The organism is Microbispora sp. H10836 (genome assembly GCF_012999525.1).
Taxonomy (GTDB): domain Bacteria; phylum Actinomycetota; class Actinomycetes; order Streptosporangiales; family Streptosporangiaceae; genus Microbispora.
The window spans coordinates 113736-171270 of the sequence record NZ_JABBWU010000016.1 but is presented as its reverse complement, the minus strand read 5'-3'; the positions used below and the strand labels follow the sequence as shown (position 1 = coordinate 171270).

Genomic DNA, 57535 nt, shown 5'->3' with positions numbered 1-57535 from the left:
GAGCGCGAGCTCGGCGGGTGCGGTGACAGCGCCGGGGTCGCCCGCGTAGGAAGCGGCTTCGATCACGGCCGTCGGGGAGGCGGGGACGAACCCGCCGGGAGTCCACCTCCGCAGGGGCCGGGTCGAGGCGGGCACGGTGACCCGGGCCGATTGCCCGGCCGGGAGCTCGACGGTCGCGAAGCCGAGCAGGACCCGGGTGGGGAAGTCGTCGGCCGCCGCGTCGATGCCGGTGGGCCGCCCGTAGAGCTGGACGACGTGGCGGCCCGCGCGTGAGCCGGTGTTGGTCACGGTCACGACGCCCGTGAAGGAGTCGCCGTCGGGTGCGCCGACCGTGAGGTCGGCGAGGGCGAAGCCGGTGTAGGACAGCCCGAACCCGAGCGGGAAGGCCGGCGCGTGGCCGTCCCGGTCCAGCAGCCGCTGGCCGAACCACTTGTCGTAGGTGATGGCGGTGGCGTCGCGGTCGAAGTACGGCAGGTGCTCCTCGGCGGCCGGGATCGAGTACGGCAGCCGCCCGGCCGCGTCGACCTCGCCGAGCAGCACGTCGGCCAGGGCCCGGCCGCCCTCGCAACCCGAGTACCAGGAGAAAAGCACGGCGGGTACGGCGTCGCGCCACTCCTCGGTGATGACGGCCCCGGCGGTGACGATCACCACGACGGTGCGCGGGTTGGCCGCCGCCACGGCCCGGATGATCTCGGCGTCGACGGGCCGGAGCCGCAGACTGGCACGGTCGCCGCCGGCGCTTCCGCCGCTCATGGAGTCCACCGCGCCGGGCTCGGCCAGGAAGGCCGCGAACGACTGCCCGGCGGGGTCGTCGCCGGGCGGCGGGAACAACGCCAGCAGGTCGGCATCGGCCAGCACGTCCCCTCCGATCCACTCGCCCTCGTCGGCCGCGGTGTAACCGGCGACGACGACGGCGACGTCGGCCTGTGCGGCCGCGGCGGCGGCCGCGGCCGGGTCGTCGTCGGCCACGTGGGTGATCCGGGTGTCCGGGAGCGCCTCGGTGAGCCCCCGCAGCGCGGTGATCACCTCCGGGGCGCGTACGTCGGAGGAGCCGTTGTCGCCGGTGTTGGCCACGTCGGCCAGACGCCCGACGACCGCCAGGGAGGCGAGGGCGTCCCGGCTCAGCGGCAGCAGGGGCGCGTCGCCGACCGGGTCGTTCTTGAGCAGCACCATGCCGCGGGCGGCGACCTCGCGCGCCAGCGCGCGGTGCTCTGAGCCGAACACCACGTCGAGCGGGGGCTCGGGCTCGCTGAGGGCGGCGTAGTGGCGCAGCTGGGTGGCGAGGATGCGGCGGGCCGCACGGTCGACGTCGTCCCAGCTCGCCCGGCCCGCCTCCAGGTCGGCGGGCAGATGCCCGGCGCGCTGCTGGCGGAAGGGCTCCTCCACGTCGAGCCCGGCGCGCAGCGAGGCGGCGGCGTCGCGCAGGCCCCAGATGAAGTCGGAGACGGTGACGCCCTCGAAGCCCCACATCCCGCGGAGCACGCCTTCCATCAGGTGCTCGTTCTGCCCGGCCCACTCTCCGTTGACGGAGTTGTAGGCGGTCATGACGCCCGACACGCCCTCTTCCACGATCCGCCGGAAGTGCGCCAGGTAGACCTCGTGCAGCGCCGCGTCGTCGGCGGTGACGTCGACCTTGAACCGGGCGTTCTCCATGCTGTTGAGCGCGTAGTGCTTGACGACGGCCATGGCGTTGCGCTGCACCCCGCGGGTCAGCGCCGCACCGAACTCGCCGAGCAGGACCGGGTCCTCGCCGTACGTCTCCTGGGCCCGGCCCCACGACGGGTGGCGGGGCAGGTTCACGCACACGCCGCCGAAGAAGTTGGCGCCCTGGGCGCGCAGTTCGAGCCCGATCGCGGTGCCGACGCGCTCCTCGAGCTCGACGTCCCAGGTGGCGCCGCGGGCCATGGAGACCGGGAAAGCGGTCGACTTCCCCATCACCACACCGCGCGGGCCGTCGGAGAACAGCAGGCCGGGGATGCCCAGCCGCTCGACGCGGCCCATCGGGTAAGGGGTGAGGTTGTACCCGTTGGTCATCATGTCGGCCATGCCCTGCCAGAACGGCAGGTCTCCGTCCAGCAGCCACAGGCGTTCTTCACCGGTCATCTGCGACAGCAGTTCGCCCGCCGCCTCGTCGAGGGGCCGCCCGGCGCGCACTGCGGCGACGGCGGCGGAGAATGCGGTCGGGGAGGAGGGCGTCGACATGCGCACACAACTCTCTGAACAGGCGCGACAGCGCTATCTACCAAACGGTAGATAAACTAGGCTGGTATCGTGATCGAATCAACCCCCCGTCTCCCAGGAGCCAGGACGGCATGACCCCCGCACCGGGACGGCGCCGGCTGCCGCTCGCCGAGCGCCGGGAGGAGATCCTCCAGGCGGCCACCGAGCTGATCGCCGCCTCCGGATTCAAGGGCGTCACCCTCGAGGCGTTCGCGGCGGCCTGCGGCATGACCAAGGCGGGGTTGCTGCATCACTTCCGCTCACGGGAGGACCTGCTCATCGCGGTCCTCGAACGCCGGGACACGCTCGACCTCGCGAGCGTCGTCGACACGTTCGAACCGGCGCCCGACCCGGCGACCGCCCGCGCCATCATGTCCGGATTCGTCCGGCGCAACCTCGCGCAACGCTCACTCGTGCAGCTGTACACCATGCTGTCGGCAGAGGCGCTGGACCCCGCGCATCCCGCGCACGCCTACTTCCGGACGCGGCTCATCGAGGGCCGCGCCATGCTCGAGCGCTACCTGCTGGCCTGGCATCCCCGGCCGGACCGGGCCGCGGTGGACCTGCTCGCCTTCCTCGACGGCCTGCAGCTCAACTGGCTGCGTGACGCCGACATCGACTTCCTCGCCCAGTGGGAGGCCTTCGCCGACCGGTTCTTCGCCTCCTGACCGCCGCACGAGGGCGCCCGGCCGGTCACTGCGCCTTGCTGACGCCCCTGGCCAGAGGCGCACGCCAGCGATACCGCATGGCGAGGATGCGGAACGTGAAGGCGAGCACGGCAGAGGACAGGGTGGCGACGAACCCCCGCACGTCCAGCGCGTGCAGCGCGACCATCGCCGTCGAGCCGAGCATCGCCGGTACGGCGTAAAGCTCCCGGTCGTAGAGCAGGGTCGGCCTCTCGCCGGACAGGACGTCTCTGATGACGCCGCCACCGACAGCCGTACAGACCCCGAGGAACACGGCGTGCATCGGCGCGATGCCGTAGTGGAGCGCCTTGGCGGTCCCGACGGCGCAGAACAGGCCGAGGCCCGCCGCGTCGAAGACGAGCACCGCGGGCATCGCCCGCTCGACCTGGGGATGCCAGAAGAAGGCGATGACGGTGGCCACGACCGGCACGAGGAGATATGCGGTGTCCCGCAGCGCGGCGGGCTGCACGCCGATGAACAGGTCACGCACGATGCCGCCGCCGACCGCGGTGAAGAACGCGAGCACCGCGATGCCGACCACGTCGAGCCGTTTGCGTACGCCCTGGAGCGCACCGGACAGGGCGAAGACGAAGATTCCGACAAGGTCGAGCACGGGGGTCACGGGCCCTCATTCTCCCACATACCGCGCAAATCGCCGTGCGATCAGGCCCGGCGGAGGTCTACGCGCCGGGGGCCGCACTCTCCGCCCGCCGGCCGCGGAAGTCCGGACGGCACGGGCAAGGGCAGCGGGGGCTGAACCGCGTGCTCGGGGTGACCGTGCCCGTGGTCGACGACCGAGCGGATCGCGGCCGAGCTGGGCAGCCTGGTCGCGCTGCTGGTGGTGAGCAAGCGTGCCTACAGCGACGCCTTCGCGCGGCTCGTGCGCACCGAGGAGATGCACCTGTCGGCCGAGATGCTGTGGACGCTGCTGCCGATTGGATTGGGTGAACCGGGGGCATCCCCCGCCGCTCCTCCTGAGACAGGGGCGGGTGGCCTCGGTGCTGGACAGCCCGCCGGACACCCCGATGGGTCTTCGCCTGGGCCCGGCCGCCGTGCTCGCGCGCCGTCAGCTCGAGCCCGGCGACCGGCTGCTCCTCTACACCGACGGCATCGTCGAGGCGCTGACTCCCGACGGGGAGAGGTTCGAGCTGGACCGCTTCGCCGACTTCGTCATCCGGTGGGAGGCCGACGGCGTCTCCGCACCGGAGATCCTGCGCCGCCTGATCCACTCGATCCTCTCCTACCAGCGCGGTCAGCTCCAGGACGACGTCACGGTGATGCTGGTCGAGTGGCGCACCGAGCGGCACCGCCGGCTCGTGCTGTGAGGCGGCACCACCCGCGGGCCGAGTTCAGCCGCGGGCGAGCAGCTCGAGCGTGTCGACGACGCGGTTCGCGAAGCCCCACTCGTTGTCGTACCAGGCCACCACCTTGACGTGCGCGCCCTCGACCCGGGTGAGGGCGGCGTCGAAGATCGACGACGCCGCCTGGCCGGTGATGTCGCTGGAGACCAGCGGCTCGTCGGCGTACTCGAGGATGCCCTTGAGCGGGCCGTCGGCGGCGGCGCGGTAGGCCGCGAGCACCTCGTCGCGGGTGACCCGGCGGGAGACCGTGGTGTTCAGCTCCACGAGCGAACCCACCGGGACCGGCACGCGGATCGCGTCGCCCGACAGCTTGCCGTCCAGGTTCGGCAGCACCAGGCCGATGGCCTTGGCGGCCCCGGTGGTGGTGGGTGCGATGTTCACGGCGGCGGCGCGGGCCCGGCGCAGGTCGCGGTGCGGGCCGTCCTGGAGGTTCTGCTCCTGCGTGTACGCGTGCACGGTGGTCATGAAGGCGTGCTCGATGCCGGCCAGGTCGTCCAGCACGGACGCGAGTGGCGCCAGCGCGTTCGTGGTGCACGAGGCGTTCGAGACGATCACGTGCTCGGCGGGGTCGTAGTCCTCCGTGTTCACGCCGTAGGCGAGCGTCACGTCGGCGCCGTCGGAGGGGGCGCTCACCAGCACCCGCCCGGCCCCGGCGTCGATGTGCGCGCGGACGGCCCGCGCCGCGGTGAAGCGGCCGGTGGCCTCCAGCACGATGTCGACGCCGAGCTCGGCCCACGGCAGCTTGGCGGGCTCGCGTTCGGCGAGCACTGCGATACGCCGGCCGTCGACCACGAGGCTGGTTCCGTCGACCTCGACGGAGCGGCCGAGGCGGCCGAGCGCGCTGTCGTACTTGAGCAGGTGCGCGAGGGTCTCGGGGGCGGCGAGGTCGTTGACGGCGACCACGTCGAGGTGACTGTCGCGTTCGAGCAGGGCGCGGAGGGTGTTGCGCCCGATACGGCCGAATCCGTTGACGGCGATGCGGGTCATGGAGGCTCCTTTCGTTCCGCGCTCCATGATCGGCGCGTGGTGGCCGGGCCGACAGTGGCCCGAACGACACCGTGCGCAAGGATCCCGCCAGAAGTTTCGCCACCGTCCGCAAGGATCTCGCCACCTCGTCCGAGGACCGGCGCGGCCGCTCGTCCGGCCGGGGAGGTCAGGCGGAGAAGGTGTGGCGGTAGTCCGTCGGGGAGGTGCCGAGAATCCGCTGGAAATGCAGGCGCAGGTTCGCCCCGGTGCCGAGCCCGACCCGGTCGGCGATCTGTTCCACGCCCAGATCGGTCCGTTCGAGCAGTTCGCGTGCCAGGTCCACGCGCGCCCGGAGCACCCACTGCATGGGCGTGTAACCGGTGTCCTCCACGAACCGCCGGGAGAAGGTGCGGGCCGACACCCTCGCGTGGCGGGCGAGGGTGTCGAGGGTCAGCCGTTCGGACAGGTGCGCCAGGGCCCACTCGCGCGTGCTCGCGAACAGGTCGCCGAGCGGTTCGGGCACGCTCCGGGGGACGTACTGCGCCTGGCCTCCGCTGCGGTAGGGCGCGGCCACCAGCCGTCTCGCCACGTGGTTGGACAGCCCGACACCGTGGTCGCGCCGCACCAGGTGCAGGCACAGGTCGATGCCGGACGCGGCGCCCGCCGACGTGAGCACGTTCCCCTCGTCCACGAACAGCACGTTCTCGTCCACGCGCACGAGCGGATGCTTGTCGGCGAGGGCCTTCGTGTAGTGCCAGTGGGTCGTCGCCCGCTTGCCGTCGAGCAGGCCCGTCGCCGCCAGCGCGAACGCTCCCGTCGAGATGGCCGCGAGCCTGGTCCCGCGCTCGTGGGCGGCCATCAGGGCGCCGACCACCGCCGCCGGCGGTTCCGTGGTCGCCGGCTCCCGATAGCCGGGGATGAAGACGGTGTCGGCCTGCTCGAAGGCGTCCAGGCCCTCGGCCACGTGATAGGAGAGGCCGTCGCCGCCGGTCACCAGCCCGGGTGTGGCGCCGCACACCCGAACCTCGTACGGCATGCTCGGCCGGTTGGAGAACACCTGCGCCGGGATGCCGACGTCGAGCGGCTTCGCGCCCTCCAGCACGAGCACGGCGACGCGGTGCTTCCTCGGGCTCATCGGCCTCCTTCGCCTGCTCCCGCGATCGACCGGGGATCCCCCCCCGCGCCGTGACCGCGACGACCTCTGCCGCAAGCATCCTGCCACCGGCCCCCAGTAGCCCCCCAGTGCCACCAGGGGCCGCCGGCGCGCCGGCCGGACCGCACCCGGAACAGCAGCGGTGGCGCGCCGCCTGCGGGTTCAGGACTGGTTGAACAGCGAAAGGGTCAGGGTGGAGTGGTATTCGCCGGCGGCGACGTCGACGGAGGTGCGCAGGGCGAGGTCGGCGTTGACCTGCGAGGTGCCGATCTCGTCGGCGGAGTTGGCGGTCGAGACCAGCAGTTCCTGGCCCTCCAGACCCACGTTGGGGGCTCCGGTGCCGTCGGAGACGACACTGGAGACCGGCTCACCGGCTGAGACCGCGCCGGTGGAGGAGTCGCTCAGCAGGCGCGGCTTCCAGCCGAGGTATTCGGGGCCGATGGTCTTGGCCGGGTCGTCGGATGCGACGAACTGGCTCGCCTGGCCCACGACCGCCCAGTATTCGCCCTGGGGGATCTCCTCGGGGGTGCGGGTGTCGGTCACCGTGACCGTGGGCAGGGTGCCGGTGAACTGGCGGGCGGCGGCGTCGGAGCCGTTCTCCTGCAGGGACACCCCGTTGTTGTCGGCCACGGTCATCGACAGCTGGCCGGGGGTGGTGGTGGGCTCGATGTTCACCGACACGTCGATGCCGCTGCCGGGGTCGTCGGCCAGCGCGGGAGTGGCCACGCCGGCACCGGCGAGGGCGAAGCCGAGCACCGACGCGGCGAGCGCGGTCCTGTTGATTTTCATGTGATCGCTCCATAGATGGGGGGCGGGGCCGGCGGGCTGTTCGGCCGGCCGGCCCTGGCGTGCGATGGCGGCGTCCCAGCCGGTGGACGGTGGTCACCGCCCGGTGCGGCCGGCGGCCGGCCGGGGACGCCCCAGGTGTGGTCAGCCGCAGCTGGCCGCGGTGTAGGCCGCGTCGTAGGTCGAGGTGACCTGCTTGCCGCCGATCGTCGCGGTCGCGGTCACGGTGACCTTGCCGGCGTCGATCTGGGGAGCTCGGGTGTTGAAGGACTGGTAGGCCTGCTTGCCCGGAGCCACGTCGGCCACCGTCTTGGTGCCGTACGGGGTGGTGAGGGTGATCGTGGCCGGCACGTCGGAGTCGTTGACGGCCGTGACCGCCAGGTAGGCCGAGGTGCCGATGCAGCGGGTGGTGGCGGTGACGGTCAGCTTGACCGCCGGCGGGGGCGTGACGGCATCGAGCGCGACCGCGAAGATGTGCATCGTCGCGACCCCGTTCGCCGCCCGCGCGCTGATATTGGGCAGGTCGACGCGGGAGATCTCCTTGTTCTGCAGTGCCACGCCCGAGTAGTAGATGGTCGCGGCGGTGTTCTGCCGCTGGTTGTTCGGCCGGTTCTGGTACGGGGCCACGACGGCGGCGTCGCCCTCCGGCCGCGGCGCGCCGTACCAGTCGGGCGAGCTGAGGGTGAAGGTCTGCCTCGTGCCGTCCTTGTAGACGATGGTGGCCGGTCCGGACACCGCGCCGTAGGTGCCGGTCAGCAGGAAGCCGAGCGTCTTGCCGGTGCCGGTCACCTTGAGGGACTGTCCGGAGGCGATGGCGTTGTCGGGGGTGCCCACCGCGACGTTGGGCCACTTGAAGTTCAGCCCGTTCTTGGTGACGGTGGCCCCGGGGGTGACACCGACCGACGCCAGCGCCTGGGCGGAGATGCTGGCGTTGTTGCCGTCGAAGTTTCCGGGGGCGGTGTTGGTGTCGTCGGTGACGCCGACGTTGCTGAACAGCTCCTCAAGTGGCTTCTCCCCGCCGCCCCACACCTGCACCGGGGCCTTCGCGGACGCGGTCCAGTCCTCGCCCGCCTCGGTGCCGCTCACCACGCCGGTGAGGACCGCGGTACCGGCTGCGGCGCCGGCGGCGGGAGTGACGGTGAACTCCACCGTGGCCTTCGCGTCCGGCGCCAGGGGCCCCACGTTGGCCTGCGCGGGGGTGACGGTCCACCCCTCCGGCGCCTTGAGGGACACCGTCGCCGACGCCAGCGACGCCTCCACCGCCCGGACGGTGACCGTGGCCTTCGCCCCCTGACCCGGCGAGACCTCGACGGGCGCGGTCATCGTGACCTTCTGCAGCGCGTACGCCCGGTAGGTGTGCCGGGCCTGCGCCGTGATCTTGATGGCGCCGGACTCGGCCTTCTCCACCGTGACCGTGCCGCCGCCGGTGGTGTCGAGGATCTTGTAGCGGCCGGTGAAGATGCCGCCGCGTACCTTGACGACACCGTCGCGGTCAGGCGTGACGAGGTACTCGTCGGCCTGCCCGTCGCTCCACGCCGCGCCGATCGTGTGGCCGCCGCGGCCGCGCAGGCCCTGCACCTTCCCGTTCCGCCAGGCGTCCGGAAGCGCCGGCAGCACGTTCAGTTCGCCGGTGTGGCTCTGCAGCAGCATCTCGGTGATGCCGGACGTGGCGCCGAAGTTGCCGTCGATCTGGAACGGCGGGTGCAGGTCGAACATGTTCGGGGCGAGCCTGGCCGGCGTCACCAGGAGGCGGACCAGGTCGTGCGCCCGCTTGCCCTCCTCCATCCGCGCCCAGTAGTTGATCTTCCAGGCGAGGGACCAGCCCGTGCCCTCGTCGCCGCGCAGTTCGAGGGTCCGCCGCGCGGCCTCGAACAGCTCCGGGGTGCCGCGCTTGGTGATCTGGTTGCTGGGGTGCAGGCCGTACAGGTGCGAGACGTGCCGGTGGTTCCGCTCGGTCTCGACCCAGTCGTACAGCCACTCCTGGATGTTGCCGCGGGAGCCGATCTTCATCGGAGCCAGGCGCTCGCGGGCCGCCAGGACCTTCTCCCGGAAGCTCGCGTCCACGCCGAGAACCTCACTCGCCTCGGCGCAGCCGTCGAACAGGTCGCGCAGGATCTGGTTGTCCATGGTGGGACCGGCGGCGACGCTGGCGTTCGCGTGGTGGCTGAGCTCGGGCGAGTTCGACGGGTTCGTGACCAGGTATCCGAGCTTCGGCTCCTCCACGAGGGTGTCGAGGAAGAACTGGGCCGCGCCCTTCATCGCCGGGTAGTTCTTCCGGAGGAACTCCACGTCGCCGGTGAACAGGTAGTGGTCCCAGATCATGGTGGCCAGCCACGCGCCGCCGGTCTGCCACATGCCCCAGAACGCGCCGTCGACGACCGAGGTCGCCCGCCACGCGTCGGTGTTGTGGTGGGTGACCCAGCCGCCGGCGCCGTACTGGACCTCGGCCGTGCGGGCGCCGGTCACCGTGAGGTCCTGGATCATGCCGAACACCGGCTCGTAGCACTCCGACAGGTTCGTGGTGTCGGCGGGCCAGTAGTTCATCGGCAGGTTGGCGTTGATGGTGTACTTCGAGTCCCACGACGGGCTCAGGGAGTCGTTCCAGATGCCCTGCAGGTTGGCCGGCTGTGTCCCGGGGCGCGAGCAGCTGATCAGCAGGTAGCGGCCGAACTGGAACAGCAGCGCGGAGAACTGCGGGTCGTCGACGGCCCCGTGCTGGGCGATCCGGACGTCGGTCGGCTGGTCGGCCGCATCGGTGCGGTCCAGTTCGAGCGTCGTCCGCTTGAACAGGGCCTGGTAGTCGGCCACGTGCCGGTCGCGCAGCGCGTCGTAGGCCTTGCCCTGGGCGGCCTCGAGGTGCCGCCGCGCGATGCCCTGGTAGTCGCCGCTGACGTCCTTGTAGTTGACGTAGCTGGAGCCGATGGAGATCAGCAGCGTCACGCTGTCGGCGGCGGACACTTGGAGCGTTCCGCCGGAACTGGTGACCGTGCCGCCTTCGGCGACGGCCTTGGCCAGCGCGAGGAACTTGACCTGGCCGGTGATGCCCTCGAAGTTGCCCGAGACGCCGTCGAGCGCCACCGTCGTGCCGTCCGGGCTGGTGAGCGTCGTGCGCTGGGGGCTGTCGAACGTCGCGCTGAACGTGATCGAGCCGGGCTTGTCGGCGGTCAGGCGGATGACGATGACCTGGTCGGGCGCGCTGGCGAACACCTCGCGCTTGTACCGCACGCCGTTCAGGAGGTAGGTGACGGACGTGGTGGCGGTGGTGAGGTCCAGCTGGCGGTTGTACTCGGAGAACCCGCTGGTGCCGGGGAAGGTCAGCCTGATGTTGCCGACGGTCTGGTAGGCGAGCTGGCCCGCGGGCTTGCCCAGCATGTTCTGGTCGATCAGGGTCTGGGCCTGGCTCCACTGGTCCTCGAAGACCAGGCGCCGGATCTCCGCCAGTGCCGACGCGCCCTTGGGGTTGCTCTGGTCGTACGGCCCGCCGCCCCAGACCGTGTCCTCGTTGAGCTGCAGCCGCTCGGCGTCGACGTTGCCGAACACCATGGCGCCGAGGCGCCCGTTGCCGATGGGAAGGGCGCGGAGCCAGTCCGTGCCGGCGCCCCTGTCGTACCACAGCGCCATGTCGTTGGCGGCGCGTACCTCCGAGGGCGCCACCGATCCGGCCCGGGCGACCGCTGTCCACTGCATCGGCAGCATCAGAGCTCCGGCTCCGACCGTACCGATCTTCATTAATTGCCTGCGCGACAGGTCTGGCATCTCGCTTCTCCAAGCGCATCGCGGCCTTGCGGACAACCGGCACCTGCGCATGGACGACGAGCTCGCGAACGACGAGACGAGCGGGTTGCGAGGGGGCCGGCGGCTCAACGAGGCTCTAGTGGGGGGAGTGACCGCAAAGCTACAAAGATTTGATGTATGCGTCAACGGTCGGTATCAAACAGCCCGAAAATGCGCATCTGCGCTCGCTGGCGGCGGGAAACATCTAATCTTTGGGTTGAGGGCGCCGCCTGCCTCGGCGGCGTCCGCCGCTACCTGGGGCTGACGGCCGAGCGGAATACAATCGGAGCCTCGGGAAGGCGCTCCCCGCATGAGGCTCCGGCCGGGACCGAGGACACCCACTGCCATGTCACGCACAGACAACGTAGTAGACAGCATCAAGCGGATGATCCTCGACGGGGTCCTGCGGCCCGGTGACCGCCTGCCCGTCGAGAAGGACCTCGCCGAGTCGCTGGGCGTCTCGCGCGGTGCGTTGCGCGAAGGGGTCTCGGCCCTGTCGATCCTCGGGATCGTCAGCACCCGGCAGGGTGACGGGACCTATGTCACGAGTCTCGACGCGACGCAGTTGCTGGCGCCGATGGGGTTCGTCGTCGACCTGCACGGCCAGGGCGACCCGCGGCACGTGTACGCCGTCCGGCGCCTGCTCGAGTGCGAAGCGGCGCGGATCGCCGCCACCAGGATCACCGATGAAGCGCTCTGCCAGGCCAGGGACCTGCTCGACGAAGCGGCCCGCATGGTCGGTCAGGCCCCCCACGACCATGAGCGTCTCATCGAGATCGACATCGCCTTCCACCGCATCATCGCCGCCCACTCCGACAATCCGGTCATGGTCGGCCTGATCGAGGCGTTCGCCAGGCGCACCGTCCACGGCCGGCTGTGGCGCAGCCTGCACGAGAAGGACGCCGACCGGCGCACCCACGACGAGCACGTGGCCATCTGGACGGCGCTGGTGGCACGCGATCCCGAACGGGCGCGCATCCGGATGGCCAACCATCTCATCGGAGTCGAGGAGTCCCTGAACCGCCTGCCCGACGACGGCGACCCGCGCCGGGCAGGGGACCGCTGAGACGCCGAACGCCCTGCGCGCGAGCGGAGGGCGCGTGCGGCGGCATGGTTCAGACCGCGGTGACGGTCCACTGGAGGTTGGTGCTGGAGCCGGGCGCCCACAGCTTCACGCTGGAGCCGACGGTGGTGATGCCGCCGCTGTCCAGGCAGGTGTTCGTGCCGCGGTTGACGATCTGGTAGCGGCCGTTGCCCATGTCGGTGAGCTTCCACTGCTGGTTGTTGCCGCCGTTCCAGGACGCCTGCTTGCACAGGGCGCCGCTGGTGGTGTCGCCCCAGCTGTCGGCGACCATGCCGTTGGTGCGGTTGACGATGCGGTACCAGCCGCCGCCCAGGTCGACCAGCTGCCACTGCAGGTTGGTGCTGCCGTCCCAGTTCCACTGCTTGAGGTTCGAGCCGGAGGCGACGTTGCCGCCGCTGTCCAGGACGAGTCCGGTGGCGACGTTGGTGATCCGCACGTAGCCGGTGGGGGTGGAGCCGCCGCCGAGGGTGGGGACCTGGCCGTTGAAGGTCAGTTTGACCACGTACGCGGGCGCGCTGAACGGGGGAGTGGAGGAGGGCATGGTGATGTGCAGGGCGGAGCCGTCCTGGGTGCGGCCCGGCAGGGTGGTGTATTGGCCGGCGGAGGAGCCGAGCAGCTGTACTGAGGCGAGGTTGCTGAGGTTGATGCGGTTGGCGCCCAGGGTGGTGATGTTGAGTGTGGCGCCGGGCCAGCCCAGGACGGTGGCGTACAGGACGGTGTTGTCCTTGCTGCGGGTGAAGCGGATGTCGGTGTTGGTTCCCGCTCGCGGTGTGGTGAAGGAGCCGCCGCCCATCTGGGTGGGGCCCTCGCCGTAGACGGCCCAGGCGCGGGTCGAGTAGATGGACTCGCCGAAGCGCTTGAGGTAGTCGCCGATGCCCAGCAGGATCGAGCGCTGGCCGGAGGGGATGGTGCCGTCGGCCATGGGGGCGATGTTGAGCAGCATGTTGCCGTTCTTGCTGACCCGGTCGATGAGGGAGTGCAGCATGGCGTTGAGGGAGTAGTAGCCGATGCCGTTGGTGTAGCACCAGCTGGAGCTGGAGATGCTGTCGTCGGTCAGCCAGTAGGGGGTCTGGATGGCGGCGGGTCCGCCGCGTTCGTAGTCGAAGACCTCACCCCTGGTGTTGAACCCGTCCTTGTACGTCGCGACGACGTCCTTGTTCCAGGCGACCGCCTGGTTGTAGTAGTACGCCAGGAAGGCCAGCCGCCGCGACTCGTCGAGACGGCTGAGGTTGAAGTCCTGCCAGATGATGTCGGGCTGGTAGCCGTCGATGACCTCTTTGAGCTTGTCGTACCACAGCTGCTGTTCGTCGGCGAAGCTGAGCTGGCCGTACAGCTTCTTCAGCGAGGTGGACGACTGTGCGGGGGCCCACTGGTAGAAGCCGGTGAAGTTGTAGGCGTGGTGCATGGCCACCAGCAGTCTCATGCCCTTGGCCCGGATGGCGTCGGCGTGCAGGCGCAGCAGGTCGAGTTTGGGGCCGGTGGCGACGGAGTTCCATTCGTTGACGCGGCTGTTCCACATGGAGTAGCCGTCGTGGTGTTCGGCCACCGGGCCGGCGAATCTGGCGCCGGCGTCGGCGAACAGCTGCGCCCACTCGTTGGGGTCGAAGTTGCCTCCGGCCGACTTGAGTTTCGGTGCGAACTGCACCCAGTTGCCGGCTTTGTCGCGGGCGCCGTTGATGAAGTTGTGGTACGGCCATGCCGACGGGTCGCCGTAGACGCTCTTGTGGTGGTTGTTCTCGTTCGACCCGTTGTTGTACATGTTGCGCGGGTACCACTCGTTCGCGAACGCCGGGACGCTGAAGACGCCCCAGTGGAAGTAGATGCCGAACTTGGCGTCCTGGAACCACTCCGCGGCCGGGGGGTGCTGGTCGACCGACGACCAGCTCGGGCTGTAGCTCTGCGGACCGGCGGTGGCCCACGCCGGACCCACCTTGAGCATGCCGGCGGCCGCGCCGAGGCCCGCCGCGACGAGCAGCTGACGACGGCTGAACTGGAACGACGAAGACGGGGACATGTGGGGCACCTCTCTGGAGCGCGGGGAGCTCTGCTGGGGCGTTCCCGACCGGCCGGCAGACCTCGCCGGCCGTGCGTGGGATGGACGTCCTGCAGGCCGAGGACGTGCATTTCGCGGATGTGTCGCATGGTGCGACGACCTTCACCATGTGGACATGGGATGTTTGTAAGTCAACGGTGGCGATCTGTCCAGGCTTCTCGCCGGACGGCGGACGCCGACGCGTGTCCGGCGTGATCGCGAATGCCAAGAGTCCCCGAGGTCGGCGAAGATCCGGGCCTGGGCTGGGAGCTCCGCGGACTCCGTGCGTGCCGCCGGTGTTTTGGCATGCCGGATGGCCTGGCGTCGATCCCGTTGCTGCCCCGGGCGCCCAGACAACCCATGTCTGTGCCGTCTTGAAGCCGTCTGCCGTCTCGTAAGTGGGATGTCTGTAAGTTTCACGCCCCTGCGACGACCGGCGGTGCGCTCAACGCGGTGGTTGCGCGGTGGTGTCGGTGAGGGAGCGGCCGAGGTTCTCGCGCAGCCAGGTCTCGGTGGTGCTGACGTGCATGAGGGCGGCGGCTTGGGCGAGTGGGGCGTCGTGGTGGGCGAGGGCGCGGTAGATGGCGGCGTGTTCGGCGATGGTGCGGCCGGCGGCGTTCTCCTCGGCGAGGCCACGCCAGACGCGGGAGCGGAGGGTGCGGCCGGCGATGCCGCCGAGCAGGGCGGACAGGGACTTGTTGCCGGTGGCCTCGAACACGGCGCGGTGGAAGGCGTCGTCGTGGTGGTTGAGCGCTTCTACGTCGTTCTGGGCTTCGATCATGGCGTTGAGGTGGCGTTCGACTTCGGCGAGCTGGCCGGGGGTGATGCGGGTGGCGGCCAGTCCGGTGGCGACGGGTTCGAAGAGGCGGCGTACTTCGGTGATTTCCAGGAGATCGTCGCCGCGCATCATCTCGACGGCGAGGCCGACGCCTTCGAGGAGTAGTTCGGGGGTGAGGCTGGTGACGTAGGTGCCGTCGCCTCTGCGTACTTCGAGGACGCGGGTGGTGACGAGAGAGCGTACGGCTTCTCTGAGGAGGTTGCGGGACAGGCCCAGTTCGGCGGCGAGTTCCTGTTCCGGAGGCAGCCGGGCGCCCGGGGGGAGGGTCCCGTCCTTGATGCGCTGCCTGATGCGTTCGATCGCCTGCTCGGTCAACGACATAGGAGGATTCTGATACCTCCAGGCGGAGAACCCGCACACGCCCCGCTGTCCGGAGGGCTGGCCATGCGATGTATCTGCCTTCCTCCCGACCGTGGGAGCACGCGATACGTCGGACCCTTCGTGTACGAGTGCGAGGGATTTTCGTGATTCTTCCCTAGGGTCTGGACACTGACCGGGGTTTGGTCATAGAAAGACATCCCATGTCCTGTCGATGATGAGCTCGCTCCAGGCGAACCTCGCCGGAGTCCGCGCGGCATGCTCGGGCCCTGTCCGAGCGCGGCGCGGTCAGCGACGGCATGGCACCCGTGGTGCTTCAGAAGGAGAAACGATGGTACGCAGACGGTTCGCGCTCGCCGCGGCCTTGACTTTATCGGGGTGCCTCGCCGTGGCCTGCGGCGGGAACAGCGAGAACGGCGGCTCCGGCGGCGGTGGCGACACCGCGGCGAAGCCGGTCATCGGCGTGGACTACCCGCGTTCGGACACAGACTTCTGGAACTCCTACATCAGCTACGTGCCGAAGTCCGCCGGCGAGCTGGGAGCGGACACCAAGACCACCAACTCCCAGAACGACATCGCGAAGCTCACCTCCAACGTGCAGACCCTGGTCGGGCAGGGCGTGAAGGCCGTGGTCATGGCGCCGCAGGACACCGCCGCCGTGGCCCCCACACTGCAGCAGCTCGAGAGCAAGAAGATCCCCGCCGTGCTGGTGGACACGCGGCCCGACACGGGGAACGCCTTCATGGTCGTCCGCGCCGACAACCGCGCGTACGGGGAGAAGGCCTGCCGCTTCCTGGGCGAGAAGCTTCAGGGCAAGGGCAAGGTGGTCATGCTGGAGGGCGACCTGGCCTCGATCAACGGCCGGGACCGCACCGAGGCGTTCAACGACTGCATGAAGCAGAACTATCCCGGCATCAAGGTGTTCGGTGAGGCGACGAACTGGGACGGCGCCGTGGCCTCGCAGAAGCTCTCCACGGTCCTGACCGCGAACCCGGACGTCAAGGGCGTCTACATGCAGTCGAGCTTCGCCCTCGCGGGCACGCTGCAGGTGCTCAAGCAGCGTGACCTGCTGGTGCCGCCGGACGACCCCAAGCACGTCTTCGTGGTCTCCAACGACGGCATCCCGCAGGAGCTGAAGGACATCGCGGCCGGCAACATCGACGCGACCGTCTCCCAGCCCGCGGACCTGTACGCCAAGTGGGCGCTGTCGTACGCGAAGGCCGCGGTCGAGGGCAAGACCTTCCAGCCGGGCAAGACCGACCATGACAGCACCATCATCCAGGTGCGGCCCGGCCTGCTGGAAGACCAGCTGTCCGCGCCGCTCGTCACCGCCGACGGCGGCACGTACGGAGACATCCCCAGCGTGAAGTACGACGACAAGTCGCTGTGGGGCAACAACCTGAGCTGAGAGGGCGTGACCCATGGATGAGTTCGCGGGAGGGCCCGCGAGCCCTCCACCCGCTCACGACGACGGGCGGACCCGCACGGGCTCGCCCGTCGCCGAGGCGGAGCGCATCACCAAGAGATACGGCGAGACGGTGGCGCTCGACCGGGCGCACATCACGATCAACCCGGGGGAGACGCACGCCCTCGTCGGCCGCAACGGCGCGGGCAAGTCGACCCTGGTCTCCATCCTGACGGGACTGCAGGCGCCCGACGACGGCGAGGTCCGCTTCGCCGGGGCCCCCGCTCCGCGGCCCGCGGACCGCGACGCCTGGCGGGAGCGGGTCGCCTGCGTCTACCAGAAGTCCACGATCATCCCTGAGCTGACCGTGGCGGAGAACCTCTACCTGAACCGGCACGACCGGAACCGGTTCGGGCTGGTGGGCTGGAAGGGCTTGTGGCGGAAGGCGGCCGAGCTGCTGGAGGCCTGGTCGGTGGACGTCGACGTCCGCCGGCCGGCCGGGGAGCTCGGAGTGGAGCAGCGGCAGTTCGTGGAGATCGCCCGGGCGCTGTCGTTCGGCGCGAGGTTCATCATCCTCGACGAGCCCACCGCCCAGCTCGACGGCGCGGCGATCGCCCGTCTGTTCGACCGGATGCGGGCGATGCGCGAGCAGGGAATCACTTTCCTGTTCATCAGCCACCACCTGCAGGAGATCTACGAGATCTGCGACACGGTCACCGTCTACCGGGACGCCCGGCACATCCTCACCGCGCCGGTGACGGACCTGCCGCAGGGCGAGTTGGTGGCGGCGATGACCGGTGAGGCGGCGGGCCTGCGGGAGCACGCCGTCCGCCCGCCGGTCGCGGCGGAGACCCCGGTGGTCCTCGACGTACGGGGCCTGTCGGACGGCGACGTCTACCAGAACGTCGACATCCAGGTCCGGGCCGGGGAGATCGTGGGGCTGGCGGGCCTGGGCGGCAGCGGGAAGACCGAGCTCGCCGAGACCTTCGTCGGGCTGCGCGCCCCCCAGGAGGGAACCCTGGAGGTCGCCGGGAGCCGCCCCCGCCCCGGAAGCGTGCCGGAGTCGCTGGCCGCCGGTGTGGGCTTCGTGCCCCGGGACCGCCACCACCAGGGGCTCGTCCCCCTGATGTCGATCGCGGACAACGCCACGATGACCGTGCCCGAGCGGCTCGGTCAGGCGGGCTTCGTCAGCGGCCGCCGCAAGGACGCGCTGGCCCGCGAAATGATCGAAAACCTAGCGATCAAGACACCCGGCCCGGAACTCCCCGTCTCCGGGCTGTCCGGCGGCAACCAGCAGAAGGTCGTCATGGCCCGGGCCCTGGCGAACGATCCCCGGCTGCTCGTGCTGATCACGCCGACCGCCGGGGTCGACGTCCGGTCGAAGGAGTTCCTGCTCGGCAAGGTCGAGGAGATCGCCGACAGCGGGACCGGCGTCGTGATCGCCTCCGATGAATTAGACGACCTGCGCCTGTGCAACCGGGTGCTGGTGATGTTCCACGGCCGCGTTGTCGCGGAACTGGCCGCCGGCTGGCACGACCACGAGATGGTGGCCGCCATGGAAGGAGTCGACCTCGATGCCTGAGACCACCGCCGAACACGCCGCGACGGGGCACCCGCCGAGCCCGCCCCCGGAGGAGGCGGGACGGCGCCGCCCGGCGATCCCCCTGGCGCGGCTGCGGGACTTCGCGCTGGTCCCCGCGGTCATCGTGATCGCGATCGTCGGGCAGATCGTCAACCCGATCTTCCTGCAGAGCGACAACCTGATCAACATCCTGCAGACGATGTCGGAGATCTCGCTCCTCGTCCTGGCGCAGACGCTCGTGCTGATCGCGGGCAGGATGGACCTCTCGCTGGAGTCGACCTTCGGGCTGGCGCCCGGCGTCGCCGCCTGGCTGACGGTCGCCAGCGGAACGGGGGCCGGGCTCGGGCTGTTGCCGGGCGCCTGGGGGATTCCCATCACCCTCGCGGTGGGGGTGCTGGTCGGAGTGGTGAACTCGCTGTTCATCGTCCGCTTCGGGCTCAACGGCTTCATCGTCACGCTGGGCATGCTCATCGTGCTGCGCGGTCTCCTCACCGGCATCTCCGGCGGGCAGACCTTCTTCAACCTCCCCGACTCGATGACCTACTTCGGCTCCACGATGTGGCTCGGCGTGCCGGCGTCGATCTGGATCTGCCTGCTGCTGTTCGCAGCCGGCATCGTGGTGATGGGCTTCACCCGGTTCGGCCGGGCGCTCTACGCGATCGGCGGCAACGTCGACGCCGCCAAGGCGGCCGGTATCCGCACCGACCGGGTCCTGTGGATCACGCTGATCTCCGCCAGCCTGCTGGCCGCGATCGGCGGCCTCCTGCTGACGGGCCGGCTCGCCTCCGTCGCCGCAGCCCAGGGCGACGGGGCGATCTTCACGGTGTTCGCCGCCGCCGTCATCGGCGGCGTCAGCCTCAACGGAGGCAAGGGCACCGTGTTCGGCGCGTTCACCGGCATCCTGCTGCTCTACATGATCCAGAACGTTCTCACTCTCGCGGGCGTCCCCGCGCAGTGGATCCAGGCGCTCAACGGGGCGATCATCCTCACCGCGCTCGCGATCTCCCGCCTCACCGGCGGCAAGTCGCAGGACTGACGGATTCCGGCAGCCCGGGCGCGTACGAGAGCGCCCGGGCCGCCGGCGTCCGTGCAGGGCTCGGCGGCCGACCGCTCACGAGGCGGTTGTGAGGGCAGCGGCGGCAGGTCAGGAGGGGAGCAGCGGCAGCAGCGCGTTGAGGCGCCCGGACGCGAAACCGGACAGGTCCAGCGAGCAGAAGGTGAAGCCGGCGCCGCGGACCGCGGCGTCGACGCGCTCGCGCAGCTCACACGCGCGGGGGATCTCGGCCTGCGGCACCTCGATCCGGGCGAGTGTGCCGCCGGCGTGGGCGCGCACCCGGCACACCGGGAAGCCGAGGTCGCGCAGCGCGGCCTCGGCGGTCTCGATCCTGCGCAGGACCTGCGGGGTGACCGGGTCCCCGTAGCTGACCCGCGAGGCCAGGCAGGGCGCGGCGGGTTTGTCCGCGGTGACCAGGCCGAGTTCCCGGCTGACCGCGCGGACGTCGGCCTTGGTGAACCCGGCGTCCACCAGCGGTGCGACGGCCCCGCGCTCGGCCGCGGCCCGCTGGCCGGGGCGGTGGTCGCCGAGGTCGTCGAGGTTGGTGCCGAGCGCGATCCTGGCGTCCATGGCGGCCGCCAGCGGCGCGAGCGCGTCGAACAGCGCGGACTTGCAGTGGTAGCAGCGGTCGCGGCCGTTGGCGGCGTACTCGGGCCGGTCGGCCTCGTCGGTGCGGACCTCCAGGTGCGCCAGTGCGTGGCGGCGCGCGAAGTCACGGGCCGCGGCCCGTTCGGAGGCGGCGAGGCTGGGGGAGACCGCGGTGACGGCGAGCGCCCGGGTTCCGAGTGCCCTCGCGGCGGCGAAGGCGAGCAACGCGGAGTCCGCGCCGCCGGAGTAGGCGACGACGAGCGCACTCTCCTCGCGCAGCCGGGACGTCAGCCGCGCCATCAGTTGCGCCGTCAGTTGGTCCGGGGCGCCGTCCGGGGCGTTCGCCGTCGTCCGGTCCGCGGGAGCAGCGCGGTCACTCATCGGCGCCTCCATACGTACGTGAACCGGTGACGCTCTCCTCGACCCCGAGGACGTGCAGGGCGGCGTGGAGCCGGGCCCGCTCGGCGTCCCGTGCCAGCAGGGCCCGATGTACGGCGCGGTGCTCCCGCAGGGTGCGCTGGACCGCCTCGGGGTCGCTCATGCCGCGCCAGACGCGGGCGCGTACGGTCCGGCCGGACATGTTGTGGATCACGGCGGCGAGCACGGCGTTGCCGCAGTGGGAGGTGATGAGGGCGTGGAAGTCCTGGTCGAGGGCGACGAGTTTCTCGTGGTCGATCACGGTTTCCGCGGCGACCTGCTCGGCGTCGTCGAGCAGCTCACCCAGGCGGGCGAGGTCGGCGTCGGGGATGCGCGTGGCGGCGAGGGCCGTGGCCTCCGCCTCCAGGATTCTGCGGACGTGCAGGAACTGCCCGGCCCCAGCGTCCAGATGGATGTCGGCGACGAAACTCATCCCGTCGAGCAGAAGGTCCGGAGACAGGCTGGTGACGTAGGTGCCGTCGCCCTGGCGCGTCTGCAGGACCCGCATGGCGATCAGCGCGCGTACGGCCTCGCGCAGGGTGTTGCGGGCGACGCCGAGTTGTTCGGCGAGGTCCTTCTCGGCGGGAAGCTTCTGCCCGGGGCGCAGCTTCCCGTCGATGATCATCTGTTTGACCGTGTCGATCGCCGTCTCGATGGCGCCCACTCAGCCTCCCCAATGGTGGCCATCAGGGTAGCGGTAGCCGGCGATCGACTCGGGATGCATGCGGCCGCTGTAGCCGGGGGCCTCGGGCAGCCGGTAGTGGCCGTGCTCGATGCGGACGGGATCGGTGAAGTGCTCGTGCAGGTGGTCGACGTACTCGAGGACCCGGCCCTCCAGGCTGCCGCTCACGCAGACGTAGTCGACGACGGACATGTGCTGGACCAGCTCGCACAGGCCCACGCCGCCCGCGTGCGGGCAGACCGGCACGCCGAACTTGGCCGCCATCAGCAACACGGGGACGATCTCGTTGACCGATGCCAGCCGGCAGGAGTCGATCTGGCAGAAGTCGATCGCGCCGGCCTGCAGGAGTTGCTTGAACATGACCCGGTTGTGGCAGTGTTCGCCGGTGGCGACGCCGACGGGGGCGACGGCCTTGCGGATGGCCGCGTGGCCGAGGACGTCGTCGGGGCTGGTCGGCTCCTCGATCCACAGCGGCTCGTAGGGCGCGAGCCGGTTGACCCACTCGATGGCCTGGGGCACGTCCCACACCTGGTTGGCGTCGATCATCAGCGTGCGCTCGCCGAGCTCCTCACGGGCGATCGACAGGCGGCGGACGTCGTCCTCGACGTTCGCGCCGACCTTGAGCTTGACGTGCGTCCAGCCGTCGGCGACGGCCTCACGGAGAAGCTGGCGCAGTTTGCCGTCGTCGTAGCCGAGCCAGCCCGGGGTGGTGTTGTAGGCGGGGTAGCCGCGCGCGGCGAGTTCGGCGATCCGTTCCCCGCGCGTCGGCGCGAGCCTGGCCAGCATCTCGACGGCCTCGGCGGGAGTCAGCACGTCGGACAGGTAGCGGAAGTCGCAGGCGGCCACCAGTTCCTCGGGCGACATGTCGGCAATGAGGCGCCACAGGGGTACGCCGGCCCGGCGTGCGGCAAGGTCCCAGGCGGCGTTCAGCACGGCCGCGGCGGCGAGGTGCACCACGCCCTTCTCCGGACCGAGCCAGCGCATCTGGCTGTCGGACATGATCTCCTGGTAAAGGCCGCCAAGGTCGCCCGCCAGCTCGTCCACGTCACGCCCGGCCAGCCGGGCCCCGATCTGCCGGGCCGCCGCCACGCACAGGTCGTTGCCGCGCCCGATGGTGAACGTCAGGCCGTGCCCGGCCAGGTCGCCGTCGGTCTCCAGCACCACGTATGCCGCCGAGTAGTCGCCGTCCGGGTTCATCGCGTCCGAGCCGTCGAGTGTCGCGGAGGTGGGGAACCTGATGTCGATCACGTCCACGGAAGTGATCACCGGCATGGGCGGACTCCAATTGGTCGGATGAATATGGATCGAACAGTAGGGTCACCGGGAGCGATGGTCAAGAGAATCGGCAAATGCCCCATAAGAGGCTTTACTTCAACCCGATGAATCTGACAGGCTCGGCACAACATACGCACCTGTGACACCAGCGGGAGAAGGCAGATCGTGAAGCTGTTGCGAGTGGGTCCGGCGGGTGAGGAGCGGCCTTGTGCGATGGGACCGGACGGGCGGGTGCTCGACCTGTCGTCGCTGACGGCCGACATCGACGGCGCGTTCCTCGCGGGAGGGGGCGTCGAGCGCGTGCGGACCGCCCTGGCGGAGGGCGCCCTGCCCGAGGCCGGGCCGTACGAGCGGGTGGGCGCGCCGATCGCCAGGCCGGGGAAGATCGTGTGCATCGGCCTGAACTACTCCGACCACGCGGAGGAGACCGGGGCGGCGATCCCCGCCGAGCCGGTGGTGTTCATGAAGGCGTCCAACACGCTCGTCGGTCCCGACGACGAGGTGCTGGTGCCGCGGCGCAGCGTGAAGACCGACTACGAGGTCGAGCTGGCGGTGATCCTCGGCCGTACGGCCCGTTACCTGGACTCCCCGGACGACGCGGCCGAGGTGATCGCCGGGTATGCGATCGCCAACGACGTGTCGGAGCGGGAGTTCCAGAACGAGCGCGGCGGTCAGTGGGACAAGGGCAAGTCGTGTGAAACGTTCAACCCGCTCGGCCCGTGGCTGGTGACGGCGGACGAGGCCGGCGACCCGCAGGCGCTGGGTTTGCGGCTGTGGGTCAACGGCGAGCTGCGCCAGAACGGGAACACGAAGAACCAGATCTTCGGCGTGCATCACGTGATCTGGTACCTCAGCCAGTTCATGGTGCTGGAGCCGGGCGACGTGGTGAACACCGGCACGCCGGCGGGTGTGGCACTCGGCCGTGGCCCGCAGGCGTACCTGCGGGAGGGTGACGTGGTGGAGCTGGAGATCGACGGCCTCGGCCGCCAGCGCCAGCGGGTGGGCCAGGCATGAGTGAGGAGTTCGAGGGCCTGGTGGCGATCGTCACCGGCGGGGCCTCGGGCATCGGCAGGGCCGTCGCCGAGGAACTGGCCGCACGGGGCGCCCGGGTCGCCGTTCTGGACCTCAAGGACACCGAGTTCGTCTGCGATGTCACCGACGACGCCTCCGTACGCGCGGCGGTGGCGGCGGTGGCGGAGCGCTACGGCCGGATCGACGTGCTGGTGAACAACGCGGGCATCGGCGCGCAGGGCACGGTGGCCGACAACGACGACGCCGAATGGCTGCGGGTGTTCGACCTGAACGTGGTGGGGATCGCCCGGGTGACCCGGGCGGCGCTGCCGCACCTGCGCATGTCCCCGCACGCGGCGATCGTCAACACCTGCTCGATCGCCGCCACCGCGGGGCTGCCGCAGCGGGCGCTGTATTCGGCGTCCAAGGGGGCGGTGCTCGCGCTCACCCGCGCGATGGCGGCCGACCACCTTCGCGAGGGGATCCGGGTCAACTGCGTCAACCCCGGCACCGTCGACACCCCCTGGGTCGGCCGGCTGCTGGACGCCGCTCCCGATCCGCAGGCCGAGCGCGCGGCGTTGTCCGCCCGGCAGCCGCACGGCCGCCTGGTCACGGCGCAGGAGGTCGCCCACGCCGTCGCGTACCTGGCCAGCCCGCGCGCGGCCTCGACGGCCGGGGTCGAGCTGGCCGTGGACGGCGGGATGTCCGGCCTGCGGCTGAGGCCGGTGACCTCGTGACGCTCTCCCTCGGGCCGTACGGGCTGGGCACCGCGCCGTTGGGCGGGCTGTTCGCGCCGGTGAGCGAAAAGCAGGCCGAGCAGGCGCTGGCCGCCGCGTGGGAGGCGGGGATCCGCTACTTCGACACCGCGCCGCACTACGGGACCGGCCTGGCGGAGGAGCGTCTCGGACGCTTCCTGCGCGGCCTGCCCGGTCAGGCCGCGAGGGAGGCGGTCGTCTCCACGAAGATCGGCCGCGTCCTGGTGCCCGGGCAGGGCGAGGAGGACGGGTTTCCCGGCCGCACGCAGTACGTGCGGGTGCGGGACTACAGCCGCGACGGGGTGCTGCGCTCGCTGGACGACAGCCTGAAGCGCACCGGGCTGGACCGGTTCGACCTGGTGTTCATCCACGACCCGGACGACCACTGGGAGCAGGCCGCGGGCGAGGCGTACCCCGCGCTGGCCGAGCTGCGCGACCAGGGAGTGATCGGCGCGATCGGCGCCGGGATGAACCAGGCCGAGATGCTGACCAGGTTCGTCCGCGAGACCGACCTGGACGCCGTGCTGGTCGCGGGACGCTACACGCTGCTCGACCGCTCCGCCGCCGGGGAACTGCTGCCCGAATGCGAACGGCGCGGCGTCGCCGTCGTCGCCGGCGGGGTGTTCAACAGCGGCGTCCTCGCCGGGGGCGTCACCTACGACTACGACGCAGCCCCGCCGGCCGTACTCCAGCGGGCGCGCGAACTGGAGCGGATCTGCGCGTCGTACGGCGTGCCGCTGCCGGCGGCGGCCCTGCTGTTCCCGCACCGGCATCCGGCCGTCACCACGGTCCTGTTCGGCGCGCGCAGCGCGGAGGAGGTGCGGGAGGACCTCGGCCTGGCCGCCACCCCCGTGCCCGGGGAACTGTGGGAGGAGCTGGACCATGCGCGTTGAGCTCGCCTACGGCACGGACGGTCTCGTGGTGGACCTGCCGGACGACCGGACCACGGTGATCGCGCCGGTCGCCCGGCCCGCCGTGGCGGACGAGGCCGCCGAGGTGCTGCGGGCCCTGCGTGAACCGGTCGCGGGCCCGCCGCTGCGCGAGCGGGTGCGCCCCGGCCAGACGGTGGCGATCTCCGCCTGCGACGGCACGAGACCCCAGCCGCGCCACCTGATGATCCCGGCGATCCTGGCGGAGCTGGACGGGATCGTCGACACCGGCGACGTGGTGATCCTGGTGGCCACCGGAACCCACCGCGGCAACACCGACGCGGAACTGCGCGCGATGTTCGGTGACCAGGTCGTCGACGCCGTGCGGATCGTCAACCACGACGCGCGCGACGCGTCGTCCCTGAGGTGGATGGGCCGTCACGGCAAGGACGTCCCCGTTTGGCTGAACCGGGAGTGGACGGACGCCGACGTGCGGATCACGACGGGCTTCGTCGAGCCGCACTTCTTCGCCGGGTTCTCCGGCGGCCCCAAACTGGTCGCACCCGGCCTCGCCGCCCTGGAGACCGTGCTCACTCTGCACGACGCGGCCCGCATCGGCGATCCCCGTGCCACCTGGGGCGTCATCGAGGGCAACCCGGTGCACGACGACGTCCGCGCCATCGCGGAGGCGACCGGGGTCACCTTCGCCCTCGACGTCGTGCTCAACCGGGAGCAGAAGATCGTCCGGGCGTTCGGCGGCGACCTGCCGCCGATGCACGCCGCCGCCACGGCCGCCGCCCGCGCCGCCGCGATGCGGCCGGTCGCCGAGCCCTTCGACGTGGTGGTGACCACCAACGCCGGATTCCCGCTGGACCAGAACCTCTACCAGTCGGTGAAGGGCATGAGCGCCGCCGCCCAGGTCGTGCGGCCCGGCGGCACGATCGTCTGCGCCGCCGAGTGCCGGGACGGGTTCCCCGACCACGGCTCCTACCGGGACGTGCTCACCTCCGCGGCCTCCCCGGACGCGCTGTTCGAGGAGATCTCCCGCCGCACCGAGACGGTGCCCGACCAGTGGCAGGTCCAGATCCAGGCCCGCATCCAGCGGCACGCTCGCGTGGTCATGCACACCTCGCACCTGAGCGACGCCGACCTCGCCGCCGCCCACCTGGAACAGACCGGCGACATCGCCGCCACCGTGCGCGCACTGCCCGGCCGGGTCTGCGTCCTGCCCGAGGGGCCCATGACCATTCCGTACCTCGGGGGAGAATGACGTGCTCCGCTACCCCCTGATCCACCCGCCGCTGCTGGCCGCGCTCGCGGCCACCGGCCACGGATCGCGCCTTCTGCTCGCCGACGCCAACTACGCCCACGCCACCAATGTGCGGGCCGGCGCCCCGGTGATCCACCTCAACCTGCGTCCCGGGCTGGTCCGCGTGGACGACGTCCTGGAGGTGCTCGTGGACGCCGTGCCGCTGGAGTCGGTCCACTCGATGCGTCCCGACGAAGGCGGCGAGCCCGAGGTGCTCACCCGCTACCGGGAGCTGCTCGGCCCGCAGCGGCCCATCGAACCCATGGGACGTCTCGAGTTCTACGAGGCCGCGAAGGGCCCCGACGTCGCCTTCGCGGTGGCGACCGGCGACGACCGGCTCTACGCGAACCTCCTGCTGACCGTCGGATACATCGTTCCGTCATGAACAGGCGGAGCGAACGCGACCGCGCGCCGTCGAGCGGGAGGAGGCCGTGAGCGACGCCCTCGACCTCGGTTACGCGCGCGTCGACCTCGACCGCGAGGCGCGCCAGGGACTGCCCGAGATCGTCTATGGTCCGGGCAAACAGGTGACCGAGATCACCGGAATCGTCACCACGCTGCTCGGCCGCAACACCGGGCCCGTCCTGGTGACCCGGGTCGGCCCCGACGCCGCCGAGGCCGTGCTCGGGCGTGTCCCCGGCGGCCGGTACGACCGGGACGCCCGGCTGCTGGTCTGGCGCGAGCCCCGGGCGATCGAGCACACGGTCGCCGTGGTCACGGCCGGGACCGCGGACGGCCCGGTGGCCGCCGAGGCCGCGGCAGTCGCATCCGCCCTCGGCCTGCGCACCACCCTGATCAGGGACGTGGGAGTGGCCGGGCTGCATCGCGTGCTCGCCGCCGTCGAGGACCTGCGCGCGGCCGACAGCGTCATCGTCATCGCCGGTATGGAAGGGGCGCTGGCGAGCGTGATCGGCGGCCTGGTCGAGACGCCGGTGATCGCCGTGCCCACCAGCACCGGTTACGGCGCCGCGCTGGAGGGCGTGACGGCCCTGCTCGCCATGCTCACCTCGTGCGCGGCGGGGATCACCGTGGTCAACATCGACTCCGGATTCGGCGCCGCGCTCGCGGCCTTCCGCCTCACGAGGGGGCCGAGGTGATCCTCTTCCTGAATCCGTTCACCGGCCTGGCCGGCGACATGCTGCTCGGGGCACTCCTGGACGCGGGCGCCTCCCTCGACGCCGTACGCCGGGCCGTCGCCCTGACCGGCCTGACCGGGTGGCGGCTGGACGCCGAGCGCGTGCGGACCGGAGCGCTGACCGCCACCCGCGTCCTGATCGACGTCGAGGACGACGCAAGTGAGCGCCCCGCCGCGGAGCTGATCGCGATGGCGGCCCGGGCCGGCCTGCCCGTCGCCGACGAGGCGCTGACCGCGATCGCCGAGGCCGAGGGCGCGCTGCACGGCGTTCCGCCCGCCGGCGTCCACCTGCACGAGCTCGGCGGGCACGACACACTGATCGACATCGTCGGCTGCGCGGCGGCCCTGCGCGACCTCGGCGTGACGCGCGTCCACTGCGCACCGCTGCCGCTGGGCAGCGGCACCGTGCGGACCCGTCACGGCGTGCTGCCCGTGCCCGCTCCCGCCACGCTCGCCCTGCTGAAGGGAGCGCGGGTGCGAGCCGGAGCGGCGGGGGAGGCGGTCACGCCGACCGGGGCGGCCCTGCTCCACGCCGCGGGCACGGTGTACGGCGCGGTGTACGGCGCGGTCCCGGAGATGGAACTGCACGCCACGGGGTACGGCGCGGGCACCCGCGAGCTGCCCGACCGGCCGAACGTGACGGTGGCGATGCTCGGGCGGCTCACCGCCGGCCCGGACCACCAGGTCGTCCTGTCGACGAACCTCGACGACGTGACCGGTGAGATTCTCGGGCACGTCATCGAGCGCGCCCTGGCCGCGGGCGCGGCGGACGCGTGGATCACTCCGGCGGTCATGAAGAAAGGCCGGCCCGCGCACGTCCTGCACGTGCTCGCGCCCGTCGAACTGGCCGGCCGTCTGCAGGAACTCGTCCTGGCCGAGACGGGCAGCCTGGGGTTGCGGCGCAGCGTGGTCGAGAAGGTGGCGCTGCCCCGGCACTTCGAGACCGTGCGGCTGTACGGCCAGGACGTGCGGATGAAGCACGGGCCGTGGGGGGTCAAACCCGAGCACGACGACCTGGCCAGGCTGGCCCAGGTCACCGGAAAACCATTACGGGAACTGGCACGAGAGGCTTTTGACGCGCTGTGACATCCACCGCGACATCCACTGGGACATCCACTGGGACATCCACTGGGACATCCACTGGGACATCCACTGGGACGATCGTCGACGCTCATCACCATCTCTGGGAGCTGTCCCGGCGGCCGCAGACCTGGCTCGATCCTCCGAAGATGGCGCGGATCCGCCGCGACTTCACCGCCTCCGACTACGCCGCCGTCGCGGCGGAAGCGCGAATCGGGAGCTCGGTGCTCGTACAGGTCCTGCCCGACGCCGAGGAGACCCGGGAGTTCCTCGCGCTGGCGGCGCGGTCGGACACCGTCGCCGCCGTGGTGGGGTGGGCCGATCTCACCCGGCCCGATCTCGCCGCCGAACTCGCCGCGCTCGCCGCCTCACCGGGCGGCGAACTGCTGCGCGGCATCCGCCACCTCGTGCAGGGCGAAAGCGACCCCCGTTGGCTCGCCCGCGACGACGTCCGCGAAGGACTGCGTCAGGTGGCGGCGGCCGGGCTCGTCTACGACCTGCTCGTCCTGCCCCACCAGTTGCCCGCCGCGATCGAGACCGTACGGGCCCTTCCCGAGCTGGCCTTCGTCCTCGACCACCTGGCCAAACCTCCGGTCGCGTCCGGCGAGCTCGAACCGTGGGCCGGTCTCGTCCGTGAGCTGGCCGCCGAGCCGAACGTGACGGCCAAGCTCTCCGGCCTGATCACCGAGGCGGCCTGGGACGACTGGGACGCGGCGCGGCTGCGGCCGTACGCCGACGTCGCGCTCGACGCGTTCGGGCCCGGGCGTCTGATGTTCGGCTCCGACTGGCCCGTCTGCCTCCTCGCGGGCGCCCTGCCCCTGTGGGCGGAGACCGTGCGCGCGCTGCTCACGGACGCGGGGCTGTCGGCCGCCGAGCGTGACGCGGTATTCCGGGGAACGGCGGAACGCGTCTACCGCCTCGGCACCTGAGCGAGCGCGAGCGGCGGGCCGCCTCTCATCACGCCTGAGCTGCCGATATGACAGGTGTCACGGGTGATGACACGACGCACGGCACTTATCGCCGGATCGGGCGGTCCGTACCGTAAAGGTCATGACGAACACGACATCATCGCAGCGTACGGACTGGCACATCGCCCTTCTCGGCGGCCTGAAGCGCCGGGGGGCGGGGCGGGTGCCCGCGGACACCGTGGTCCTCACCCCCCTCGGTGGCGCCGACCTCGATTTCAGCGACGCCGAGATCGCGCCGGTCACCTCGGTCACGAAGATCTCGATCGCGGGCGGTGTGCGGCTGCGGGTGCCCGCCGACAGCACGGTGGAGGTCGAGGGCTTCAGCCTGTTCGGCGGTCGTCGGGTGGACCCGGGAACGCCGGACTCCTCCGGACCGGTCATCCGCGTGCGCAACTACGGCGTCTTCGGCGGCGTGCGGGTCACCCGCGGCTGACGACGCCGTGATCGCGGTCGCACCGGCTCAGGCGGGCCCGCTGTCCGCCAGGATGCGTGCCAGCGTGCGCCGGCCCATCCGGGCCATGGCGGGGTTGGTGTCGAGGTAGTACCAGACGAGTCCCATCGCCTGTTCGAAGGCCCACGCCTTGCCTCGCTCCCACTCCAGGTCGTCGCACTCCAGGTCGAGGCGGAGCACCCGGCGCGGCCCCGCCTCCAGCAGGTGCCAGGCGCTCACGAGGTCGAGAGCGGGATCGGCCGGCCCGAAGCCGCCGGCGTCGAGGATCCCCGCCAGCCGGCCGGCGGACACGAGCACGTTGCCGGGAATGAGATCGCCGTGGCACATCACGTCGGCCGCCTCGCGGGGCAGGACGCGGAGCATGTCCCACATCCGGCGCAGCCGGGGAACGTCCAGGAGCCGTTCGCTGCGCTCGAAGCAGGTCTCCATCCAGGCGTCGTGGGAGCGCAGGTCGCCTCCCCGGCCCGTGCCGGCGAACGTACGGCCGCGCGTGCCGGCCGCACGCAGATCGGTGATGAGCTCGGCGAGGTCGTGGGCGAACGCGACCGATTCGCCCGGGTCCTCGTCGTCCGCCACGGCACCGGGCAGCCACGTCTGCACCGCCCACGGAAGCGGGTATCCCGCGCCGGGCTCACCGAGCGCGACCGGCTCGGGCGTGGGAAAGCGGGTGCTGCCCGCCAGTTCGCGGGCCGCTTCCGCCTCCGACTCCAGCCGGCGCCGCAGCTCGTCGGCCGGGCCGGGTAGCAGCGGGAACCGGGCCGTGAAGCGGTCGCCGACGCGGAAGACGGCGTTGACCGTCCCGTGGGCGCCGATGCGTGTCACGGGCAGGCTCCGCCACTCGGGGAACTGCTCGTCCACCAACGCGCGCACCGTCTCCTGTGTCACCGTCAGCTGGCCGGCGTGCATCCTCACGCCGGGAGCGTTCCGCGTCGCGGTCGTCCGCCGCAACGTGTTTTCGGCTCCGCACCGGCCGGCTCTGCGACGGTGGGAGCGGAACTCGGACCGCTGTCGCCGCCTGCGACCGCACCGCGAAGAGTTCGCCGAGCGAATCGGCCGTGGCTCTTATTTTTTTGGCGCCGCGGAATGGAGGAATTCACGGCCGGTAGGAAATAGGGAAATCCCCGGCGACATCCGCGGCCGAAGCCGGCGAAGGCGAGCCGAAACCTTTCTGTCGTCTGTTCACTGTCGAAATACGTCCCACTACCGTCTCCTCCCGGCAGGGCGACCTGGTCCTGGACAAGTGGGAGGACGTGACTCATGACTGATTCCGATAACGGGTTGTACGTCGGCCGGCGGTCCGTACTGGCCGGCGTCGCGGGCCTGCTGGGAGCGGCGGCGCTGCCCGCGGCCGCCGCGCACGCGGACCCGAAGGAGTCGCCGAACGGAGGCGCGCCGAAGGGGCGGTATCCGTCGAACTGGCCCGAGCTCGAGCCCTACGGCCTCGCGGACACGCGGCCGGACCTGTGGCCGCGCGACGACAACTCCTTCATCCTGCCGCTCGAGCCGCGTCCCCGTGACGAGGAGCTCGGCCGGGTCTGGATGCGGGACACCTACGTCAACTGCTTCGTCGTCGGCGGTCGTCCGGTCTACGTCGCCACGGGCACCACCCGGGTGCCCGGGCTCCAGGCGGCGGGCCCGTGGAACGACGGCATCTTCGTGTGGACGGCCCCGTCCCTGCACGGGCCGTGGCGGCTGGCCGACACCACCGGCATCCGGCCGGACGCCGAGAAGGGCAAGGTGTGGTCGCCCGAGTTCGCCGGCGAGAACCGGCCCGGGCGCACGGTCGTCGCTCCGTGGCAGGAGTACTGGTACGACGACCAGTTCGGCAAGCGCGGCAACGCCTGGGCGCCGGAGGTGCACTACTTCCGCGGCAAGTGGTACATCGTCGCGTGCATGGGCGACCACTCGCAGAAGGTCGGTTCGTTCATGCTCGTGAGCGAGGGCGGGGTCGAGGGTCCGTACCGGCTCGTCCAGGGCAACCACGACAAGCCCTTCGGTGACTCCTTCATCGGGGGACCGGCCTTCATCAAGCCCGGCGCCTACCACCACATCGACGGCGGCCTCTACACCGAGGGCGACGACGCGTGGCTCGTGCTGCACAACAACCTGTACGCGAAGTTCCGGGATGACATGGAGGACATCGTCCCGGCGACGAACCTGCCGAAGTTCCAGCAGACGCCCTACGCGCCCGAGCCGTACCTGGAAGGCGTGTACGTCTTCAAGTACGGAGGCAAGTACTACCTCGTCCACGCCGCATGGGATCGGTCGTCGGTCAACACGGACGGCAGCACGCGGTACGCCTACGACACGGCCGCCCCGGGCCGTGTGCAGTACCAGTACGACGCGATCGTCGCCGTCGCGGACAGGTTCGAGGGGCCATACTCCAAGCGGTGGACCCTGGGCGTCGGCGCCGGCCACAACAACATCTTCGCGGACCGCAGCGGCCGGCTGTGGGCGACGTTCTTCCGCAACCCCAACTTCGGCTACTGGGCCGACCCGTCGCGCGTCGCCGACGCCGCCGTGCCCGGTGTCGTACGGCTGGAGTGGACCGGCCCCGAGGGCAACCGCCTGTACGTCGCACGCCGGAACCCGGGGCACGGCAAGGACTGATCACCGAGTGTGGCGCCTCCGGCGGGCCGTCGTCATCCGCGGCCCGTCGCGAGGCGGTCATGCCACGAGGCGCAGCGCCTCGGGCGTGAGGTCCTTGAGGGTGGGATACCCGTCGACCGCCATGATGAGGTCCGCTTCGGCCAGGATGGAACGCAGCACGTGCACGACGCCGTCGACGCCGCCGACCGCCAGGCCGTACGCGTAGGGCCGGCCGATCCCCACCGCGGTGGCGCCCAGCGCCAGCGCCTTGACGACGTCGGCGCCGCTGCGCACCCCCGAGTCGAACAGGACCGGCAGCCCGTCGGCGGCTTCGAGCACGCCGGGCAGGCACTCCAGGGCGGGCAGTCCTCCGTTGGCCTGCCGTCCGCCGTGGTTGGAACAGTAGACGGCGTCCGCACCGTGGTCCTTGGCCCGGCGGACGTCGTCGGGGTGGCAGATGCCTTTGAGCATCAGCGGCAGCCGGGTCTGCGACCGCAGCCAGTCCAGGTCGTCCCACCGGAACGGCCCGCCGAAGATCGGCAACGTGCGCACCACCTCCTCGACGGCGTCCTCGCCGGGTCGCAGTCTCTGCCGGAACACCGGGTCGCTTGTGTAGTTGCGCAGGCATCCGCTGGGCACCTGGGGGTAGTTCGAGCCGCGCAGGTCCCGGGGACGCCAGCCGGTCACCCAGGTGTCGAGGGTGACGGCGATGCCCTTGAACCCCGCCGCCTCGGCGCGGTGCACCAGGCTCGCCGCCAGGTCCCGGTCCGGCGGCGTGTAGAGCTGGAAGAAGCCGGGCGTGCCGTCCAGCGCCGCCGCCACGTCCTCCATGGGATCGGCGGAAAGGGTCGCCGCGAAGAACGGGACGCCGGTCCGGACGGAGGCTCGCGCGCATGCGAGGTCGCCGTGGTCGTCCTGGGCGCACACCCCGATCACCCCGATGGGCGCCATGAACACCGGCGAGGGCAGCTTCGTCCCGAACAACTCGATCGACATGTCGCGCTCGGCGGGAGCGACCAACATCCGCGGATACAGGCCCCAGCGTTTGAACGCCTCGCAGTTGGCCCGCTGGGTGTGCTCGTCACCGGCGCCTCCGGCCACATACCCCCAGACCTTCGGCCGCATCGCGGCGGACGCCTTCTCTTCCAGCTCCGCGAATGTCATGGGATACGGCGGCTGCCGGCCGGTCCGCCCCTGGGCGTACAGCTCGTTTTGGTACTCCGCGTAATTCATACGTGCGCGTTACCCCTGGCGCATCGCGTTACCCGAGGCGAGTGGCCAAGTATTCGGAATCTCCCGGTGACCGTGCCAAGGAATACCGGCCGTGAGCCCCGCGACCGCTCACGGTTTCAGTGTGAGCCTCTTCCTCGACGCGCCCGGGAACACGACGACCAGGTGCTCCTCTCCCGCGTCGCCGATCCGCACGTAGACACGGAGCCGGTAGCGGCCCTTCCCCGCGATCGCCAGGTTCGGCATGGGGGCACCCGCCCCCACCTCTCCGCCGTCGCCCATCTCCGGCACGGTGAGCGTGCCGCTGCGGCTGACGATCGGCACCTCGTCGACCTGATCCCACCCGGCCGTCCGCCGAGGCGGCGGGGTGCGGAGGGCCTTCACCGTGAGGCACAGATCGATGACGTCTTCGACATGCCCGACGAGCGCCGTGCTGCCGGCCACCCCGACGAGGGCGCTGTCGTCGTAGAGGTCGTCGATGGCCTGCTCCGCCGCCTCGTCGGCCGCATCGTCGTCGGGGTCGTGGACCAGATAGCCGTGATCGCCGTCGGCGAACAGGAAGTATTTGGCCGTGGCCTGGACGACACCCTTCGTCCGGGGCCACGGGTCGCGGCACTTCGCGTTCTCCTCGGCGATGTAGGCGGCGTTCGCCGCCTCCGTCTCCGCGGTCGACCGCAGCAACTCGGGGTGGGTCGCGCCGACGATCTCCGGGCAGACGTAGACGAGGTCCCACGGGTCCGCGCCCCAGGCGGGCCGCGCGCTCCCGGCCCGCGTCAGGATCGCCTCCTGTTCCTCGCGGTCCTTCGCACGGCACAGCGCCCGCCCGTACGCGAGGACCTGCTGGTCGGACAGGCTGTCCGGGAAGATCGGCGAGACTCCGCCGTCCGTGCTCCGCGCCCGGCACAGGAACACGGCCTCGCGTTCCGCGGGTTTCAGGTCGCCGAAGCTGGGCCGGTCGTAGCAGTCCGTCGACCAGCCGGTGTAGGTGAGGTGCGGGGTCTGCTCCGGGTGGATCATCGCGATGACCGGCAGCAGGGCCACGGCCGCCACCGCGACGCGGATCACGCGCCGCCGCGCGGGCGGAAGGTCCGCCGGGCGGCCCTCCGTGGGTAGCTCGCGGGCGGTCGCCGCGATCCACACGGTGCCGACGAGTGCCAGCGCGTCCATCATGACCGGCATCGCCAGATCGGCGCCGCTGGGAATCATCGCGAAGCGGACGTTGAGCGGGATCACCAGCGCGTAGACGCCCACCGACACCCACCCGGCGGCCTGCGTGCCGCGGCTCCACCGGCCGTCGCGCCGCTGCCCGACGAGCGTGATGAGGGTCGCCGCCACTCCGCTCAGCATCAAGCCCAGTTCGACGATTCCGCCCGATCCGAGCTCCGGCAGGTCGAGTTCGTCGAGCAGGTCGTCGGCCATCCCGGCCAGCTCGACCGCGAAGATGGCTCCGGCCGCCGCGCGCAGCACGCGGGACCGCCAGCGGATGACGAGCAGGTAGAGGACGTCGATCGCGGTCCACAGCGCGAGCTGGAACGCCGCGTCGACCGCGTCGGGGAGCAGCGCGATCGGGTACCACAGCACGAGGGCGTACGCCACCGCCAGATACAGCAGGCGGCGCAGCGCCCTCGCCCGGCGGTCCAGCGGTCCCGGCGCGGGGGCACGCAGGATCAGCCACAGGAGCGCGGCCTTCACCAGGGCGGCCACGAGCAGCGCCACCGTCGTCGAGGTGTCGAACCCGCCGCGCCCGTAGAACCCCGCGTAGGCCGGCGGCGACCATTCGACGGCCACCCAGAGCCAGGCGTCGCCGAGCACCAGGCCCGCGACCGCCGCCGCGAGAACCAGACCTACTAATCCGATCCTGATATTCCGCCAGAACCTGTCCGGAAGCACGGAACGCGATCTTAGTGCGGCACCGCCGTACAGGCGGACACCGTGGAACGAGCGGTCCCGCCCCCCGATCACAACCGGTCGCGGGCGGGTGCCGGTAGCCGCCGGCCCGGCACCCGGCTCAGGGCATCGTCGCGAGGTTGCCGGTGATCGCGGCGAGCAGGGCGTCGCCGGAGGCGGCGGGGCCGTCCGCGGCCCAGCAGACGTAGCCGTCGGGACGGATGAGCAGGGTGGCGGCGCCCAGATCGTCGGTGCGGGTGGCGCGGACGAGGTCGACTCGTGGTGGAAGCCGGAAACCGGCGGGAACGGTTCCGGCCAGATCGAGCAGGACGGCGTGCCCCGCGCCGAACAGCGCCGACACCCGGGTGGGGCCGGCGTCGGTGACCAGATCGGCGTCCGGGATGCGCTGTCCGGTGAGCGGGTGATCGCCGGGCAGTGTGTAACGCAGTGAGAGGCCGGACATCAGTCCTGCGAGGTGGCGGTTGGTGTCGGGCAGGCGCAGCAGGTCGATGAAGATGTCGCGCAGGGCGGCCACGTCCTCGCTCGGGGCGGGATCGGCCAGGACGCGCTGCGCCGACGTGTGGTGCAGGACCTGGGCTCCGACCGGATGCCGTTCGGCGTGGTAGCTGTCCAGCAGGCCGCTCGGCGCCCGGCCCCGCACGGTCGCGGCCAGTTTCCACCCGAGGTTGAACGCGTCCTGTATGCCGAGGTTGAGACCTTGGCCGCCCAGCGGCGGGTGGATGTGCGCCGCGTCGCCCGCGAACAGGACGCGGCCCACGCGGTAGTGCTCCAGCTGCCGTGTGGCGTCGGTGAACCGGGACGCGTTGTCCACGGCACCGAGCGTGGTCTCGTGGCCGTACACGGCCCGTAGCCCGGCGGTGATCTCCTCGTCGGTCACCGGGGTGTCGCGGTCGGTGTCGGCCTGGTCCGTCCGGCCGTAGGTGATTCGGTACCGGTCGCCGCCCAGAGGGACCAGCATGGCCCAGTAGCCGTCCGCTTGACGGGTCAGGCTGCTCATGTGCCCGATCCGTTGCGGCACCAGCGGCGAAACGGCGGACAGGCGGATGTCGGCCAGCACCGCCTGACGGGTTCCGGGCCTGCCGGGAAACGGCAGCCCGAGCAGTTTGCGCACCGTGCTGTGGCCGCCGTCGCAGGCCGCCAGGTAGCGCGCCCGCGCCCGCGAATCTCCGGCTGTCACGACCACACCGTCGTCGCCGGGCTCGACCGCTGAGACGGCGGTGCCGCGCAGAACCCGCGCGCCGGCGGCGACCGCCCGCTCTTCGAGCACCTCCTCGAGTTCCCACTGCGGGATCGGGATGGGGAAAGGGTGCCTGGTCCGCCAGGGGGCGCAGTCCAGGGGGACGGGCAGCGCCGCGAAGTGCCCGCCGACCGGCTCATGCGGCGTGGCGCGCCGCAGCAACGGTTCGAGCAGCCCGCGTGACTCCAGCAGCTCGGCGGTACGGGGCTGGATGCCGGCGCCTTTCACCTGTTCGGTCCGCTGCGCCAGCTTCTCCAGCACCAGGGTCTCGACCCCTGCCAGAGCGAGTTCGTACGCCAGCATCAGCCCGGTCGGGCCGGCGCCCGCGATGACGACCTCGGTCTCGATCTCGTCCACCGTCATCACTCCATTTCGCCTCGGGGCAAATGTATACCAGGTGCAGGAATATCCCTGGGGCAACACCCTGCTACGGTGACGTCGTGGACGGCAAGCCGGGGCTGCGGGAACGGAAGAAGCGGCGTACCCACGCGGCGATCTCCGAGGCCGCGATCACGCTGTTCCTCGAACACGGCTTCAATCAGGTCTCGGTGGCGCAGGTGGCCGAGGCGGCCGAGGTGTCCAAACGCACGCTGTTCGCCTACTTCCCGGCGAAGGAAGACCTCGTGGTGCATCGCCTCGCCGACCACGAGACCGAGATGGCACGCGTCGTGCGGGCCCGCCCGCCGCGCACCGCCCCGCTGACCGCGCTGCGTGAGCACTTCCTCGACGGCCTGCGCGAGCGGGACCCGATCACCGGGCTCAACGACGCGCCCCAGGTGCGGAAGCTCCACCGGATGATCCTCGACACCCCCTCGCTGGTGGCCCGGATGGAGCGGTTCAAGAGCGGCGCCGAACGCGCACTCGCCCAGGCGTTGCAGGAGACGGCGGACGTCCCGGAGCTCACGGCGCGGCTGGCCGCCGCCCAGATCGTCGCGGTCCACTGGGCGCTGGCGCAGGACAACGCCGAACGCCTGGCGTACGGGGAGCCCGCCGACGAGCGCTACGCGGGTGCGGTGGCCGACGCGGAACACGCGTTCGCGCTGCTGTGGAACGGACTGCGGCAGCTGACCCGGCAGCGGTGACTTCTGGCAGGCTCGACGAGCCTGCCCGGGGGCACACGCGTGCCGCCGAGCCTGAGCCGGCGCGGGTGGTCCAGCCCGCCCACCTCCGTCACCGCTTCCCGGGGTGGCGGTTGTCGGCGGTCTCCCGATGGAACCGCAGCTCACGACGGTGACGCGATCCGCCGGGGTGGCGTAATTGCGTCGTTATCCGCATATTCCTACCTGAACAGTAGGCTTACGCCTTATGGAGTTGGCGGACGCGAGACGGCGCCGGGCGGACAGGGCCCGCCAGGTCGCCGACCTGCTGCGGCGGGAGGTCGTGCACGGCGGCTTCGGCGGTGGTCACCTACCGCTGGAGTCCGCCCTCGCGCGGGAGTTCGGGACCTCGCGCAACACGATCAGGGACGCCCTGGACCTGCTGCGTGACGAGGGCCTCATCGAGCGGTGCCCGGGCGTCGGCACCACCGTCGCCGCGGAGAAGTACCCGCACGGCCTGCACCGGCTGCTCGGCCTCGCCGAGACCCTCCGGGAGCACGGCGAGGTGACCAACGAGGTCCGCGCGATGGGGCTGATCCCGCCTCCGGCCGCCGTGCGGGGGCGGCTCGGCCTGCCGCCGGGAGAGGACGTCGTCTACGTGGAGCGGCTGCGCCGGCTCAACGGCCTGCCGCTCTCGCTCGACCTGACCTACCTCGTCCGCGAGGTGGGGGAGCCGCTCTTCGACGCCGACCTCGTGCACAACGACGTGTTCGTGCTGCTGGAGCGGATCGCCGGCCAGCCGCTCGGCGTGGCCGAGCTGACGATCGAGGCCGTGAACGCCGACCCCCACACCGCGGCCGTCCTCGACGCGCCGCGCGGCGCGGCGCTGCTGATGGTCGAGCGCCTCACCCATCTGTCCGACGGCCGCCCGGTCGACCTGGAGTTCGTCAGGTTCCGCGGCGACCGCCTCACCATGCGTGGCCATCTCTGGAGGAACACCGATGACCCTGGTCAATAGCCGCGTCGACGTGCCCGTGACGATCGACGAGTCGCTGTGCATCGAGGGCTGCACGCTGTGTGTGGACGTGTGCCCGCTCGACTCGCTGGCCATCCACGAGGTCAGCGGCAAGGCGTACATGCACGTGGACGAGTGCTGGTACTGCGGCCCCTGCGCCGACCGGTGCCCCGCCGACGCCGTCACGGTGAACATCCCCTACCTGCTCCGATAGAAGGACACTCCCCATGCGTAAGCTCATCGCCGCCGTGGCGCTGCTGGCCGCGGCGGGGTGCTCCGTCTCCGCCGGCGCCGACGACGGCAGGCAGACGGTCGTCGTCGGATACCAGTCGAAGACCATCAACACCGTGACGGCGGGAACGCTGCTGCGCGGTCTCGGCTACCTCGAAAAGCGGCTCGGCGACGGGTACCGGGTCGAGTGGCAGGACTACGACACCGGCGCCCCCATCACCGCCAAGATGGTGGCCGGGAAGATCGACATCGGGTCGATGGGCGACTACCCGCTCCTCATCAACGCATCCCGCACCCAGGGCGTGGCCGCCGCGCGGACCGAGCTCGTCTCGGTGACCGGCTACAACCTGCGCGGCGGGCTGAACTCGGTGGTCGTCGCCCCGTCGTCGGACGTGCGGACGCTGGCCGGCCTGAAGGGAAAGAAGGTCTCCGCCAGCTCCGGGTCGGCCGGTCACGGCACGCTCGTCCAGGCTCTGGAGCGGGCCGGGCTCGACCCCGCGACCGACGTGGAGGTCGTCAACCAGCAGCCGCCGGTCGGCGCGTCCGCGCTGCAGTCGGGCAACGTGCAGGGATACGCCCAGTTCGTGGCCTGGCCGGGGCTGCTCGTCTTCCGGAACCAGGCCCGCCTCGTCTACGACGGCTCGGCGCTCGACGTGCCGACGTTCCACGGCGTCGTCGTACGGCAGGCGTACGCGAAGGAGCACCCGGACGTCGTCCAGGCGTTCCTGCAGGCGCAGATCGACGCGACGACGTACCTGCACGAGCATCCCGTCGAGGCCGCCGAGGCGGTCGCCGAAGCCACCGGCCTGCCGGCCGAGGTCGTCTACCTCTACAACGGCCGCGACGGCATCGCGTCGTTCGACGTCACGATGAAGCCGCGGCTGCTGGCCGCCCTCGACCACGACCAGAAGTACCTGAAGTCGATCGGCACCGATTTCGCCGGCGTCGATGTGGCGAGGTTCGCCAACGACTCCTACCTCAGGAAGGCGTACGGCGCCTCCTACGACGCCGACACCGCGAGCACCGCCAACGCCGCGAAGATCGGCGGGACCGACGAGGCCTGCGGGACCGCCGTGGGCGACCCGGCGAAGGCGGGCGAGGTCTGGCTGGCCGGGGAGGACCGGCTGCGCCCCGCGGCCACCCCCGCCTGCCTGCTGCGCCAGGTGGCGGCCGCCGTCTCCGGCGGCAAGGCCGTACGGGCCGCCTACGTGCCCGACGCGGCCACGGGGACGCACTGGTTCGCGGACAGGTCCGTCTGGGTGCGCGACCCGTCGGCGGGCGAGGACGACCGGTTCAAGCCCTTCACCACCGGGGACGGCGCGCAGGCGTACGTGAAGGAGCACCCCAAGGCCGAGATCGTCGGCTACGACGAGGCGCTGAAGGCCGCGGCGGGGGCGCTGAAGGCGGCGGCGGGAGGTGCGTCGCGATGAGCACTCCGGCCTTGGACGCGACGCTCGCCCCCGCCGCCGCCGGGACCCCGGACGCCCCGGCGGTGCGGACGGCCCGGACGAGAACGGCGGCCGGCCTGCGCGGGTGGGCGGTCAGGCTCGGCTCCCTGGCGGTCGTCGTCGCGCTGTGGCAGTGGCTGACGACCGTGGACGCCCGCGTCGGACTGCGGTTCGACCGGCTGCCCTCGCCCGCCGAGGTCGCGGCGGAGTTCGGCCGGCAGCTGGGCACCCGGATCTACTACCTCGACCTGGCCCAGAGCATGATCCGCATCCTCACCGGGTTCGCGCTGGCGGCCGTCGCCGGCATCGCCCTGGGCGTCCTGGTCGCGCGGTCCCGGTGGATCGGCGACGTGCTGCTGCCGCCCGTCGAGGTCGTCCGGCCGATCCCGGCGATCGCCCTCGTCCCGATCGCGATCCTGGTGTTCCCCACCGACGAGCAGGGCATCGTGTTCATCACGTTCGCCGCGGCGTTCTTCCCGATCATGGTGAGCACGCGGCACGCCGTACGCGCACTGCCGACGCTGTGGGAGGACGCGGTCCGCACCATGGGCGGCGGGCGCGCGCACGTGCTGTGGAACGTCGTCCTCCCGGGCACGCTGCCGGGCGTCTTCGGCGGGCTGTCGGTCGGCATGGGCGTCGCCTGGATATGCGTGATCTCCGCCGAGATGATCTCCGGGGAGTTCGGCGTGGGCTACCGGACCTGGCACGCCTACACCGTGGTCGACTACCCGGCGGTGCTCGTCGGCATGGCGTCGATCGGCGTGCTCGGCTGGGTCACCTCGGCCTCCGTCGAACTGCTCGGCCGGCGCCTCACCCGGTGGCTGCCGCGCGGGGAAGGGGCCGCCCGATGAGCGCTCCCGCCATGGAGACCGCACGCGCGGACGCCGGGCTCGCCATCCGGCTGGAGGGCGTGTCGCTCGGCTACGGGCGGCACGCCGTGCTGGACGGCCTGCACCTCGACATCGCGCCCGGCGAGGTCCTGGTGATCGTCGGTCCGTCCGGATCGGGCAAGTCCACCGTCCTGCGGGCGATCGCGGGGCTGCTGGCGCCGCGGGCCGGCCGGGTTCTGGCCCAGGGCGTGCCGGTCACCGGGCCGTCGCCCGGCCGGGCGATGGTCTTCCAGGACGACGCGTTGCTGCCCTGGCGCACGGTCCGGCGCAACGTCGAGCTGCCGCTTCGCATCCGCGGCGTGCCGAGGAGGGAGCGCAGGGCGGCCGCCGATGGCTGGATCGCCCGCGTCGGCCTCGCCGGCTGCGAGGACCGGCTGCCCCGGGAGCTGTCCGGAGGCATGCGGCAGCGCGTGCAGCTCGCCAGGTCCCTGGCGGGCGCGCCGCGCGCCGTGCTCATGGACGAGCCCTTCGGCGCGCTGGACGCGCAGACCCGGGGTGAGATGCAGCGCCTGCTGCTGGACGTGCTCCGCGACACCCTCGCCACGGTCGTCTTCGTCACCCACGACGTGGACGAGGCGCTGCTGCTCGCGGACAGGGTCGTCGTGCTCGGACATCGCGGCGGACATCGCGGCGGACATCGCGGCGGACACAGCGGCGGACACAGCGGCATTGCGACCATCCTGCGCGTGCCGGACCCGCGCACCCCCGACGTCGACCGCGCCGAACTGCGCGCCCACATCATCGAGGAGCTGTGAAAGTGGACATCCCTTCCCCCGCGGACCGTACGCATCTGGAATGCGAGGTCCTGGTGGTCGGCGGCGGCACCGCCGGGACCATGGCCGCGATCACCGCCGCCGAGCGCGGCGCCGACGTGATCCTGCTGGAAAAGGCGCACGTGCGGCACAGCGGCGCGCTGGCGATGGGCATGGACGGCGTGAACAACGCGGTCATCCCCGGCAGGGCCACCCCCGAGGACTACGTCGCCGAGATCACCAGGGCCAACGACGGAGTGGTCAACCAGCGCACGGTCCACCAGACGGCCACACGCGGCTACGACATGGTGCGGCGGCTGGAACGCTACGGCGTGAAGTTCGAGAAGGACGAGCACGGCGAGTACGCGGTGCGCCGGGTCCACCGGTCGGGCAGCTACGTCCTGCCCATGCCGGAGGGCAAGGACGTCAAGAAGGTCCTCTACCGCGTGCTGCGCCGCCGCGACATCCGCGAGAAGGTGCGCATCGAGAACCGGGTGATGCCGGTCCGTGTGCTGACGAGCGGGGGCCGGGCCGTCGGCGTCGCCGGCTTCGACACCCGATCGGGCCGCTTCGTCACGGTCGCCGCCGGCGCCGTGATCCTCGCCACCGGCGCGTGCGGACGGCTCGGCCTGCCCGCCAGCGGCTACCTGTACGGCACGTACGAGAACCCGACCAACGCCGGGGACGGGTACGCGATGGCCTACCACGCGGGCGCGGAGCTCAGCGGCATCGAGTGCTTCCAGATCAACCCGCTGATCAAGGACTACAACGGCCCCGCCTGCGCGTACGTCGCCAATCCGTTCGGGGGTTACCAGGTCAACGCCGAGGGGGAGCGGTTCGTCGACTGCGACTACTGGTCGGGCCAGATGATGGCCGAGGTGGCGAGGGAGATCGGGTCGGCCCGCGGCCCGATCTACCTCAAGACCAGCCACCTGCCCGACGAGACGCTCACCGCGCTCGAGAACATCCTGCACACCACCGAGCGCCCCACCCGGGGCACCTTCCACGCGGGACGCGGGCACGACTACCGGACCCACGACGTCGAGATGCACATCTCCGAGATCGGATTGTGCGGCGGCCACTCGGCCTCGGGCGTCTGGGTGGATGAAAACGGCGCCACTACCGTCCCCGGCCTGTACGCCGCGGGTGACCTGGCCTGCGTGCCGCACAACTACATGATCGGGGCGTTCGTCTTCGGGGACCTCGCCGGGGCCCACGCCGCCGAGCACCACCGTACGGCCGGCAGCCTGCCGGAGGACCAAATCATTGCGGCGCACGAGCTGATCTATCGCCCGCTGCGCAACCCGGACGGCCCGCCGCAGCCGCAGGTCGAATACAAGCTGCGCCGGTTCGTCAACGACTACGTCGCCCCGCCGAAGACCGCCAGGAAGCTGGACATCGCCCTGGAGACGTTCGAGCGGATGCGCGAGGAGATCGCCGGCATGGGCGCGAGGACTCCACACGAGCTGATGCGCTGCGCCGAGGTGACGTTCATCAGGGACTGCGCGGAGATGGCCGCCAGGTCCTCGCTGGTCCGCACGGAGAGCAGGTGGGGCCTCTACCACGAGCGCGCCGACCTGCCCGAGCGGGACGACGACGAGTGGCTCTACCACCTCAACCTGCGCAAGAACGCCGACGGGGCGATGGAGTTCGTCAAGCGCCCGGTCGAGCCGTACCTCGTGCCCGTCGAGGGCTTCGCCCCCCGCCCGGCCGAGCCCGTCCTGGTCGGGACGTACGGCCCGGCGGGCCCGGCGCGGCGCAGGGCGGGCGGGCGGCTCGCGGTGGAGGCGATCGGACGCTCGCCGCGCATCCTCGAACTCCTGCGGCTCGCCGACGGCGAGCCGGCGCTGGACCAGATCACCCCCTACCTGGAGGACGCCGATCCCAAGGTCCGCAGGGCGGCCGTCGCGACGCTGACCGAGACCGCGCCCCGGGGCGTGGAGACCGCGCTGGCCCGGGCCCTCGCCGATTCGCACGGCACGGTACGGCGCGCCGCCGCGACCGGCCTGCGGGAGCTCGTGGAGGTGCTGCCCGCGACCGCCGGGTTCGGGGCGTCGCTCCGCGCCGTCGCCGGCTACACGGAAGCGGGCCGGGGCGGAGCGGGGGACCCGATCGTTCGCGCGGCCGTTCTGGACGTCCTGCGGGCGCTGCGCCTCGGTGACGCCGCGTTGTTCGAGGCGGCGCTCGCCGACGCCGACACCCGGGTGCGGATCGAGGCGGTCAGGGGCCTGGTCGCGCTCGACGACCCGGCGCGGGTGGCGCTCGCGGCCGGCGACGAGGACCGCGAGGTACGCGTCTGGGCGGCCAGAGGGCTCGGTGTCATCGGCCTGGCTGGCGGCGCCCCCGCCGTCGCGCGGCTCGCCGCCGACGCCGATCCGCTCGTCCGGGCGGCGGCCCTGGAGGCGTCCGCCGGGCTTGGCCGGGCTCTCCAGGGGGAGCCGGTCTTCGCGGAGACGGCCGTACGCGCTCTCGCCGATCCGGCCTGGCAGGTGCGGGTGGGCGCGGCGCGCGGACTCGCCGCCGCCGATCCGGCCCTGGCGGTGGAACCGCTGGTGGCGGCGCTGGCCGACCCCCATCTCGACGTGCGCAAGGCCGCGGTGCTCTCGCTGTCCGCGTGGGCGGTGCGGGCCGAGGTGGCCGCGGCCCTGCACGGCGCTCTCGGCGACTCCGACGCCGACGTCCGCGCCTACGCCCGCAGGGCGCTGGACGCCGCGCGCGCCGGCACGGCCGTCACGGCCACGGTGACAATGCCCGCCGGTGTCTGACGCCACGGCGGTGCCGCGCGACCCCTTCCCGGGCGACACGCACTGGTACGACCTGCCGGACGACGACGCCGCGCCGGAGGAGGACGAGGACGAGGCCGGAGCCCGGTGGCGTCCCTGGCTGCGGCGACGCTGACGGGTTCCGCCGGGCCGGCCGGCTCGTCCCCGGTGCTTCAGGTGGTGCTTCAGGTGGCGCTTCGGGTGGTGCCGCTCAGGCGACGGTGAAGCCGCTGAACAGGAGCGTGGCGAGTCCCAGTGCCAGCAGGACGTTGGCCACGGTGGCGGCGGCGAAGACGGCGACCGGACGCCAGCCGGCCTCCCTGAGCGAGGCCACCCTGAACTCCAGGCCGATGCTGACGAAGGCCAGGATGAGGAACCAGGTGCGCAGGTCGTTGGCGACGCCGATGACCGCCTTGCCCTCGGCCGCGCCGGCGGTGGACAGATACCAGGTGGCCAGCACCGAGGCCGCCACGAAGCCGAGCACGAACTTCGGGAACCGCCGCCACAGCTCGCCCGCGCCCGGCCGCTCGGCGCCGGGGCGGCGCTCGATCCGGAAGGCGAACCACGCGGTCAGCGCGACCACCACGACGCCGATCAGGGCGTTCTGGGTGACCTTGACGATGGTCGCGACCGCCAGCGCGTTCTCGCCCGCGAGAGTGCCCGCCGCGGTCACCGCCGCCGTCGTGTCGATGTTGCCGCCGATCCAGGCGCCCGCCACCTCCGGGCTCAGGCCCAGAGCCGAGGCCAGCGCGGGGAGGACGAAGATGGACGGCAGGGCGAACGCGATCACCAGGCTCGCGCTGTAGGCGAGCTGCTCGCGCCTGGCCTGTACGGCTCCCGCCGCCGCGATGGCGGCGCTGACGCCGCAGATGGACACCGCGGCCGACAGCAGCGCCCGCAGCCTGTCGTCGAGCCCGAGGCGGCCGCCGAGCCACCACGTGAACAGGAACACCGCGCTGATCAGCACGATGCCCTGGAGGATCGCGGGGCCGGCCGCGGTGACGATCACCTTCAGGTTGATCGACGCTCCGAGGAGCACGAGCCCGGTTTTGATGAAGAACTCCGTGCGGAAGCCGGCCGACAGGCGGTCGCGCAGCCCGGTCGCGGTGAGCACGGCGTTGCCCAGCAGGCCGAGGGCGATCGCGTAGACGGGGTACTCGATCGCCTTGGCCGGGCCGGAGCCGGCGAACCACTCGGGCACGCCCTTCTCCAGGGCCCTGGTGCCCGCGGCGAGGGCGAGGACGACGAGGACGCCCAGGGCGGGCCACTGCCACGCCGGGGCCCGCGTCGCGGCGGGAACGGCCGCCTCGCCGCTCATCACGGCACCAGCCCTGTCGGGATCACGCCGGTGATGACCAGTACGAGGAGGACGAGGCCGACGATGGTGGCGGCCCAGTCCTCGTTGATCGCGGCACGGGTGTGCTCGCCGACGGTCGGGGGGTGTTCGTCGCTCACGCCGGACGCCTTTCTCGGGAGTGCGAGTGTTCGGCTCGACTGTGGGGCGAAAATACCCATCAAGTCAATAGGGAATGCAGGGAAAGATCCGGCCGACATAGTTGCTATTACCTACCAGGTTTGTGGGATAGTGCTCTCCATGGGCCCGGACCCGACCCGCTCCTCCGGCGAGCGCGCAGACACCCCGCTGACGGCCGCCATCATGGCGGGACGGTGGATCCGTACGGCCGCCGTCGACGACGAGCACGGCAGGCGATGGCGGGCCAACCCCGACCCGCACGGCAGGCCGGCCGCGCCCGGCGGGCCCGTGTCTCTCCACTCCACGTCCCTTCACTCCGCGTCCCTTCATTCCGGGGCGGCCGGGATCGTGCTGTTCTTCCTGGAGCTCGCCGCCGGCACCGGGCACGAGGCCTACCTGGAGGACGCCCGCGCGGGCGCCCGCCACCTCGCGGCGACGTGGCGGCGACTGGCCGACGTGTCGCTCCATCACGGCCTGGCCGGCGTCGTCCTCGCGCTGACCGAGGCCGGCTGGGTGCTCGGCGAGGAGCGGTTCGAGGCCGCGGCGGTCGCGGCCGCCGACAGGATCGTCCGGAGCGCCCGCGCGATGGACGACGGCGGGATCGGCTGGTCGGGGGATCCCACCCCGCGCGGCGACGGCGGCGTGGTCCTGGGACTGCTGCGTGCCGCGGTGGCGCTCGGCGTGCCGGCCTACGAGGAGATGGCGATCGAGGCGGGACGCCGGATCGCGCGGCTGACCGCGCCCCGCGAGCGGCCCGCGGCGTGCCCGGCCCTGCCCGCCGAGGCGGCCCCGCCCGGCTTCCTGGCCGGGGCGGCCGGGACGGCGTTCCTCCTCGCCCGCCTCTACGGCGCGACGGGTGAGGAGTCGTTCCTCGACGCGGCACGCCGCGGCGCGGGCCTCGTCCGGGCCGCGGGCGTCGCGACCGGGCGCGGGGTGCTGGTCACCGACCACCTGGGCTACTGCTCGGGGTCCGCCGGGATCGCCCGCATGTTCTACGAGCTGTATCGGGTGACCGGCGACCGCGGCGACCTGGAGTGGGTGAAGCGGCTGGCCAGGGGCGTCAGGGAGTCCGGCGCGCCCTTCCGGCAGACGGCGGGGCTGTGGAACGTCGCCTGCCAGTGCTGCGGCACCGCAGGGCTCATCGAGCTGTACGTGGGGTTGTGGGCGGCGACGGGGGAGCAGGAGCACCTGGAGTTCGCCCGCAGGCTCGCCGACCACCTGATCGGCCGGGCGACCGGCTACGACGGCAGGGGATACCGCTGGTACCAGGCGTACCGGCGGCACCGCCCCGGCGAGGTGTCGGCCGACACCGGCTACCTGACGGGGGCGGCGGGGATCGGGGCGGCCCTGCTGCACCTGGACGCGGCGGGGCAGGCGGACCGGCCGCGCCGCGTGATCCTGCTGCCGGACAACCCCTTTCCGCCCATTCCCGTGCCGGCCGTCGCCCTGCGGAGGCCGGCCGGCTGACACCGCAGGTGAGGAGGGCACATGGACGCACGGTCCACCATCGCCGAGGACGGCGGGGAACCCTGCCGTACGGTGCCCGGGGCGAGAAGGGCGGCGCAGGCGCCGCCCGCGCGGCCCGGCATCCGCAAACCCCTGCCGCCACGCCTGTTCGCCGTGCACGGCACGAACGCGGAGACGCGCTGGGAGGCGCTGCGCGGTGCGGGCTACCTGACGCCGGACGACCTGTTCTTCGTCCGCAACCACACGGCGACGCCCCTGGTCGACGCCGCCACCTGGCGCCTCACACTGTGGGGCGACGGGCTGGACGGCGGGCCGGTGGCGTTCACCTACCGGGACATCCTCGGCATGCCGGCCGAGACGGTGACCGCGTTCATCGAGTGCGCCGGCAACGGCCGCGGCCTGTACGGCGAGCAGCAGGGCCAGGAGGTGTCGGGCACGCCCTGGCGGCTCGGCGCGGTGGGGGTCGCGCGCTGGCGGGGTGTGCGGCTCGCGACGCTCCTGCGCAGGGCGGGGATGAGCGACCGGGCGGTCGCGCTGATGCCGCGCGGGCTCGACGCCGACTACGTGGAGGCGGGGGAGAACCTGGGGAGGGTGCGCCGCCCGCTTCCCGTGGCCAAGGCGCTGGACGACGTGCTGGTGGCCTACGAGATGAACGGGCGGCCGCTGCCGCCCGACCACGGCTATCCGGCGCGGCTAGTGGTGCCGGGATGGGTGGGCGTCGCCTCGATCAAGTGGCTGGGGGACGTCGAGGTGTCGGCGGAGCCGCTGGAGTCGCCGTGGAGCACGCGGCTGTACCGGATGCACGGCCCCGGCCACCCGCCCGGGGGCGGGCCGCCGCTGACCCGCATGGGGGTGAAGAGCGCCTTCGAACTGCCCTGGCCGGCCCGTCTCCAGGTGGGGCGTGAGCATCTGCTGCGCGGCCGTTCGTGGTCGGGTCACGGGCGGGTGGTCCGGGTCGAGGTCAGCGACGACGAGGGCGCGTCGTGGCGGCCGGCCCGGCTCCACGACGACCGGCACCCGCGTGGCTGGGTCCGGTGGACCTTCCCCTGGACTCCTCGGATGGCGGGCGACCTGCGGCTGCTCGCCCGGGCCGCCGACGAGACGGGCGCGACGCAGCCCGGCAGGGCGGCCTGCAACACCCTCGGCTACGGCTTCGACGCGGTGGTGCGTCACCCCGTCGTCGTGACCTGACCAGGGCTCGCGGTCCACCCCGCCGTTGACAATCTGAGGGTACCTCAGGTTGACTCTGGGCAACGTGAGGCATCCTCCGGATATGCCTCTTCCCGTCCGCTGAAGGAGAGGACGTTGGCCGAGGGAATCGCCGTCTCCGTGCACGACACCGCCCCCGTCTGGCGCGGCGACACCGCGGGCGACGCACTGCGCCGTTCCGTCGACCTGGCCCGGGCCGTCGAGGCCCTGGGCTACCGGCGCCACTGGGTGGCCGAGCACCACAACACGCCCGCGCTCGCGACCTCCAGCCCGGCGGTGCTCGCGGGCGCCATCCTCGCGGCGACCGCCACGATCCGGGTCGGCTCGGGCGCGGTGCTGCTGCCCAACCACTCGCCGTACGCGGTGGCCGAGCAGTTCGGCGTGCTGGCCGGGCTCCACCCTGGCCGGGTCGACCTCGGGCTCGGCCGCGCGGCCGGCGGCTCGGGGGAGGCCGCGGCCCGCCTGGGCGACCCGCGCCGGCTCGACTTCGGCGACGCGCTGCGCGAGCTGAACGAGTACTTCGCCGGCGGCAGCGGCGGCGTGCGCGCGATCCCCGAGCCGGGCGTCCCGCCCGAGATCTGGCTGGTCGGGTCGAGCGCGTCCAGCGCCGCGTACGCCGGCCGGCTCGGCCTGCCGTACGTGTACGCGCACGCGATCGTGGGCGGCGGGGCGCCGGAGGCTCTGGAGGCGTACCGGCAGGCGTTCCGGCCGTCGGCGGCCCTGGCCGGGCCGCACGCCGGCGTGGCGGTGATCGCCGTCGTCAACGACAGCGACGAGCGCGCGCACCGGCTCGCCGCCTCCTTCGTGTACGGCCAGATCCTCATGCGCGCGGCCGATCCGGCCACGCTGCTGCCAAGGGAGGAGGAGACGGCCGCGCACCGGTTCACCGCGGCCGAGGAGCGGTTCCTGCGCGAGAAGATCGGCCCCCAGTTCGTCGGCGGCCCCGAGCGCGTCGCTCCCCGCCTCGGGGACCTCCTGCGCCGCACCCGCGCCGACGAGCTGTTCGTGCTCACGCAGGTGCCCGACCATCAGGCCAGGATCCGCTCCTACGAGCTGGTCGCCAAGATCGTCTCGTCCCTGTGAGACGGACCCGGAGCAGCGGGGGCCGGTCTGGGAATTTTATGTATAGCTGGTAGGAAATATTGACTTTAGGATCGTCTGATTCTACGTTTGCGGTATGAGCCAGGGTGTTCGTCCGAACCCCGGTCCCGCCTCCATCCGAATCCCCGATCCCGCGTGTCGTGACGCTGCCGGCCGACGGGATCGACCCCGAGAGCAGCTGCGACCAACCGGAGGTTCGCCATGACGGAGACTCTGCTCGGCCCCGCCCTCGACGCCGACGACTACAAGCGGGCCCTCGCGGTGCACGCGGCGGGGGTCGTCGTGATCACCGCGCGGAGCGGGGGAGTGCCGGTGGGGCTGACCGCCACCTCGTTCTCCTCGGTCAGCCTCGACCCGCCCCTCGTCTCCTTCTACGTGGACCAGGCGTCCACCACCTGGCCGTCCCTCCGTGAGGCGGACCACTTCGCCGTCAACGTCCTCGCCAGCGACCAGGCCGACCTCGCCGCCCGCTTCGCGCGCAAGGGCGTCGACCGGTTCGCCGAGCCCACCCGGTGGCGCCCGGGACCGCTCGGCGCGCCGCTGCTCGAAGACGTCTCCGCCCACCTGATCTGCCTGCCGTACGAGAGGGTCGGCGTGGGCGACCACGTCCTCGTCGTGGGCCTGGTCACCCAGGCCGAGGTGCGCGTGCCGGGACGTCCGCTGCTGTATCACCAGGGCCGCTTCGGCCGTTTCACCGCCCACCCGTGAGCCCGCTTCCGCTCGGCGCCGAGCGCCGTCTCCCCGATATGGAGGACGTCCGTTGACCACCCGCACACTCCGTGAGAAAGCGCATCACGCGGCTCCGCGCACCGGACCCGCCCGTCACACCGCCGAAGCGCGGCACGAGGGGGTGACATCGTGAGCTCTGTCGTGGCGCTGGCCGGCAACCCGCGGGGCGGTTCCCGGACCCACCTCGCGGCGGTGGCGGCGGCCGAGGCGCTGGGGCGCCGGATCGGGCACGACGCGCCGCCCGAGGTCGTGGACCTGTCCGCGATCGGCCCGCACCTGTTCACCCCCGCCCCCTCGCCCAGGGTGGAGGTCGCGCTGGAGCTGGCCGCCGGAGCGCAGGTGCTCGTGGTGGCCAGCCCCACCTACAAGGCCACCTACACCGGCCTGCTCAAGGCGTTCCTCGACCGCCTCCCCGGCGGCGCGCTGACCGGGACGGTGGCGCTGCCGCTGATGGTCATGGGCGCCCCCCGGCACGCCCTGGCCGTCGAGCTGCACCTGCGTCCCCTGCTGATCGAGCTGGGTGCGCTCGTGCCCAGTCCGGGCCTTGCGCTGCTCGAGGCCGAGATCCCCGACCTCGACCGGATCCTCGCCGACTGGCTGGATCGGGTCGCCCCGCAGGTGGCCGCGGCGGTGCGGCAGCCGCACCCCCGAGGTCTCGTCTAGAACCACCGGCAGAGAACCGCCAGCAGAGAACCGCCAGCAGAGAACCACCGGCAGAGAACCACCGAAAGGCTCGCCCTCCGATGTCCACAAGCATCCGATTACCCGCCGCCGTGTTCGTCTCCCTGTCGCTCGCCCTGACCGCCTGCGGCACGGGGGACGGAGGAGCGGCGGCGGCCAAGGCTCCCGGTGGGCCGGTCAAGGGTGGCACGCTCACCTTCGGCGTCAACACCGAACCCTCCACCTGCCTCGACCCGCACCAGAGCCCCGCCGATGTGGCCGGCCTGTTCACCCGGCCCGTGCTCGACTCGCTGGTGTCATTGGACACCGAGGGGCGCATCCGCCCCTGGCTGGCCACCTCCTGGACCGTCTCCGAGGACCAGAAGACCTACACGTTGCAGCTGCGGGAGGGCGTGAAGTTCTCCGACGGCACTCCCTTCGACGCGGCGGCGGTCAAGGCCAACCTGGACCACATCGTCGATCCCGCGACCAGGTCCCAGCTCGCGGCGGGCTACATCGAGCCGTACGAGGGCAGCGAGGTCGTCGGCCCGCACACGGTGAAGGTCAGCTTCAGCAGGCCGTACTCGCCGTTCCTGTCCGCCCTTGCCACGGCGTACTTCGGCATCGAGTCGCCGCGGTCGCTCGAGCAGCCGCAGGACGCGCTGTGCAAGAAGGTCGTCGGGTCCGGGCCGTTCGTCATCGACGAGTACGTCGTGCAGAAGGGCATCACCTACCACCGCAATCCCGGCTACGACTGGGCCGCGGAGGGCGCCGGGCACACCGGGGCGGCGTACCTGGACAAGCTGGAGATCAAGGTCATCACCGAGGACTCGGTCCGGCTCGGCGCGCTGACCAGCGGGCAGGTCGACGCGATCGCCGGCGTGCCGCCGGTCAACGTCAGGCAGGTGCGGGCCGACCCCCGGCTGACGATCACCACGCGGCAGGCGCCGGGCGGCAACTACAACTACTACCCGAACACCACGTCCGGGCCGTTCGCCGACAAGCGGGTCCGCCAGGCGTTCCGCGACGGCATCGACTTCGCGACGATCGTGAAGAACCTCTACTTCGGCGCGTTCCAGCCCGCCGCGGGTCCCATCTCGCCCGCGACCGACGGGTACGACAAGACCCTCGAAGGGAAGGCGAAGTACGACCCCGCGACGGCGAACAGGCTGCTCGACGAGGCCGGCTGGTCGGCGATGGACGCCGAGGGCTACCGCACCAGGGACGGCAGGCGGCTGACGATCCGGTGGGGGTTCCTCAAGGCGTTCGCCCGGGAGCAGCGCGACACGCTGGCCGAGCAGATCCAGGCCGAGGCAAAGAAGATCGGCTTCGACGTCGAGTTCGTCGCCGGCACCGTCAACGAATGGCTCGAGAAGTACCCCAAGGGCGACTACGACCTGATGGACTTCAGCTGGCAGCGCGCCGACGGCGACGCCCTGCGCAACCTGTTCGACAGCGCGTCCATCCCCACGGACGCCAAGTTCGGCCAGAACGCCGCCCGCCTGGCCGACAAGGACGTCGACGGCTGGCTGAGCGACGCGCTGGACACGACCGACCAGGCCGAGCGGGCCGAGCTGTACGCCAAGGTGCAGCAGCGGGTGACCGACGAGGCCGCGGTCTTCCCGGTGTACGTGTTCAACTACCTGCTCGGCGCCGGCGAGAAGGTGCACGGCATCGGCTGGGAGCCCCAGGCGTACCCGACCTTCTACGACGCCTGGGTCGAGCAGGCATGACCGCCGTGGCCGTACCGGCCACCCGGGCGCGAGCCCGGGTGGTCCGCCCGGTGCTGGTGCGGCTGGGCACGTCCGTCCTGGTGCTGTGGGGGGCGGTGACGGTCGCGTTCGCCGGGCTCCACCTCACCCCGGGCAACGTCGTCGACCTGCTGATCGGCGCCAACACCGTCACGCCCGAGGTCCGCGCGCGGATCGTCGCCGACTACGGGCTGGACCGGCCGCTGCTCGTCCAGTACGTCACCTACCTGGGCCGGGTGCTCCACGGCGACCTGGGCCAGTCGTACCAGCTGCACCAGCCGGTCGCCTCGGCGATCGGCGAGCAGATCGGCTCGTCCGTCCAGCTCATGCTCGCGTCGTTCGCGCTGGCGGTCGTGGTCGCCGTCACGGTCGCCGTGCTGACCGCGGGGCGCCGGTGGGCGCGGGCGGTGTTCTCCGGCGTCGAACTGGTCGGCATCTCCATTCCGTCGTTCTGGGCCGGGATCCTGCTGCTCACCGTCTTCTCGTTCGGGCTCGGGCTCTTCCCGGCCACCGGCGGAGAGGGAGTGGAGAGCCTGGTCCTGCCGTCCGTCGCGATGGCGATCCCGGTCATCGCGACACTCAGCCAGGTGCTGCGCGAGGGCCTGGAGCTCACGCTGGAGGAGCCGTTCGTGCTCACCGCGCGCTCGCGCGGCATGTCCGACCTGGGCGTGCGCCTGCGGCACGCGCTCCGGCACGCGCTGCTGCCGACGGTCACGCTGGCCGGATGGATGGTCAGCTACCTGTTCGGCGGCGCCGTGATCACCGAGTCGGTCTTCTCCCGGCAGGGCATCGGGCGGCTGACCCTCACCGCCGTCGCCAACAAGGACCTGCCGGTCGTGATGGGCGTGGTCCTGATCGCCTCGCTGCTCTACGTCGTCATCAACATCCTGCTCGACCTGCTCTACCTGGCCATCGACCCGCGACTGCGAGGTGCCTGAGTGACCGTGTCCACGATCGTCTCCCCGGGCGTCGTGATCGGGCGCAGGCGGCGGCGCGTCCCGCGCGCCGGCGTCTGGGCGGCCGCCGCGTTCCTGCTGGCCGTGGGGGTGATCGCGATCGCGCCCGGCCTGGTCGCGCACGGCTCGCCCGACCTCACCGACGCCCTCGCCGCGCTCCGGCCCCCGGACGGCGAGCACCTGCTCGGCACCGACGCCAACGGGCGCGACATCTTCACCCGGATCGTGTACGGGGCGCGGCCGTCGGTGCTGGCCGGGCTGGCCGCCACCGCGCTCGCGGTCACCGGGGGCACCCTCGCCGGGCTGCTGGCGGCGCTCGGCGGGCGGGTGCCGGACGAGGTCGTCATGCGCGTCGTGGACGTCCTGCTCTCGCTGCCGGGGCTGCTGCTGGCCCTGCTGGTCATCGCCGTCGCCGGGCCGGGCACGCTCAACGCGGTCTTCGCCATCGCCGCGTACACGCTGCCCGGCTACGCGCGCCTGGTCCGCGCGCAGACCATGGTCATCCGCCGGTCCGGGTACGTCGAGGCGGCCGTCTCGCTCGGCCTGACCAGGGCCAGGATCATCGCGCGGCACGTGCTGCCCAACGCGTTCGCGCCGCTGCTCGTGCTGGCCACGATCGAGGTCGGCACCGCGCTGGTCGCGGCGTCCTCGCTCAGCTTCCTCGGCCTCGGTCCCCGGCCGCCCGCCCCGGAATGGGGGGCGATGCTCTCGGCCGGGCGCGACTACTTCTCCGTCGCCTGGTGGGTCGCGGTCTTTCCCGGGCTGGCCATCACGCTCACCGTCCTGTCCGTCACGGTCGTCGGCCGCCACCTGCAGCGGCGCGTCGAAGGGAGACTGTCGTGACCACTCAGCGGGCCGACCCGGTCGTCGAGGTGTCCGACCTGCGGGTCTCGTTCGGCCCCGTCCAGGCGGTCCGGTCGATCTCCTTCACGGTGAGCCCGGGCGAATGCGTCGCCATCGTGGGGGAGTCCGGCTCGGGCAAGAGCGTCACCGCCCGCACGCTGATCGGGCTGACCGGCGCCGGCGCCGAGATCACCGCGCGGTCGCTCGTCGTGGGAGGCCGGGACGTGTCCTCGTACGGCGAGCGGCAGTGGCGGACGCTGCGGGGCGGCCAGGTCGGCTACGTCCTGCAGGACGCGCTGGTCTCGCTCGACCCGCTGCGCCCGGTCGGCAAGGAGATCGCCGAGACCCTGCGGCTCCACCGGGTCGTGCCGCGTGCCGGCGTGCGGCGGCGCGTGGTGGAGCTGCTGCGCGAGGTGGGCGTGCCGGAGCCGGAGCTGCGGGCCGCGCAGTACCCCCACCAGCTCTCCGGCGGGCTGCGCCAGCGGGCGCTGATCGCCTCCGCGGTCGCCTGCGCGCCCCCGCTGCTGATCGCCGACGAGCCGACCACCGCTCTGGACGTCACCGTGCAGGCGCAGATCCTGCGGCTGCTGGCCGAGCGCAGCCGGGCCGGGGCCGGGCTGCTGCTGATCAGTCACGACCTCGCGGTGGTGGCCGAACTGGCCGACCGCGTGCTGGTCATGAAGGACGGGGAGGTCGTCGAGGAGGGGCCCACGCGGGACGTGCTCGGCGCCGCGCGGCACGACTACACCCGCAGGCTGCTGGCCGCGGTGCCCTCCGAGCACGGCAGGGGCACCCGGCTGACCGTCCCCGGGAACGGCTCCGCCCCCGCGCCCGCTCCGCTCCCCGCGGCCCGGCCCGGCGAGGTGGTGATCAGGGCGTCCGGCCTGGCCAAGTCGTTCACCGGGCCGGACGGGCTGCCCCGGGCGGCCGTGGACGACGTGTCGTTCGAGCTGCGGGCGGGGGAGACCCTCGGGCTGGTGGGCGAGTCGGGATCGGGCAAGACCACGACGGCGCGCCTGGTGCTGGGACTGCTGGAGCCGGACGCGGGCGAGGTCGAGATCGCCGGCAGGTCCTGGCGGGGGCTGGGCTCCGCCGGGCGCCGCGCGCTGCGGCGGCGCATCCAGGTCGTCTACCAGGACCCGCTGAGCTCGTTCGACCCCCGTTTCACCGTGCGGCGGATCCTCGACGAGGCGCTCGCCGCCGGCGGCGAGCCGCGCCGGACCCGGCGGGACCGTACGGCCGAGCTGCTCGCGCAGGTCGGCCTGGACACGTCGGTCCTGGACCGCAGGCCGCTGCGGCTGTCCGGCGGGCAGCGGCAGCGGGTGGCGATCGCGCGGGCGCTGGCCCCCCGGCCCCAGGTGATCGTCTGCGACGAACCGGTCTCCGCGCTGGACGTGTCGATCCAGGCCCAGGTGCTCGACCTGCTCGCCGACCTCCAGGCCGAACTCGGCGTGGCCTGCCTGTTCATCTCCCACGACCTCGGGGTGATCCACCATGTCAGCGACCGGGTGCTGGTGATGAAGGACGGCCGGGTGGTCGAGTCCGGCGACGTCCGTCAGGTCTTCACTCAGCCGCGCGCGCCGTACACACGCGAGCTGCTGGCCGCGATCCCCCGGCTGCCGGAACACCGGCCGCGCGATCGGGAGGCCGTCGCATGACGTACGACGTGCCGCGCCCCTCGCGGGGGCGCGGCCCGGATCCTCGGCTGACCCCGGCTGACCACTCGGCCCACCACTCGGCTCACCACCGGCTGACCACCGGCTGATCACCGGCTGATCACCGCAAGGAGACCCCATGACCACCCAGGCGCCCGCCTACGCGAGTCCCGCCGACGTCGCCGCCCATGGCCCGTACGGGCCGGGCAGGACCGACCGGCCGGGACCCCGCTACCCCTTCCAGGGCCGGATCAGCGCCGACGGCTCCGGCGGCCACCCCGCCGAGCCCGGTCGCTACCACGTCTACGCCTCGTACACGTGCCCGTGGGCGCAGCGCGCCGTCATCGTGCGGGACCTGGCCGGGCTGCGGGAGGTCGTGTCGGTGTCCTACGTCGACGACGACCGCGACGCGCGCGGCTGGGCGTTCCGCGAGCGGCGCGGGCCCGACCCGGTCAACGGCTTCACGCTCCTCGCCGAGGCGTACGACGCCACCGAGCCCGGATATCCCGGCCACATCTCGGTGCCGGTGCTGTGGGACCGGCGCACGCGCCGGATCGTCAGCAACGACTTCGCCCGGATCCCCGTCGACCTCGGCACCGGGTTCGCCGAATGGGCCACCGAGAACCTCTATCCCGAGGACCTGCGCGCCGAGATCGAGGCCCAGGACGAGGAGATCGCACGCGACCTCAGCCAGGGTGTGCACCTGGTCGCCGGGGCCGCCACCCAGGAGGAGTACGAGCGGCGGCGCGCCGGGGTGGCCGCCGCGCTGGACCGCCTCGACGCCCGCCTGGC

51 protein-coding genes (2 of these 51 only partly in view) are annotated in these 57535 nt (G+C 72.0%); 34 read left to right on the top strand and 17 right to left on the bottom strand.

Annotation, left to right across the window (positions count from 1 at the left end):
- Positions 1 to 2202, bottom strand: the 5' portion of a protein-coding gene (locus HHX30_RS27525) for a beta-glucosidase (RefSeq protein WP_169985039.1). It extends 6 nt beyond the left edge of the window; the window shows 2202 of its 2208 coding nt (coding positions 1-2202); it begins with the start codon at positions 2200 to 2202; its stop codon lies off the left edge, out of view.
- Positions 2203 to 2312: 110 nt separating this feature from the next.
- Between HHX30_RS27525 and HHX30_RS27520 the strand changes: the two genes are divergently transcribed.
- Positions 2313 to 2888, top strand: coding sequence for a TetR/AcrR family transcriptional regulator (locus HHX30_RS27520; protein ID WP_169985037.1), 576 nt, complete (start codon positions 2313 to 2315; stop codon positions 2886 to 2888).
- Positions 2889 to 2913: 25 nt separating this feature from the next.
- Here HHX30_RS27520 and HHX30_RS43430 read toward each other — a convergent pair whose 3' ends face one another.
- Entirely contained in the window at positions 2914 to 3528 is a 615-nt protein-coding gene (locus tag HHX30_RS43430; RefSeq protein ID WP_169985035.1) for a trimeric intracellular cation channel family protein, read from the bottom strand.
- A 229-nt stretch (positions 3529 to 3757) separates the two neighbouring features.
- Between HHX30_RS43430 and HHX30_RS27510 the strand changes: the two genes are divergently transcribed.
- A complete protein-coding gene (locus HHX30_RS27510; RefSeq protein ID WP_396705490.1) occupies positions 3758 to 4231 on the top strand; it encodes a PP2C family protein-serine/threonine phosphatase in 474 nt (157 codons plus the stop codon).
- A 24-nt stretch (positions 4232 to 4255) separates the two neighbouring features.
- On the opposite strand, the gene gap is transcribed toward HHX30_RS27510, so the two are convergent.
- The 4 genes from gap to HHX30_RS27490 all read right to left on the bottom strand — a co-directional run bounded on the left by gap (position 4256) and on the right by HHX30_RS27490 (position 10928).
- Positions 4256 to 5254 carry a type I glyceraldehyde-3-phosphate dehydrogenase gene (gene gap, locus HHX30_RS27505; RefSeq protein ID WP_169985033.1) on the bottom strand — a complete coding sequence of 333 codons (999 nt, stop codon included), beginning with the start codon at positions 5252 to 5254 and terminating at the stop codon, positions 4256 to 4258.
- A gap of 166 nt (positions 5255 to 5420) precedes the next feature.
- Positions 5421 to 6368: a GlxA family transcriptional regulator gene (locus HHX30_RS27500; RefSeq protein ID WP_169985031.1), complete on the bottom strand. Its 948-nt coding sequence runs from the start codon at positions 6366 to 6368 to the stop codon at positions 5421 to 5423.
- A gap of 180 nt (positions 6369 to 6548) precedes the next feature.
- The gene (locus tag HHX30_RS27495; RefSeq protein ID WP_169985029.1) at positions 6549 to 7175 is read right to left on the bottom strand and encodes a hypothetical protein; all 627 of its coding nucleotides are present in this window, start codon (positions 7173 to 7175) and stop codon (positions 6549 to 6551) included.
- Positions 7176 to 7316: 141 nt separating this feature from the next.
- Positions 7317 to 10928, bottom strand: coding sequence for a glycosyl hydrolase family 95 catalytic domain-containing protein (locus HHX30_RS27490; RefSeq protein ID WP_169985027.1), 3612 nt, complete (start codon positions 10926 to 10928; stop codon positions 7317 to 7319).
- A gap of 364 nt (positions 10929 to 11292) precedes the next feature.
- Between HHX30_RS27490 and HHX30_RS27485 the strand changes: the two genes are divergently transcribed.
- Positions 11293 to 12012, top strand: a complete 720-nt coding sequence (locus HHX30_RS27485; protein WP_169985025.1) for a FadR/GntR family transcriptional regulator — start codon at positions 11293 to 11295, stop codon at positions 12010 to 12012.
- A 49-nt stretch (positions 12013 to 12061) separates the two neighbouring features.
- Here HHX30_RS27485 and HHX30_RS41980 read toward each other — a convergent pair whose 3' ends face one another.
- Both HHX30_RS41980 and HHX30_RS27475 read right to left on the bottom strand, forming a co-directional pair.
- Complete coding sequence (locus HHX30_RS41980; protein WP_169985023.1) at positions 12062 to 14044, bottom strand: alpha-L-fucosidase; 1983 nt, start codon at positions 14042 to 14044, stop codon at positions 12062 to 12064.
- Positions 14045 to 14507: 463 nt separating this feature from the next.
- A complete protein-coding gene (locus HHX30_RS27475) occupies positions 14508 to 15221 on the bottom strand; it encodes a FadR/GntR family transcriptional regulator (RefSeq protein WP_169985021.1) in 714 nt (237 codons plus the stop codon).
- 328 nt (positions 15222 to 15549) lie between these two features.
- Between HHX30_RS27475 and HHX30_RS27470 the strand changes: the two genes are divergently transcribed.
- From HHX30_RS27470 to HHX30_RS27460, 3 genes are read left to right on the top strand one after another with little or no spacing between them, the layout of a single operon-like run.
- Complete coding sequence (locus tag HHX30_RS27470) at positions 15550 to 16626, top strand: sugar ABC transporter substrate-binding protein (RefSeq protein ID WP_169985019.1); 1077 nt, start codon at positions 15550 to 15552, stop codon at positions 16624 to 16626.
- A gap of 13 nt (positions 16627 to 16639) precedes the next feature.
- The gene (locus HHX30_RS27465; RefSeq protein WP_169985017.1) at positions 16640 to 18205 is read left to right on the top strand and encodes a sugar ABC transporter ATP-binding protein; all 1566 of its coding nucleotides are present in this window, start codon (positions 16640 to 16642) and stop codon (positions 18203 to 18205) included.
- Positions 18198 to 19241 (top strand): ABC transporter permease, encoded by a 1044-nt coding sequence (locus HHX30_RS27460; protein ID WP_169985015.1) that lies wholly within the window; start codon positions 18198 to 18200, stop codon positions 19239 to 19241. Before HHX30_RS27465 ends, HHX30_RS27460 begins: the two co-directional genes overlap by 8 nt.
- Before the next feature lie 108 nt (positions 19242 to 19349).
- Here HHX30_RS27460 and larE read toward each other — a convergent pair whose 3' ends face one another.
- The 3 genes from larE to HHX30_RS27445 are packed head-to-tail and all read right to left on the bottom strand — an operon-like array spanning position 19350 to position 22218.
- The gene (larE, locus tag HHX30_RS27455) at positions 19350 to 20228 is read right to left on the bottom strand and encodes an ATP-dependent sacrificial sulfur transferase LarE (RefSeq protein WP_211592592.1); all 879 of its coding nucleotides are present in this window, start codon (positions 20226 to 20228) and stop codon (positions 19350 to 19352) included.
- Entirely contained in the window at positions 20221 to 20928 is a 708-nt protein-coding gene (locus HHX30_RS27450; protein ID WP_169985013.1) for a FadR/GntR family transcriptional regulator, read from the bottom strand. Before HHX30_RS27450 ends, larE begins: the two co-directional genes overlap by 8 nt.
- Positions 20929 to 22218 (bottom strand): enolase C-terminal domain-like protein, encoded by a 1290-nt coding sequence (locus HHX30_RS27445; protein ID WP_169985011.1) that lies wholly within the window; start codon positions 22216 to 22218, stop codon positions 20929 to 20931.
- A gap of 168 nt (positions 22219 to 22386) precedes the next feature.
- Here HHX30_RS27445 and HHX30_RS27440 point away from each other — a divergent pair, with 168 nt between their 5' ends.
- From HHX30_RS27440 to HHX30_RS27400, 9 genes are all read left to right on the top strand, one after another.
- Positions 22387 to 23235: a fumarylacetoacetate hydrolase family protein gene (locus HHX30_RS27440; protein ID WP_169985009.1), complete on the top strand. Its 849-nt coding sequence runs from the start codon at positions 22387 to 22389 to the stop codon at positions 23233 to 23235.
- Complete coding sequence (locus HHX30_RS27435; RefSeq protein ID WP_169985007.1) at positions 23232 to 23969, top strand: SDR family NAD(P)-dependent oxidoreductase; 738 nt, start codon at positions 23232 to 23234, stop codon at positions 23967 to 23969. The genes HHX30_RS27440 and HHX30_RS27435 overlap by 4 nt, the downstream gene beginning before the upstream one ends.
- Positions 23966 to 24880 carry an aldo/keto reductase gene (locus HHX30_RS27430; protein WP_169985005.1) on the top strand — a complete coding sequence of 305 codons (915 nt, stop codon included), beginning with the start codon at positions 23966 to 23968 and terminating at the stop codon, positions 24878 to 24880. The genes HHX30_RS27435 and HHX30_RS27430 overlap by 4 nt, the downstream gene beginning before the upstream one ends.
- Entirely contained in the window at positions 24870 to 26126 is a 1257-nt protein-coding gene (larA, locus tag HHX30_RS27425) for a nickel-dependent lactate racemase (protein ID WP_169985003.1), read from the top strand. The genes HHX30_RS27430 and larA overlap by 11 nt, the downstream gene beginning before the upstream one ends.
- Before the next feature lies 1 nt (position 26127).
- The gene (locus HHX30_RS27420; protein ID WP_169985002.1) at positions 26128 to 26550 is read left to right on the top strand and encodes an RbsD/FucU family protein; all 423 of its coding nucleotides are present in this window, start codon (positions 26128 to 26130) and stop codon (positions 26548 to 26550) included.
- Positions 26551 to 26596: 46 nt separating this feature from the next.
- Complete coding sequence (larB, locus tag HHX30_RS27415; protein WP_169985000.1) at positions 26597 to 27262, top strand: nickel pincer cofactor biosynthesis protein LarB; 666 nt, start codon at positions 26597 to 26599, stop codon at positions 27260 to 27262.
- Positions 27259 to 28386, top strand: coding sequence for a nickel pincer cofactor biosynthesis protein LarC (larC, locus tag HHX30_RS27410; RefSeq protein WP_169984999.1), 1128 nt, complete (start codon positions 27259 to 27261; stop codon positions 28384 to 28386). Before larB ends, larC begins: the two co-directional genes overlap by 4 nt.
- 74 nt (positions 28387 to 28460) lie before the next feature.
- Entirely contained in the window at positions 28461 to 29309 is an 849-nt protein-coding gene (locus HHX30_RS27405; RefSeq protein ID WP_169985135.1) for an amidohydrolase, read from the top strand.
- 121 nt (positions 29310 to 29430) lie between these two features.
- Positions 29431 to 29781 (top strand): hypothetical protein, encoded by a 351-nt coding sequence (locus tag HHX30_RS27400; protein WP_169984997.1) that lies wholly within the window; start codon positions 29431 to 29433, stop codon positions 29779 to 29781.
- 27 nt (positions 29782 to 29808) lie between these two features.
- On the opposite strand, the gene HHX30_RS27395 is transcribed toward HHX30_RS27400, so the two are convergent.
- Complete coding sequence (locus HHX30_RS27395) at positions 29809 to 30705, bottom strand: aminoglycoside phosphotransferase family protein (RefSeq protein ID WP_169985133.1); 897 nt, start codon at positions 30703 to 30705, stop codon at positions 29809 to 29811.
- 351 nt (positions 30706 to 31056) lie between these two features.
- On the opposite strand from HHX30_RS27395, the gene HHX30_RS27390 reads away from it, so the two are divergent.
- Positions 31057 to 32409 carry a family 43 glycosylhydrolase gene (locus HHX30_RS27390; RefSeq protein WP_169984995.1) on the top strand — a complete coding sequence of 451 codons (1353 nt, stop codon included), beginning with the start codon at positions 31057 to 31059 and terminating at the stop codon, positions 32407 to 32409.
- Between the two features lie 57 nt (positions 32410 to 32466).
- Here the strand turns inward: HHX30_RS27390 and HHX30_RS27385 are convergent, their stop codons facing one another.
- The 3 genes from HHX30_RS27385 to HHX30_RS27375 all read right to left on the bottom strand — a co-directional run bounded on the left by HHX30_RS27385 (position 32467) and on the right by HHX30_RS27375 (position 37120).
- Positions 32467 to 33621 (bottom strand): alpha-hydroxy-acid oxidizing protein, encoded by a 1155-nt coding sequence (locus HHX30_RS27385; RefSeq protein WP_169984993.1) that lies wholly within the window; start codon positions 33619 to 33621, stop codon positions 32467 to 32469.
- Positions 33622 to 33729: 108 nt separating this feature from the next.
- Complete coding sequence (locus HHX30_RS27380) at positions 33730 to 35508, bottom strand: hypothetical protein (RefSeq protein WP_169984991.1); 1779 nt, start codon at positions 35506 to 35508, stop codon at positions 33730 to 33732.
- 118 nt (positions 35509 to 35626) lie between these two features.
- Positions 35627 to 37120, bottom strand: a complete 1494-nt coding sequence (locus tag HHX30_RS27375) for an FAD-dependent monooxygenase (RefSeq protein ID WP_311922888.1) — start codon at positions 37118 to 37120, stop codon at positions 35627 to 35629.
- A gap of 83 nt (positions 37121 to 37203) precedes the next feature.
- Between HHX30_RS27375 and HHX30_RS27370 the strand changes: the two genes are divergently transcribed.
- From HHX30_RS27370 to HHX30_RS27335, 8 genes are all read left to right on the top strand, one after another.
- Positions 37204 to 37845: a TetR/AcrR family transcriptional regulator gene (locus HHX30_RS27370; RefSeq protein ID WP_169984987.1), complete on the top strand. Its 642-nt coding sequence runs from the start codon at positions 37204 to 37206 to the stop codon at positions 37843 to 37845.
- A 223-nt stretch (positions 37846 to 38068) separates the two neighbouring features.
- Entirely contained in the window at positions 38069 to 38818 is a 750-nt protein-coding gene (locus HHX30_RS27365; protein ID WP_169984985.1) for a GntR family transcriptional regulator, read from the top strand.
- Positions 38802 to 39029 carry a 4Fe-4S dicluster domain-containing protein gene (locus HHX30_RS27360; RefSeq protein ID WP_079312946.1) on the top strand — a complete coding sequence of 76 codons (228 nt, stop codon included), beginning with the start codon at positions 38802 to 38804 and terminating at the stop codon, positions 39027 to 39029. Before HHX30_RS27365 ends, HHX30_RS27360 begins: the two co-directional genes overlap by 17 nt.
- A 13-nt stretch (positions 39030 to 39042) precedes the next feature.
- Positions 39043 to 40476: an ABC transporter substrate-binding protein gene (locus tag HHX30_RS27355; protein ID WP_169984983.1), complete on the top strand. Its 1434-nt coding sequence runs from the start codon at positions 39043 to 39045 to the stop codon at positions 40474 to 40476.
- The gene (locus HHX30_RS27350) at positions 40473 to 41345 is read left to right on the top strand and encodes an ABC transporter permease (RefSeq protein WP_169984981.1); all 873 of its coding nucleotides are present in this window, start codon (positions 40473 to 40475) and stop codon (positions 41343 to 41345) included. The genes HHX30_RS27355 and HHX30_RS27350 overlap by 4 nt, the downstream gene beginning before the upstream one ends.
- Positions 41342 to 42139, top strand: coding sequence for an ABC transporter ATP-binding protein (locus HHX30_RS27345; RefSeq protein ID WP_169984979.1), 798 nt, complete (start codon positions 41342 to 41344; stop codon positions 42137 to 42139). Before HHX30_RS27350 ends, HHX30_RS27345 begins: the two co-directional genes overlap by 4 nt.
- A gap of 2 nt (positions 42140 to 42141) precedes the next feature.
- A complete protein-coding gene (locus HHX30_RS27340) occupies positions 42142 to 44901 on the top strand; it encodes a fumarate reductase/succinate dehydrogenase flavoprotein subunit (protein ID WP_169984977.1) in 2760 nt (919 codons plus the stop codon).
- On the top strand, positions 44894 to 45034 hold the full coding sequence (locus HHX30_RS27335; RefSeq protein WP_169984975.1) for a hypothetical protein: 141 nt from the start codon (positions 44894 to 44896) through the stop codon (positions 45032 to 45034). Before HHX30_RS27340 ends, HHX30_RS27335 begins: the two co-directional genes overlap by 8 nt.
- A 75-nt stretch (positions 45035 to 45109) precedes the next feature.
- On the opposite strand, the gene HHX30_RS27330 is transcribed toward HHX30_RS27335, so the two are convergent.
- Positions 45110 to 46216, bottom strand: a complete 1107-nt coding sequence (locus HHX30_RS27330; protein ID WP_169984973.1) for a YeiH family protein — start codon at positions 46214 to 46216, stop codon at positions 45110 to 45112.
- Entirely contained in the window at positions 46216 to 46353 is a 138-nt protein-coding gene (locus HHX30_RS27325; RefSeq protein WP_169984971.1) for a hypothetical protein, read from the bottom strand. Before HHX30_RS27325 ends, HHX30_RS27330 begins: the two co-directional genes overlap by 1 nt.
- 139 nt (positions 46354 to 46492) lie before the next feature.
- Between HHX30_RS27325 and HHX30_RS27320 the strand changes: the two genes are divergently transcribed.
- From HHX30_RS27320 to HHX30_RS27275, 10 genes are all read left to right on the top strand, one after another.
- Positions 46493 to 47839 carry a lanthionine synthetase LanC family protein gene (locus HHX30_RS27320; RefSeq protein ID WP_169984970.1) on the top strand — a complete coding sequence of 449 codons (1347 nt, stop codon included), beginning with the start codon at positions 46493 to 46495 and terminating at the stop codon, positions 47837 to 47839.
- A gap of 21 nt (positions 47840 to 47860) precedes the next feature.
- The gene (locus tag HHX30_RS27315; RefSeq protein ID WP_169984968.1) at positions 47861 to 49030 is read left to right on the top strand and encodes a sulfite oxidase; all 1170 of its coding nucleotides are present in this window, start codon (positions 47861 to 47863) and stop codon (positions 49028 to 49030) included.
- 114 nt (positions 49031 to 49144) lie between these two features.
- On the top strand, positions 49145 to 50131 hold the full coding sequence (locus tag HHX30_RS27310) for an MsnO8 family LLM class oxidoreductase (protein WP_211592588.1): 987 nt from the start codon (positions 49145 to 49147) through the stop codon (positions 50129 to 50131).
- A gap of 219 nt (positions 50132 to 50350) precedes the next feature.
- On the top strand, positions 50351 to 50857 hold the full coding sequence (locus HHX30_RS27305) for a flavin reductase family protein (protein ID WP_169984966.1): 507 nt from the start codon (positions 50351 to 50353) through the stop codon (positions 50855 to 50857).
- A gap of 150 nt (positions 50858 to 51007) precedes the next feature.
- Positions 51008 to 51541: an NADPH-dependent FMN reductase gene (locus tag HHX30_RS27300; protein WP_169984964.1), complete on the top strand. Its 534-nt coding sequence runs from the start codon at positions 51008 to 51010 to the stop codon at positions 51539 to 51541.
- Between the two features lie 80 nt (positions 51542 to 51621).
- Positions 51622 to 53271: an ABC transporter substrate-binding protein gene (locus HHX30_RS27295; RefSeq protein ID WP_169984962.1), complete on the top strand. Its 1650-nt coding sequence runs from the start codon at positions 51622 to 51624 to the stop codon at positions 53269 to 53271.
- Positions 53268 to 54227, top strand: a complete 960-nt coding sequence (locus HHX30_RS27290; RefSeq protein ID WP_169984960.1) for an ABC transporter permease — start codon at positions 53268 to 53270, stop codon at positions 54225 to 54227. The genes HHX30_RS27295 and HHX30_RS27290 overlap by 4 nt, the downstream gene beginning before the upstream one ends.
- Positions 54228 to 55088, top strand: coding sequence for an ABC transporter permease (locus tag HHX30_RS41975; protein WP_311922887.1), 861 nt, complete (start codon positions 54228 to 54230; stop codon positions 55086 to 55088).
- A complete protein-coding gene (locus HHX30_RS27280) occupies positions 55085 to 56746 on the top strand; it encodes an ABC transporter ATP-binding protein (RefSeq protein ID WP_311922886.1) in 1662 nt (553 codons plus the stop codon). The genes HHX30_RS41975 and HHX30_RS27280 overlap by 4 nt, the downstream gene beginning before the upstream one ends.
- 136 nt (positions 56747 to 56882) lie before the next feature.
- Positions 56883 to 57535, top strand: partial view of a hypothetical protein gene (locus HHX30_RS27275; protein ID WP_211592587.1) — the 5' portion only. It continues 295 nt past the right edge of the window; 653 of the gene's 948 nt are visible here — the first part of the coding sequence; the start codon lies at positions 56883 to 56885; the stop codon falls past the right edge of the window.

Coding starts and splice junctions, on each gene's coding strand:
- HHX30_RS27520 (WP_169985037.1), top strand. CDS start 2,313: ATGACCCCCGCACCGGGACGGCGCCGGCTGCCGCTCGCCGAGCGCCGG.
- gap (WP_169985033.1), bottom strand. CDS start 5,254: ATGACCCGCATCGCCGTCAACGGATTCGGCCGTATCGGGCGCAACACC.
- HHX30_RS27500 (WP_169985031.1), bottom strand. CDS start 6,368: ATGAGCCCGAGGAAGCACCGCGTCGCCGTGCTCGTGCTGGAGGGCGCG.
- HHX30_RS27495 (WP_169985029.1), bottom strand. CDS start 7,175: ATGAAAATCAACAGGACCGCGCTCGCCGCGTCGGTGCTCGGCTTCGCC.
- HHX30_RS27490 (WP_169985027.1), bottom strand. CDS start 10,928: ATGCCAGACCTGTCGCGCAGGCAATTAATGAAGATCGGTACGGTCGGA.
- HHX30_RS27485 (WP_169985025.1), top strand. CDS start 11,293: ATGTCACGCACAGACAACGTAGTAGACAGCATCAAGCGGATGATCCTC.
- HHX30_RS41980 (WP_169985023.1), bottom strand. CDS start 14,044: ATGTCCCCGTCTTCGTCGTTCCAGTTCAGCCGTCGTCAGCTGCTCGTC.
- HHX30_RS27475 (WP_169985021.1), bottom strand. CDS start 15,221: ATGTCGTTGACCGAGCAGGCGATCGAACGCATCAGGCAGCGCATCAAG.
- HHX30_RS27470 (WP_169985019.1), top strand. CDS start 15,550: ATGGTACGCAGACGGTTCGCGCTCGCCGCGGCCTTGACTTTATCGGGG.
- HHX30_RS27465 (WP_169985017.1), top strand. CDS start 16,640: ATGGATGAGTTCGCGGGAGGGCCCGCGAGCCCTCCACCCGCTCACGAC.
- HHX30_RS27460 (WP_169985015.1), top strand. CDS start 18,198: ATGCCTGAGACCACCGCCGAACACGCCGCGACGGGGCACCCGCCGAGC.
- larE (WP_211592592.1), bottom strand. CDS start 20,228: ATGAGTGACCGCGCTGCTCCCGCGGACCGGACGACGGCGAACGCCCCG.
- HHX30_RS27445 (WP_169985011.1), bottom strand. CDS start 22,218: ATGCCGGTGATCACTTCCGTGGACGTGATCGACATCAGGTTCCCCACC.
- HHX30_RS27435 (WP_169985007.1), top strand. CDS start 23,232: ATGAGTGAGGAGTTCGAGGGCCTGGTGGCGATCGTCACCGGCGGGGCC.
- larA (WP_169985003.1), top strand. CDS start 24,870: ATGCGCGTTGAGCTCGCCTACGGCACGGACGGTCTCGTGGTGGACCTG.
- HHX30_RS27400 (WP_169984997.1), top strand. CDS start 29,431: ATGACGAACACGACATCATCGCAGCGTACGGACTGGCACATCGCCCTT.
- HHX30_RS27395 (WP_169985133.1), bottom strand. CDS start 30,705: ATGCACGCCGGCCAGCTGACGGTGACACAGGAGACGGTGCGCGCGTTG.
- HHX30_RS27390 (WP_169984995.1), top strand. CDS start 31,057: ATGACTGATTCCGATAACGGGTTGTACGTCGGCCGGCGGTCCGTACTG.
- HHX30_RS27385 (WP_169984993.1), bottom strand. CDS start 33,621: ATGAATTACGCGGAGTACCAAAACGAGCTGTACGCCCAGGGGCGGACC.
- HHX30_RS27365 (WP_169984985.1), top strand. CDS start 38,069: ATGGAGTTGGCGGACGCGAGACGGCGCCGGGCGGACAGGGCCCGCCAG.
- HHX30_RS27360 (WP_079312946.1), top strand. CDS start 38,802: ATGACCCTGGTCAATAGCCGCGTCGACGTGCCCGTGACGATCGACGAG.
- HHX30_RS27355 (WP_169984983.1), top strand. CDS start 39,043: ATGCGTAAGCTCATCGCCGCCGTGGCGCTGCTGGCCGCGGCGGGGTGC.
- HHX30_RS27350 (WP_169984981.1), top strand. CDS start 40,473: ATGAGCACTCCGGCCTTGGACGCGACGCTCGCCCCCGCCGCCGCCGGG.
- HHX30_RS27345 (WP_169984979.1), top strand. CDS start 41,342: ATGAGCGCTCCCGCCATGGAGACCGCACGCGCGGACGCCGGGCTCGCC.
- HHX30_RS27330 (WP_169984973.1), bottom strand. CDS start 46,216: ATGAGCGGCGAGGCGGCCGTTCCCGCCGCGACGCGGGCCCCGGCGTGG.
- HHX30_RS27320 (WP_169984970.1), top strand. CDS start 46,493: ATGGGCCCGGACCCGACCCGCTCCTCCGGCGAGCGCGCAGACACCCCG.
- HHX30_RS27315 (WP_169984968.1), top strand. CDS start 47,861: ATGGACGCACGGTCCACCATCGCCGAGGACGGCGGGGAACCCTGCCGT.
- HHX30_RS27305 (WP_169984966.1), top strand. CDS start 50,351: ATGACGGAGACTCTGCTCGGCCCCGCCCTCGACGCCGACGACTACAAG.
- HHX30_RS27295 (WP_169984962.1), top strand. CDS start 51,622: ATGTCCACAAGCATCCGATTACCCGCCGCCGTGTTCGTCTCCCTGTCG.
- HHX30_RS27290 (WP_169984960.1), top strand. CDS start 53,268: ATGACCGCCGTGGCCGTACCGGCCACCCGGGCGCGAGCCCGGGTGGTC.